General features: G+C 70.3%; 57 protein-coding genes (1 of these 57 only partly in view). 26 read left to right on the forward strand and 31 right to left on the reverse strand.

What is annotated here, in order from left to right; genetic code table 11:
- Both ACQG07_RS07445 and ACQG07_RS07450 read left to right on the forward strand, forming a co-directional pair.
- Window positions 1-23: the 3' portion of a LacI family DNA-binding transcriptional regulator gene (locus tag ACQG07_RS07445; protein ID WP_426737914.1), read on the forward strand. It extends 1,018 nt beyond the left edge of the window; 23 of the gene's 1,041 nt are visible here — the last part of the coding sequence; the start codon falls outside the window, past its left edge; its stop codon occupies window positions 21-23.
- A 37-nt stretch (window positions 24-60) separates the two neighbouring features.
- Complete coding sequence (locus tag ACQG07_RS07450; RefSeq protein ID WP_426737915.1) at window positions 61-978, forward strand: carbohydrate kinase family protein; 918 nt, start codon at window positions 61-63, stop codon at window positions 976-978.
- A 19-nt stretch (window positions 979-997) separates the two neighbouring features.
- Here ACQG07_RS07450 and ACQG07_RS07455 read toward each other — a convergent pair whose 3' ends face one another.
- On the reverse strand, window positions 998-1,630 hold the full coding sequence (locus ACQG07_RS07455; protein WP_159879573.1) for a MerR family transcriptional regulator: 633 nt from the start codon (window positions 1,628-1,630) through the stop codon (window positions 998-1,000).
- 69 nt (window positions 1,631-1,699) lie between these two features.
- On the opposite strand from ACQG07_RS07455, the gene ACQG07_RS07460 reads away from it, so the two are divergent.
- On the forward strand, window positions 1,700-2,191 hold the full coding sequence (locus ACQG07_RS07460) for a DUF4188 domain-containing protein (protein WP_079706937.1): 492 nt from the start codon (window positions 1,700-1,702) through the stop codon (window positions 2,189-2,191).
- Here the strand turns inward: ACQG07_RS07460 and ACQG07_RS07465 are convergent.
- Complete coding sequence (locus tag ACQG07_RS07465) at window positions 2,182-2,805, reverse strand: hypothetical protein (RefSeq protein WP_274500590.1); 624 nt, start codon at window positions 2,803-2,805, stop codon at window positions 2,182-2,184. The genes ACQG07_RS07460 and ACQG07_RS07465 overlap by 10 nt on opposite strands.
- A 46-nt stretch (window positions 2,806-2,851) precedes the next feature.
- Window positions 2,852-4,120 (reverse strand): ammonium transporter, encoded by a 1,269-nt coding sequence (locus ACQG07_RS07470; RefSeq protein ID WP_079706939.1) that lies wholly within the window; start codon window positions 4,118-4,120, stop codon window positions 2,852-2,854.
- Window positions 4,121-4,298: 178 nt separating this feature from the next.
- Between ACQG07_RS07470 and ACQG07_RS07475 the strand changes: the two genes are divergently transcribed.
- Window positions 4,299-4,610, forward strand: coding sequence for a GNAT family N-acetyltransferase (locus ACQG07_RS07475; protein ID WP_426737916.1), 312 nt, complete (start codon window positions 4,299-4,301; stop codon window positions 4,608-4,610).
- 7 nt (window positions 4,611-4,617) lie between these two features.
- Here ACQG07_RS07475 and ACQG07_RS07480 read toward each other — a convergent pair whose 3' ends face one another.
- On the reverse strand, window positions 4,618-5,961 hold the full coding sequence (locus tag ACQG07_RS07480; RefSeq protein WP_426737917.1) for a BNR-4 repeat-containing protein: 1,344 nt from the start codon (window positions 5,959-5,961) through the stop codon (window positions 4,618-4,620).
- Between the two features lie 439 nt (window positions 5,962-6,400).
- Window positions 6,401-7,672 (reverse strand): DUF222 domain-containing protein, encoded by a 1,272-nt coding sequence (locus tag ACQG07_RS07485; protein ID WP_426737918.1) that lies wholly within the window; start codon window positions 7,670-7,672, stop codon window positions 6,401-6,403.
- 435 nt (window positions 7,673-8,107) lie between these two features.
- Between ACQG07_RS07485 and ACQG07_RS07490 the strand changes: the two genes are divergently transcribed.
- Window positions 8,108-8,698, forward strand: a complete 591-nt coding sequence (locus ACQG07_RS07490; RefSeq protein ID WP_426737919.1) for a DUF805 domain-containing protein — start codon at window positions 8,108-8,110, stop codon at window positions 8,696-8,698.
- An 89-nt stretch (window positions 8,699-8,787) separates the two neighbouring features.
- Here ACQG07_RS07490 and ACQG07_RS07495 read toward each other — a convergent pair whose 3' ends face one another.
- Window positions 8,788-9,246, reverse strand: coding sequence for a VOC family protein (locus tag ACQG07_RS07495; RefSeq protein WP_426737920.1), 459 nt, complete (start codon window positions 9,244-9,246; stop codon window positions 8,788-8,790).
- Window positions 9,247-9,344: 98 nt separating this feature from the next.
- On the opposite strand from ACQG07_RS07495, the gene ACQG07_RS07500 reads away from it, so the two are divergent.
- Window positions 9,345-10,352, forward strand: a complete 1,008-nt coding sequence (locus tag ACQG07_RS07500) for a helix-turn-helix transcriptional regulator (protein ID WP_426737921.1) — start codon at window positions 9,345-9,347, stop codon at window positions 10,350-10,352.
- On the opposite strand, the gene ACQG07_RS07505 is transcribed toward ACQG07_RS07500, so the two are convergent.
- The 8 genes from ACQG07_RS07505 to ACQG07_RS07540 all read right to left on the reverse strand — a co-directional run bounded on the left by ACQG07_RS07505 (window position 10,306) and on the right by ACQG07_RS07540 (window position 19,883).
- A complete protein-coding gene (locus tag ACQG07_RS07505) occupies window positions 10,306-10,893 on the reverse strand; it encodes a DUF1349 domain-containing protein (protein WP_426737922.1) in 588 nt (195 codons plus the stop codon). The two genes, ACQG07_RS07500 and ACQG07_RS07505, sit on opposite strands and share 47 nt — an antisense overlap.
- Before the next feature lie 35 nt (window positions 10,894-10,928).
- On the reverse strand, window positions 10,929-12,506 hold the full coding sequence (locus ACQG07_RS07510) for a glycoside hydrolase family 32 protein (protein WP_426737923.1): 1,578 nt from the start codon (window positions 12,504-12,506) through the stop codon (window positions 10,929-10,931).
- Between the two features lie 82 nt (window positions 12,507-12,588).
- Complete coding sequence (locus ACQG07_RS07515; protein WP_426737924.1) at window positions 12,589-14,031, reverse strand: glycoside hydrolase family 32 protein; 1,443 nt, start codon at window positions 14,029-14,031, stop codon at window positions 12,589-12,591.
- 10 nt (window positions 14,032-14,041) lie between these two features.
- On the reverse strand, window positions 14,042-15,082 hold the full coding sequence (locus ACQG07_RS07520) for a LacI family DNA-binding transcriptional regulator (protein WP_285026038.1): 1,041 nt from the start codon (window positions 15,080-15,082) through the stop codon (window positions 14,042-14,044).
- Complete coding sequence (locus ACQG07_RS07525) at window positions 15,079-15,993, reverse strand: carbohydrate ABC transporter permease (RefSeq protein WP_192005524.1); 915 nt, start codon at window positions 15,991-15,993, stop codon at window positions 15,079-15,081. Before ACQG07_RS07525 ends, ACQG07_RS07520 begins: the two co-directional genes overlap by 4 nt.
- Window positions 15,990-16,871 (reverse strand): carbohydrate ABC transporter permease, encoded by an 882-nt coding sequence (locus ACQG07_RS07530; RefSeq protein WP_056013507.1) that lies wholly within the window; start codon window positions 16,869-16,871, stop codon window positions 15,990-15,992. Before ACQG07_RS07530 ends, ACQG07_RS07525 begins: the two co-directional genes overlap by 4 nt.
- 70 nt (window positions 16,872-16,941) lie before the next feature.
- Entirely contained in the window at window positions 16,942-18,303 is a 1,362-nt protein-coding gene (locus ACQG07_RS07535; protein ID WP_236555520.1) for an ABC transporter substrate-binding protein, read from the reverse strand.
- Window positions 18,304-18,392: 89 nt separating this feature from the next.
- Window positions 18,393-19,883, reverse strand: a complete 1,491-nt coding sequence (locus ACQG07_RS07540) for a GH32 C-terminal domain-containing protein (protein WP_426737925.1) — start codon at window positions 19,881-19,883, stop codon at window positions 18,393-18,395.
- Window positions 19,884-20,022: 139 nt separating this feature from the next.
- Between ACQG07_RS07540 and ACQG07_RS07545 the strand changes: the two genes are divergently transcribed.
- From ACQG07_RS07545 to ACQG07_RS07560, 4 genes are all read left to right on the forward strand, one after another.
- A complete protein-coding gene (locus ACQG07_RS07545) occupies window positions 20,023-20,298 on the forward strand; it encodes a hypothetical protein (RefSeq protein ID WP_079706952.1) in 276 nt (91 codons plus the stop codon).
- 135 nt (window positions 20,299-20,433) lie between these two features.
- Window positions 20,434-21,417 carry an intradiol ring-cleavage dioxygenase gene (locus ACQG07_RS07550; RefSeq protein WP_426737926.1) on the forward strand — a complete coding sequence of 328 codons (984 nt, stop codon included), beginning with the start codon at window positions 20,434-20,436 and terminating at the stop codon, window positions 21,415-21,417.
- 56 nt (window positions 21,418-21,473) lie between these two features.
- Complete coding sequence (locus tag ACQG07_RS07555; RefSeq protein ID WP_426737927.1) at window positions 21,474-21,653, forward strand: twin-arginine translocase TatA/TatE family subunit; 180 nt, start codon at window positions 21,474-21,476, stop codon at window positions 21,651-21,653.
- Between the two features lie 15 nt (window positions 21,654-21,668).
- A complete protein-coding gene (locus tag ACQG07_RS07560) occupies window positions 21,669-22,154 on the forward strand; it encodes a Sec-independent protein translocase TatB (protein ID WP_426737928.1) in 486 nt (161 codons plus the stop codon).
- Here ACQG07_RS07560 and ACQG07_RS07565 read toward each other — a convergent pair.
- Entirely contained in the window at window positions 22,135-23,721 is a 1,587-nt protein-coding gene (locus ACQG07_RS07565; RefSeq protein ID WP_229939599.1) for an MFS transporter, read from the reverse strand. The two genes, ACQG07_RS07560 and ACQG07_RS07565, sit on opposite strands and share 20 nt — an antisense overlap.
- 237 nt (window positions 23,722-23,958) lie before the next feature.
- On the opposite strand from ACQG07_RS07565, the gene mmuM reads away from it, so the two are divergent.
- Entirely contained in the window at window positions 23,959-24,858 is a 900-nt protein-coding gene (mmuM, locus tag ACQG07_RS07570; protein ID WP_426737929.1) for a homocysteine S-methyltransferase, read from the forward strand.
- On the opposite strand, the gene ACQG07_RS07575 is transcribed toward mmuM, so the two are convergent.
- Both ACQG07_RS07575 and ACQG07_RS07580 read right to left on the reverse strand, forming a co-directional pair.
- On the reverse strand, window positions 24,855-25,664 hold the full coding sequence (locus tag ACQG07_RS07575) for an SDR family oxidoreductase (protein ID WP_426737930.1): 810 nt from the start codon (window positions 25,662-25,664) through the stop codon (window positions 24,855-24,857). The two genes, mmuM and ACQG07_RS07575, sit on opposite strands and share 4 nt — an antisense overlap.
- Before the next feature lie 54 nt (window positions 25,665-25,718).
- Complete coding sequence (locus ACQG07_RS07580) at window positions 25,719-26,306, reverse strand: TetR/AcrR family transcriptional regulator (protein ID WP_426737931.1); 588 nt, start codon at window positions 26,304-26,306, stop codon at window positions 25,719-25,721.
- A gap of 32 nt (window positions 26,307-26,338) precedes the next feature.
- On the opposite strand from ACQG07_RS07580, the gene ACQG07_RS07585 reads away from it, so the two are divergent.
- Window positions 26,339-27,364, forward strand: a complete 1,026-nt coding sequence (locus ACQG07_RS07585; RefSeq protein ID WP_426737932.1) for a DMT family transporter — start codon at window positions 26,339-26,341, stop codon at window positions 27,362-27,364.
- Here ACQG07_RS07585 and ACQG07_RS07590 read toward each other — a convergent pair.
- Window positions 27,282-27,899, reverse strand: a complete 618-nt coding sequence (locus tag ACQG07_RS07590) for an FMN-binding negative transcriptional regulator (RefSeq protein WP_426737933.1) — start codon at window positions 27,897-27,899, stop codon at window positions 27,282-27,284. The two genes, ACQG07_RS07585 and ACQG07_RS07590, sit on opposite strands and share 83 nt — an antisense overlap.
- 7 nt (window positions 27,900-27,906) lie before the next feature.
- Complete coding sequence (locus ACQG07_RS07595; protein ID WP_426737934.1) at window positions 27,907-28,821, reverse strand: DMT family transporter; 915 nt, start codon at window positions 28,819-28,821, stop codon at window positions 27,907-27,909.
- Here ACQG07_RS07595 and ACQG07_RS07600 point away from each other — a divergent pair.
- Window positions 28,820-30,232, forward strand: coding sequence for a PLP-dependent aminotransferase family protein (locus ACQG07_RS07600; protein ID WP_426737935.1), 1,413 nt, complete (start codon window positions 28,820-28,822; stop codon window positions 30,230-30,232). The two genes, ACQG07_RS07595 and ACQG07_RS07600, sit on opposite strands and share 2 nt — an antisense overlap.
- 21 nt (window positions 30,233-30,253) lie before the next feature.
- Here the strand turns inward: ACQG07_RS07600 and ACQG07_RS07605 are convergent, their stop codons facing one another.
- Window positions 30,254-30,739, reverse strand: coding sequence for a pyridoxamine 5'-phosphate oxidase family protein (locus ACQG07_RS07605; RefSeq protein WP_064294726.1), 486 nt, complete (start codon window positions 30,737-30,739; stop codon window positions 30,254-30,256).
- 283 nt (window positions 30,740-31,022) lie between these two features.
- On the opposite strand from ACQG07_RS07605, the gene ACQG07_RS07610 reads away from it, so the two are divergent.
- From ACQG07_RS07610 to ACQG07_RS07625, 4 genes are all read left to right on the forward strand, one after another.
- The gene (locus ACQG07_RS07610) at window positions 31,023-31,331 is read left to right on the forward strand and encodes a hypothetical protein (RefSeq protein WP_079706962.1); all 309 of its coding nucleotides are present in this window, start codon (window positions 31,023-31,025) and stop codon (window positions 31,329-31,331) included.
- 81 nt (window positions 31,332-31,412) lie between these two features.
- Window positions 31,413-31,745, forward strand: a complete 333-nt coding sequence (locus ACQG07_RS07615; RefSeq protein ID WP_426737936.1) for a biopolymer transporter Tol — start codon at window positions 31,413-31,415, stop codon at window positions 31,743-31,745.
- Between the two features lie 100 nt (window positions 31,746-31,845).
- The gene (locus tag ACQG07_RS07620) at window positions 31,846-32,496 is read left to right on the forward strand and encodes a DUF2975 domain-containing protein (protein ID WP_137243480.1); all 651 of its coding nucleotides are present in this window, start codon (window positions 31,846-31,848) and stop codon (window positions 32,494-32,496) included.
- Window positions 32,496-32,735, forward strand: coding sequence for a helix-turn-helix domain-containing protein (locus tag ACQG07_RS07625; protein ID WP_079706965.1), 240 nt, complete (start codon window positions 32,496-32,498; stop codon window positions 32,733-32,735). The genes ACQG07_RS07620 and ACQG07_RS07625 overlap by 1 nt, the downstream gene beginning before the upstream one ends.
- An 18-nt stretch (window positions 32,736-32,753) precedes the next feature.
- On the opposite strand, the gene ACQG07_RS07630 is transcribed toward ACQG07_RS07625, so the two are convergent.
- From ACQG07_RS07630 to ACQG07_RS07650, 5 genes are read right to left on the reverse strand one after another with little or no spacing between them, the layout of a single operon-like run.
- On the reverse strand, window positions 32,754-33,782 hold the full coding sequence (locus ACQG07_RS07630) for a FecCD family ABC transporter permease (protein WP_426737937.1): 1,029 nt from the start codon (window positions 33,780-33,782) through the stop codon (window positions 32,754-32,756).
- Window positions 33,779-34,834, reverse strand: a complete 1,056-nt coding sequence (locus tag ACQG07_RS07635; RefSeq protein ID WP_426737938.1) for a FecCD family ABC transporter permease — start codon at window positions 34,832-34,834, stop codon at window positions 33,779-33,781. Before ACQG07_RS07635 ends, ACQG07_RS07630 begins: the two co-directional genes overlap by 4 nt.
- Entirely contained in the window at window positions 34,831-35,766 is a 936-nt protein-coding gene (locus ACQG07_RS07640; RefSeq protein ID WP_426737939.1) for an ABC transporter substrate-binding protein, read from the reverse strand. The genes ACQG07_RS07635 and ACQG07_RS07640 overlap by 4 nt, the downstream gene beginning before the upstream one ends.
- Before the next feature lie 56 nt (window positions 35,767-35,822).
- Complete coding sequence (locus ACQG07_RS07645; protein WP_426737940.1) at window positions 35,823-36,674, reverse strand: siderophore-interacting protein; 852 nt, start codon at window positions 36,672-36,674, stop codon at window positions 35,823-35,825.
- 50 nt (window positions 36,675-36,724) lie between these two features.
- Window positions 36,725-37,921 carry an MFS transporter gene (locus ACQG07_RS07650; RefSeq protein ID WP_426737941.1) on the reverse strand — a complete coding sequence of 399 codons (1,197 nt, stop codon included), beginning with the start codon at window positions 37,919-37,921 and terminating at the stop codon, window positions 36,725-36,727.
- A gap of 121 nt (window positions 37,922-38,042) precedes the next feature.
- On the opposite strand from ACQG07_RS07650, the gene ACQG07_RS07655 reads away from it, so the two are divergent.
- The 3 genes from ACQG07_RS07655 to ACQG07_RS07665 all read left to right on the forward strand — a co-directional run bounded on the left by ACQG07_RS07655 (window position 38,043) and on the right by ACQG07_RS07665 (window position 41,311).
- Window positions 38,043-38,408 carry a MerR family transcriptional regulator gene (locus ACQG07_RS07655; protein WP_426737942.1) on the forward strand — a complete coding sequence of 122 codons (366 nt, stop codon included), beginning with the start codon at window positions 38,043-38,045 and terminating at the stop codon, window positions 38,406-38,408.
- Between the two features lie 40 nt (window positions 38,409-38,448).
- Complete coding sequence (locus ACQG07_RS07660) at window positions 38,449-39,402, forward strand: alpha/beta hydrolase fold domain-containing protein (protein ID WP_426737943.1); 954 nt, start codon at window positions 38,449-38,451, stop codon at window positions 39,400-39,402.
- Window positions 39,403-39,538: 136 nt separating this feature from the next.
- On the forward strand, window positions 39,539-41,311 hold the full coding sequence (locus tag ACQG07_RS07665; RefSeq protein ID WP_426737944.1) for a glycoside hydrolase family 3 protein: 1,773 nt from the start codon (window positions 39,539-39,541) through the stop codon (window positions 41,309-41,311).
- 372 nt (window positions 41,312-41,683) lie between these two features.
- Here ACQG07_RS07665 and ACQG07_RS07670 read toward each other — a convergent pair whose 3' ends face one another.
- Together ACQG07_RS07670 and ACQG07_RS07675 are read right to left on the reverse strand one after the other, a co-directional pair.
- Window positions 41,684-42,706 (reverse strand): LacI family DNA-binding transcriptional regulator, encoded by a 1,023-nt coding sequence (locus tag ACQG07_RS07670; protein ID WP_411558688.1) that lies wholly within the window; start codon window positions 42,704-42,706, stop codon window positions 41,684-41,686.
- A gap of 25 nt (window positions 42,707-42,731) precedes the next feature.
- Complete coding sequence (locus ACQG07_RS07675; RefSeq protein WP_426737945.1) at window positions 42,732-43,808, reverse strand: carbohydrate kinase family protein; 1,077 nt, start codon at window positions 43,806-43,808, stop codon at window positions 42,732-42,734.
- A gap of 125 nt (window positions 43,809-43,933) precedes the next feature.
- Here ACQG07_RS07675 and ACQG07_RS07680 point away from each other — a divergent pair, with 125 nt between their 5' ends.
- Window positions 43,934-44,776, forward strand: coding sequence for a class I fructose-bisphosphate aldolase (locus ACQG07_RS07680; RefSeq protein WP_426737946.1), 843 nt, complete (start codon window positions 43,934-43,936; stop codon window positions 44,774-44,776).
- Window positions 44,773-45,951 (forward strand): Gfo/Idh/MocA family protein, encoded by a 1,179-nt coding sequence (locus ACQG07_RS07685; RefSeq protein ID WP_124769758.1) that lies wholly within the window; start codon window positions 44,773-44,775, stop codon window positions 45,949-45,951. The genes ACQG07_RS07680 and ACQG07_RS07685 overlap by 4 nt, the downstream gene beginning before the upstream one ends.
- A 475-nt stretch (window positions 45,952-46,426) precedes the next feature.
- Here ACQG07_RS07685 and ACQG07_RS07690 read toward each other — a convergent pair whose 3' ends face one another.
- Both ACQG07_RS07690 and ACQG07_RS07695 read right to left on the reverse strand, forming a co-directional pair.
- Complete coding sequence (locus ACQG07_RS07690; RefSeq protein ID WP_426737947.1) at window positions 46,427-46,753, reverse strand: GIY-YIG nuclease family protein; 327 nt, start codon at window positions 46,751-46,753, stop codon at window positions 46,427-46,429.
- Between the two features lie 171 nt (window positions 46,754-46,924).
- Entirely contained in the window at window positions 46,925-47,251 is a 327-nt protein-coding gene (locus tag ACQG07_RS07695; protein ID WP_426737948.1) for a GIY-YIG nuclease family protein, read from the reverse strand.
- Window positions 47,252-47,595: 344 nt separating this feature from the next.
- Between ACQG07_RS07695 and ACQG07_RS07700 the strand changes: the two genes are divergently transcribed.
- Both ACQG07_RS07700 and ACQG07_RS07705 read left to right on the forward strand, forming a co-directional pair.
- A complete protein-coding gene (locus tag ACQG07_RS07700; RefSeq protein ID WP_079706975.1) occupies window positions 47,596-48,147 on the forward strand; it encodes a GIY-YIG nuclease family protein in 552 nt (183 codons plus the stop codon).
- Between the two features lie 39 nt (window positions 48,148-48,186).
- Window positions 48,187-49,128, forward strand: a complete 942-nt coding sequence (locus ACQG07_RS07705) for a linear amide C-N hydrolase (protein WP_137243468.1) — start codon at window positions 48,187-48,189, stop codon at window positions 49,126-49,128.
- 134 nt (window positions 49,129-49,262) lie between these two features.
- Here ACQG07_RS07705 and ACQG07_RS07710 read toward each other — a convergent pair whose 3' ends face one another.
- Together ACQG07_RS07710 and ACQG07_RS07715 are read right to left on the reverse strand one after the other, a co-directional pair.
- Entirely contained in the window at window positions 49,263-50,246 is a 984-nt protein-coding gene (locus ACQG07_RS07710; RefSeq protein WP_426737949.1) for a LacI family DNA-binding transcriptional regulator, read from the reverse strand.
- Window positions 50,247-50,282: 36 nt separating this feature from the next.
- Window positions 50,283-51,011: an SDR family oxidoreductase gene (locus ACQG07_RS07715; protein WP_064296395.1), complete on the reverse strand. Its 729-nt coding sequence runs from the start codon at window positions 51,009-51,011 to the stop codon at window positions 50,283-50,285.
- 221 nt (window positions 51,012-51,232) lie between these two features.
- On the opposite strand from ACQG07_RS07715, the gene ACQG07_RS07720 reads away from it, so the two are divergent.
- Both ACQG07_RS07720 and ACQG07_RS07725 read left to right on the forward strand, forming a co-directional pair.
- Complete coding sequence (locus ACQG07_RS07720; RefSeq protein ID WP_426737950.1) at window positions 51,233-51,925, forward strand: nucleoside/nucleotide kinase family protein; 693 nt, start codon at window positions 51,233-51,235, stop codon at window positions 51,923-51,925.
- A 69-nt stretch (window positions 51,926-51,994) separates the two neighbouring features.
- Complete coding sequence (locus ACQG07_RS07725) at window positions 51,995-53,488, forward strand: mannitol dehydrogenase family protein (RefSeq protein WP_426737951.1); 1,494 nt, start codon at window positions 51,995-51,997, stop codon at window positions 53,486-53,488.
- Window positions 53,489-53,926 lie beyond the last annotated feature (438 nt).

Raw genomic sequence — 53,926 nt, forward strand, 5'->3', positions numbered from 1 at the left:
CGGTGTCGACCGACGCCGGTTGACGCCACCCGACCCTCGCACCCAGCAGAGAGAGATGCCATGCACGCAGCCCCCACGACCGACGCCCTCATCGCCGGCGAGACCCTCATCGACATCGTCCGGCGGCTCGACGGGACGCAGGCGGAGAGCCCCGGCGGCAGCCCGGCGAACGTCGGGATCACCCTCGGTAGGCTGGGCCGTGCCCCGGCCCTGGTGACCCATGTGGGTGACGACGAGCGCGGCGCGGCGATCCGCTCCTGGCTCGACACGTCCGCGGTGACCCTCGTGTCGGCTCCGACCGGTCGGACGTCCACAGCTCAGGCGACCCTCGACGCCGAGGGGGCGGCCACCTACGAGTTCGACCTCTCGCTCGATCTGGAGGCCTCGGGTGCGCCGGACGCCGCCGTCGTCCACACCGGCTCGATCGCCTCGGTCCTCGAGCCGAGTGCCGACCGCCTGCGCGAGCTGGTCGAGACGCGTCGTCCCTCGGCGCTCATCACCTACGACCCGAACATCAGGCCATCGCTCATCGACGACGCGGCCCGCGTCCGCCAGGCGGCCCTCGACTGCATCGCGCGCGCCCACGTCGTGAAGGCGAGTGACGAGGACGTCGCGTTCCTGCTGCCCGGTGTGGCACCGGTCGACGCCGCTCGAGAATGGGTCGCGGCCGGGCCGGGACTCGTGGTCGTGACGATGGGTGGTGACGGGGCGGTCGCGGTCAGAGACGGTTCCGTGCTCGAGATCGAGACGCCGCGGGTGCAGGTGGCCGACACCGTCGGTGCCGGCGACACGTTCATGGGTGCGCTGATCGACGGACTGCTGACCGCCGGTATCGCTGGGCCCGGGGCCGAGGAGCGACTTCGCGAGGTGTCCGACGAGGTGCTGCAGCAGCTGCTCGACCGCGCCGCGCGGGCCGCGAGCATCACGGTGTCGCGGCCGGGAGCGAACCCGCCCACCTCGGCGGAACTCGACGCCTGAGGCGCACGACGTCTGCGCGTCAGGACGACTCGGACGGCGGGAGTTCCGTCCCGGCAAACCGCTCCGACGACACCACCTGCTGGGCTGCCCGACGGAGGGCGAGGATCAGCGGTTCGGTGAGCACGGTGCCGAGCACGATGTACTGCACCGCGAGCTCGGGTGAGTCCGCCGGGATGCCGTCGATCTCGGCTTCGGCGATGCTGCGCGCTGCGTCGACATAGCGGTCGAGGACTGCGGGTGGCACGGTGAAGCCGGCTCGTTCCAGGGTGTCCAGGGCTCCGGCCAGGCCGGCGAGGAGTCCGGGATCGCACTGCGCCTCGATCCCGCCGAGTCGTTCGTAGAGCTCCAGTGCGCGGGTCGTGTCGACCGGACCACTCGGGCGCGGGGTGACAGCGGTGTGGGCGACGCCGAGGAGGTCGTACGGACCCGCCGGCGGCGAGTCCAGCGCGGCGACGACGTTCCGGGTCTCCGCGATGCTCACGCCGGCAGTGAGCAGCGCGCGGATCACGCGGAGCCGGGACACGTGGGCGTCGCCGTAGCTCGCCTGGGTCGCCGAGGTGCGCTCGCCTTCCGGGAGGAGTTGCTCGCGCAGGTAGTACTTGATGGTGGCCACCGGCACCTCGGACACTGCCGCGAGTTCCGAGATCCTCATGCTGTCCTCCTCGTCTGGATAGTGCTACTATCCAACTTGGATAGCGTCACTATCGAACAGGAGCAGTCTATGTCACGCGTCGTCGTCGGCCGAATCACCCATCGTCACGAAGGGGAGCTCGTCGTGTTCCACATCGGGATGACCATCAACCAGTGGTGGCGGGTGGACAAATGGCTCCCGATCTTCGGTGACATGCCGCGCATGCTGCAGGAGCTCATGTCCGACCCGGAGTCCGGGCTCCTCGGTTCGCACATCCTGCTCGGTTCCAGCGGCCCGTACCTCGTCCAGTACTGGTCGTCGATCGACAAGCTCTACGCCTACGCGTCGGCACCGGCCTCCGCCCATCGGCCCGCCTGGTCGCGGTTCAACAAGCGCGCCCGGTCTGCTCCGAAGGCCGTCGGCGTCTGGCACGAGACGTTCCTCGTCGACCGCGCCGAGAGCATCTACGTGTCGACGCCGTCCATGGGGCTCCCAGCGGCGACCGAGGCGGTGCCGGTCGGGTCGCGGCAGCAGCACGCGCGACAGCGGTTCGCCGACGGCCGGACCGCCGGTCAGCGATAGCGCGGCGGAACCGCGAGGGGAGCGGAGACGAGGGCGGCACCCTGTGGGACCTCGCCGTCGCCGCGCCGGATCGGACCGCGCAGGGCGAGGGTGATCCGCAGGCCGTCTGCGGGATCGTGCGCGGTCTCCGGCTGCTCGAAGTTCAGCGTCGGCGGGTCCTCCGAGGTGCTGTAGCTCAGCAGGATCATCGAGCTCGACCCCGAGGCCCGCAGCCGCGGCCTCGAGAGGCGCACGGAGGATTCGCGGACGGTCAGGACCTCGTCGCGGTGCAGGATGCGCCCGGGGCCGTTCAGCTCGTTCCCACCCGCGCGGACCGCGACCTGCGGGCCTGCGAAGCCGACGATCGCGTGATTCATGTCGTCGGGGGCGGCGATGAGCCCGGCGGCGTCACGGAGCTCGACGACCTGCAGTCGCCAGCGGATGCGGCGGTCGACGTCGGTGCTCGTCCAGACGTCTCGCAGGCTGCCCCGGCCGCGGTCGAGTGGTTGCCGCACGAGGTCGGCGAACCGGACGAGCCGGGGCGGGCCCGGGTCGGCCGGTGGTCGTGACGCGACGTCGACGAGGACGAGATGAGCGGGGGTGGCAGCCGGTTCGGGTCCAGCTGCTCCGCGCATCTCGTCCTCGTCGGGTCGGGTCGGGCAGGTCGTTCAGGCCGGTGGATCAGGCCTTGGTGTCGACCAGGACGTATCCCTCTTCACCGTGGACCACGGTGTCGATGCCGGCGATCTCGTCCTCGTTCTTCACGCGGAAGCCGATCGTCTTCTCGATCGCGAAGCCGATGATGAAGGCGAGCACGAAGGAGTAGATGAGGACGGCGAACGCGGCGATCGCCTGGACGAGCAGCTGCGAAGCGTCACCACCCATGAAGAGGCCGGTGCCGTTGGCGAAGAAGCCGAGGTACAGGGTGCCGATGAGGCCACCGACGAGGTGGATGCCCACGACGTCGAGCGAGTCGTCGAAGCCGAGCTTGAACTTCAGCTCGATGGCGAGGGCGCACACGACACCGGCGACGAGGCCGAGGACGATCGCCCAGATCGGGTGCAACGAACCGCACGCCGGGGTGATCGCGACGAGACCGGCGACGGCACCCGACGCGGCACCGACGGAGGTCGGCTTGCCGTCCTTGATCTTCTCGACGACGAGCCAGGCGAGCAGGGCTGCTGCCGGGGCCGCGATGGTGTTGACGAACACGAGTGCCGCGGTGCCGTCGGCCGCCAGTTCCGAACCGGCGTTGAAGCCGAACCAGCCGAACCAGAGCAGACCGGCGCCGAGGAGGACGAACGGCGGGTTGTGGGGGACGTGGACGCCCTTCTTGAATCCGACGCGGCGGCCGAGGACGAGCGCGAGGGCGAGGGCTGCAGCACCGGCGTTGATGTGGACCGCGGTGCCACCGGCGAAGTCGATGACGCCGACGCCGAAGACGTCCTGCAGGCCGTGCGTGATCCAACCGCCGTAGGCGAAGCTGCCGTCGTCGGCGAGGCCGAAGTTGAACACCCAGCTCGCGACGGGGAAGTAGACGACGGTCGCCCAGATGCCGGCGAAGATCATCCAGGAGCCGAACTTCGCGCGGTCGGCGATGGCGCCGGAGACGAGGGCGACGGTGATGATCGCGAAGGTGGCCTGGAAGGCGACGAAGGCGAGTGGCGGGTAGGCCGCTCCCTCAGGCGTCTCGAGGGCGGCGGTCAGGCCGATGTTCCCGGTGTCGATCGCCCAGGGGGCGACGGTGCCTTCGGAGCCGGGGAACGCGATCGCGTACCCGTAGAGCACCCAGAGGACGCCGATGAGGCCGAGTGCGCCGAAGCTCATCATCATCATGCTGATGACGCTCTTCGCCTTGACCAGGCCGCCGTAGAAGAATGCGAGCCCTGGTGTCATGAGCAGCACGAGTGCCGCTGATATCAGGATGAACGCTGTGTTTCCTTGATCCATTCGAGGTGCCTCTCCGCAGGGACGCGGCTGGAGCGCGTCGGGTGCGCCCAGCGTGACACCGGCGTGTTTCCGATGGCCTGTGCGCGTGTTTCCGGCACGTTGCGGAATCGGCCGCTGCGTAAACAGCACATGACGGATCGCTCGACGTACAGTGGGGGACGAACAGAAGGGAGCCCCGATGTCGACATCGGGCACACCCGAGGACGGCCCGCAGGTCGTCCGCAACGACGAGCGTCACGAGTACGAGATCCTCGTGGGGGAGCGCGTCGCAGGGATCGCCGGGTACCGGGAGGAACCGGGTCGCATCCTCTTCACCCACACCGAGATCGATCCGGACTTCGGTGGGCAGGGGCTCGGCAGCGTCCTCGCCGCCGCGGCGCTCGACGATGCGGTCGAGCGAGGACTGACGATCGTGCCGTACTGCCCCTTCATCCAGGCCTACCTCCGCAAGCACCCGGACTTCAGCGGCGAGGTGTCCTGGCCCGAGTGACGGCTCGTCATCCGGTGCGTGGCAGCCGGAGGAGGACGAGCTCGCAGCGGTAGTCCTGCGAACTCGCCATGTCCCCGCGGAACCACAGGAGCGAGACGGTCGAGGGATCGCCGGGCGCGACGATCGGCCGCAGATTGTCGATGTCCGAGCGTTCCGTGACCGGCGTCCAGGCCCAGGTCGCCCCGTCGTCGTCGGTGCGACCGTGGAAGATCTCGTGGTGGGCGAGCGGTTCGTCGTTCCGTGGATCGATCGGCGTCGAGACGTAGAGCGAGTCGAGGTCGTCCGGGTCGATCGCCACGAGTCCGGTGTAGTCCTGCTCGTGCGGGAGGAGGCCGGGGCCGGCGAGGGCGAGCGGATGTATCTGCCAGGAGCCGCCGGGCGTCAGGCGGGCGAACAGGAACCGGTGGTCCAGGACGGGCCGGAGTCGTTCGGCCGCCTCGTCCGGGTGCGCTGGTCCGTCGTCGGCGCGGGCGGAGACGACGGCGGCCACGGTGCCGTCGGGGGCTCGTCGCACGTCGACGGTCCAGCAGTGGGAGAGCAGGTCGCCGGCCCAGCTACCGCCGTCGGGCATTCGTGATCCGGCGGCGACGAGGGTGGTGAGCTCGACCTGCGATGGTGCGTCGCCACGCAACGGATGCGGGTCGACGACGGCACCGTCGGTTCGGTGGAGCCCGCCGGTGTCGAGGAAGCCGTGGTAGATGCTGTTGTCGTAGTCGCGCGGGTGGTGGTCGGTGGTGATGAGGTCGATCCGCCCGGGGGAGGAGACGTAGCGCGTGTAGCCGTTGACGTAGCCGACCTTCGGCCGGGTGAACAGCTTGCCGGCGTAGTTCCAGGTGTCGCCGTCGTCGTCCGACACCAGCGCGCACTGGTCGTCGTTGACGGCGCGGGCGAAGCAGTACAGGCGGCCGTCGAGTTCGTGGAGGTTCGAGTAGGTCACGCCGAGTCCGCCCGTGTAGGCGCTCCAGTCGAACGTGTGCTCGGGCCCCCAGTGGCGTGGGTCGTGTGGTTCGCTGATGCGCCAGCGGGTGAGGTCGTCGGTCTTGTGACGGGTGTACATCGCGAGCCAGCGCCCGTCGCGCCGCCGCCAGAGGGCCGGGACGTCGTGGTCGTCGGACTCGAGGCGTTCGTGCAGGACGACGACGTCGGCGGTGCCGGTGCTGAGGTCGACGACGGTGACCTCGACGTTGCCGCCGCGCTGCTCGCCGTCGACGCCGCCCGTTGACGCGATCGACCCCACGACGAGGAGGTTCGACCGTGGATCGACGATCGCGCGCTCGTCCTGGAACCAGCACCAGGCGGCGTTGTCGTTGACGACGATCGGCGTGGTGGAGGTGTCGTTTCGGCGCAGCATCGCGACCTTCCGGGTGGGGTTCCGGACGAGGTTACCGGTGCGAGCGCCCGCTCGGCAAGCGCTTTCCCAGACGTGAAGCGGTTCGGAGCGCGCTCTGGCCGGCAGAGGTACCGGGAGCACCCCGGGTGGACCTCTTCCGCTCACTGAGGTGTCACGACCCAGCTGCCCTTCGACAGGCTCAGGGACCGAATCGCTCCCGGCGAACCTCTTCCGGTCACTGAGCTTGTCGAAGTGCCCACGAGGACTCCTCGTCGTTGCGGGCGCACCTTTCCCGGTCACTGAGCTTGTCGAAGTGCGCACGAGGAACCCTTCGACAGGCTCAGGGACCGAAACGGTTCGGGCACACCTTTCTCGGTCACTGAGCTTGTCGAAGTGCCCACGAGGAACCCTTCGACACTTCGACAAGCTCAGCGCGGCGCAGCCCAGGGACCGGAAGGGGTCAGAACGGTGCTGGATCCGGTTCCGTGCGGTGGTGTTTGCCGTCGGGTGTCGTCCAGTCGAGGACCCCGCCGGGTCCGTGGTCGAGGTTCCATCCAGGGAGGTGCTTCATCCGGTGGTGATGTCGGCAGAGACAGGCGAGGTTCCCGACATCCGTCGTTCCGCCGTCTTCCCATGCGACCGAGTGGTCGAGGTCGCAGGCCCGGGCTCGCCTGCCGCAGCCTGGTGCGCGACAGGTGCCGTCCCGCAAGCGGACCGCGCGTTGCAGGTCGGCCGGGACCCGGTATTGATTCCGCCCGACGGAGAGGACGGCGCCGGTTTCCGGCTGGACGAGGATCCTGGTGAAGCTTGGTGCGTTCACCGCGATGCGAGCCGCGGTCTCGGGGTCGATCGGGCCGTACCCGTCGAGCATCGCCGGGGCATCGCTCACGCCCGCCATGCTGAGCGCCGGCACCGTGATCTGCACCGTCGGCTTGATGTGCTCCTGCACCTCGATCGGATGCGGAAGCACCGGGCTCGACATCACGTCCTCGGGCGTGACGCCGGTGAGGGCGAGGGCTGCCAGGGCGTCCGCTTGCAGCTGCGCGCACGTGCGGGTGTCGCCTGTAGCGCGCGACTCCGCCGCGGCTGCTTCGACCCGCTCGACGAGCCCCTGGGCGATCTGCGCCGTGGTGAACAGGTGCACCCACGCCATGCCGTCAGCCGCAGGTTCGAACTCGACGCGGCGGTCTGCCTCGGAGCGGACAGCGCGGGTGGTGATGGATTCCGGGTGGAGGCGCTCGCGCAGGACGCGGGCGCGGCTCTTGAGTCCTGCGGCCGTCATGCGCTCCGCCTCTGGAAGGACCTGGTCGAGGAACGCTGCCCGGCCTGCGGTCGGGACGTCGCCGAGTTGGTCGGTGATCACCTGCGCATGCCAGGCCGAGATCCGGCCGGCCTCGAGCGACGCCAGCACCGCCGGTGCCTCGTTCACGAGACGCTCGGCGTCGTTCGTCGCACGCTGGACGGTCCGCTCGGGCGTCCGGGTCGCCATCGCGAGGGCCGCGCAGGTGGATCGTCGGGAGAGGGCCTGACGCTCGGCCGGCGGGAAGATGGCCGGGACCGTGGCGTCCGCGAAGGCGTCCGCGTAGGCGGCGGAGCGGGCGAGGAGGCGCGCCTTGCGTGCGTCCAAGACGGCCTGTTGCCGGTGGAGCTCCGCCCACTCGTCCGAGAACTCCGCCAGCTGCGCGGCGTACTCGTCGCCGACGCGGATCGCGGTGAGGGTGGTCTCGGTCATGGAACAACTCCATCATGGACCACTGACATTCCAGATGCCGAGTCAGGCTGGTTGGGGAAGTTCCTCATGTGCCCTTCGACAAGCTCAGGGACCGGAGGGGGTTGCTCGGGGACCGGGAGAGGGTCACCGGAGCAGGAGGTTCCTCATGTGCCCTTCGACAAGCTCAGGGACCGAAGGAGGTTGCTCAGGGACCGGGAGAGGGTCGCCGGAGCGGGAGGTTCCTCGTTTGCCCTTCGACAGGCTCAGGGACCGGCGGGGGTTGCTCGGGCGCCAGAGGGGAGTGCTCAGTGATCGGAGGGGCCACTCAGGGGTCGGCGGAGAGATCATCGAAATGCCGCGGAGCATGCCCGAAGTCGGTCGGTCGCGCAAGTTGTTCTTGAGTGGTCATGTGTTATGCCAGGATCTCAGTACCGTGTACCTCGATCGAAAGACACCATGAGTTCCAACACCACCCCTGAATACCCTGCGACGCCGACGTACGGGCAGCCGTACGCGCCCGCTCCGATCCGCGGCGCCGCCTCCCCGGAGGATCTGACGCTTCCGCTCTACGGGGCGACCTTCCCGCAGGCCATCAAGCGCTACCTCCGTAAGTACGCGACCTTCACGGGCCGCGCCTCGCGGAGCGAGTACTGGTGGGCCACGCTGTTCGTCTTCCTCGTCGCGCTCATCCCGAACATCCTCTTCTTCACGGGCTTCCTGATCGGCGCGACGTCGGCTGCCGCGCAGCGCGAGGCCGTCGTGTTCGACAGCAGCCCGGTCGCACGGACGTACTACACCCAGCCCGGCATCCTCGAGATCCCCGAGGCTGCTCCGCTGATCCTGACGGGCTTCGTGCTCCTCTGCCTCATCGGACTGGCGACCATCGTCCCGAACCTGGCCCTCGCCTGGCGCCGCCTGCACGACGCCAACTTCCCCGGCCCGTTCTACTTCCTCTCGCTCATCCCCTCGATCGGTGGCCTCATCCTGTTCGTCCTCTTCCTCCTGCCCTCGAAGCCCGAGGGTCAGCGGTTCGACACGGTGCGCTGAGTCGCAACCTGACGACCGGAACGGGCCGGTGCGGACGCAATTCGTCCGCACCGGCCCGTTCTCCGTCTCGCAGGACGTGCGCGAACGCCTCAGCCGGTCGCCGCGACGTCGAGCACCCACGTGACGCCGAACCGGTCCGTCACCATGCCGAAGCCGGGGCTCCAGGCGGACGCTGCGAGCTCCTCGACGATCGAACCTCCGACGACGAGTCGGTTCCAGAACACCTCGACCTCCGCGAGCGTCTCGCCACGCACCGCGACGAAACAGGACTGCTCGGTGACCGTCGTCCCGTGCTCGCGGCGGGTCGTTCCAGTGCCGATCAGTGACGCCGCCGGAGCTCCGGGGCTGTCGTACGCCATCACCCGGAAGCCGTCCTCGGATTCGACCTGACCGAAGACGACCAGGTCGGCACCCGGGGCGTCCTTCGGCATCCCGACGTCGCTGTAGCTCGCGGTCGTCGTCCGCCCGCCGAAGACGGACTGGTAGAACTCCAGCGCAGCGCGGGCGTCGCCCTGGAAGTTGAGGTGGGTCGTGGTCGTGATGCTCATGTGTGCTCCTCGAGTCGTGCCGGGCTCCTCCCGGTCGAGTACCACTGTCCCAAGCGTCTAGGACAGATCGTGTCCTGCACTCGGACTACGCTCGCACCATGGCCTCACCGACCTCCCGACTCCTGCAGTTGCTCTCGCTCCTGCAGGCGCGGCGCGACTGGCCGGGTGCCCTGCTCGCCGAACGGCTGGACATCAGTCACCGCACGATCCGACGCGACGTCGACCGGCTCCGCGAGATGGGGTATCGCATCGAGGCCACGATGGGGCCGGACGGCGGGTACCACCTCGACGCCGGGAGCGAACTCCCGCCGCTGCTCTTCGATGACGAGCAGATCGTCGCGCTCACCATCGCCCTCCAGACCGCCGCCGTCGCGGGATCCGGGTTCGAGGAGCCCGCACTCCGAGCACTGACGACCGTGAGACAGGTCCTGCCGTCGCGGCTGCGGCATCGACTCGACGCCCTCGACGTCATCTCGGTGCCCCGCTCAGGCGACGGACCGACACCCCAGGTGGCCGTCCCGGTCCTCCTCGCGCTGTCGGCGGCCATCCGCGCGCGGGAGGTGCTCCGGTTCGGGCGATCCGACGACGATCCGGAACCTCCCCGCCGTGTCGAGCCACACCACCTGGTCACCTCCCAGGGGCGCTGGTACCTCGTGGCCTGGGACCTCGACCGCGACGACTGGCGGATCTTCCGCGCCGACCGCATCGTGCCGAGGACGCCGACCGGACCGCGGTTCCGTCCGCGCGAGGTGCCAGGTGGAGACGTGCAGGCGTTCGGGGCGGCGAGGTTCAAGGGATCCGAGCAGACCGACGCCTGGCCCTGTGTCGGCACCGTCGTGCTCCACCTGCCGTTCGAGGCGGTCCGACCGTTCGTGGGCGACGGCACCGCCGAGCCCCTCGGCCCGGACCGCACGCGCTACACCGCCGGCGCGTGGTCGTGGGTGGCGCTCGCCGCCTCCCTGAACCGCTTCGACTCCGACATCGACGTCCTCGAGCCGCCCGAGCTCGTCACCGCGTTCGCGCAGCTCGCGGAGCGAAATGCCGCGACCGCGCGGACCGTCAGCCGTGGAGCGCGTCGTCAGGCGGACCGAGACGGACGGCGGTGAACCGGACCGTGAGACCGGCGCGCGTCGGGGCCGCGCAGAAGAGTCCCGCCTCGACGTCGGCCTCCGGGTCGAGGTGGGCGACGCGGACCAGTCGCCAGTCCTCGTCGTCCACCCGGGCGCGCACGGTGACGGCGTCGCCGTCGCGGCTCGCGCGCACGGTCACCGTTCGTCCGAGCCAGTCGGGGACCGGTGACACCGACCAGTCGGAGGTGCCGTGCGTGACGACCGCGCCGAGCTGGGCGACCCCGTCGGACACCTCGACCCCGGCCTTGATCCACGTCGATTCGGAGGCGCGGAGGAACACACCGGCCTGATCGAACTGCTCGGAGCCGTCGAGGACGAACGACACCTCGATCGCCGCCCGTCGCTGCATCGGCGCGATCAGCGCATGCTCCGTGTCGTGGACGAACCCGTAGGAGGTGTGCCGCCAGGCGTCACTGCCCTCGACGGCGGTGACGAGCAGGGAACCGTCCGGTTCCGTCGTCACCGCCGCAGGGGCTGTCGTCCAACGTCCGTGTTCGGCGAGGCTCTGGAGATCCATCCGTCCATCCTGACGCATGGATGCGGGCGCTCGCCTCAGATCGCCGTGCCGAACTCGCGGATCGTGATCCCCGAGGCGGTCAGTGGGCCGCCATCGGTGTAGAGCGAGATCCCCGTGTCGCCCTCGGCGAAGTGCACCTGCTGCGAGACGACGGTGTGACCGGCGTCGACGAAGACCTCGACGCTCTGCGTGTCGACGAAGACCCGCAGGTGGACCGAGCGCGCAGCGGCATCGATCGGCGCTGCGGCCCGCGTGTACGGCTGCAGCGAGAAGCCGGCCAGGTCGGACGGTGAGCGGTCGACGTAGAGCTCGGCCCCGGCCTTCCCGATGTTGGTGTGGCGGGAGCCGTCCGCCGAGCGCCCGACGGAGAGACCGACGTTGGACGCGGTGTCCCAAGTGAGGTCGAGCTCGATCTCGCACGCCCGGCCGCTCCAGGGCAGGACGGCGCTCCCGGTGACCGTCTGGTCCGGGAGGGAGACGGTCGAGGTCGCATACCCGGCGAGGGCGTCCACGGGTGAGCTGAGCAGGCTGTACCGACCACCGGATTGCGCCTCGAGTCGCAGCTCCCGGACGACGGAGTTCTGGCCGTTGTAGCCGTCCGAGGCGTCGGTGGGGACGTCGCGGGCCGCGTACTTCCAGTTGTTCATCCAGGCGATCGCGAGCCGGCGGTCGTCGGGCGACTCCGCCTTCGGCCAGGTGACGGCGGCGTACCAGTCCCAGCCCCAGTCCAACCACTGCGGGGTGAGGTCGTCGGCCGTGAACCGCGTCCCGTCCCAGGTGCCCGTCCAGTAGGCGTAGGTCATCGGCAGGCCGATCGAGTAGGCGTCCATGCTGGCGCCCAGTACCCAGTGCCAGCTGCCGTCACCCGCTCGCATCTGGAACAGGTCCGGGCACTCGATGCCGCCGAGGTCGTGGTTCGGGAAGTCGAAGTTGTGCTGCAACTGCCATGTCGTGAGGTCGGGCGAGGTGTAGAAGGCCGCGTAGCGCGCCCGGCCGATGACGCACACCCATTCGTTCCTGGCCGCGTCCCAGTGGACCTTCGGGTCCCGGAACCACTCGGCGTTCTCGATCTCCGCCGTGGTCTGGGCCGCACGTCCGTCTGTGTTCACGATCACCGGGTCGGGGAGCATCGTGAACGTGAAGCCCCCGTCCGTCGACCAGTAGAGGTACTGCTCCTGGTACTTCCGGACGCCGTCCGTGGGCTGCGTCGCGAGGGCGATGACCGCGCCCGCCCCGAAACCGGCGGTGTTCGCGGTATCGACGACGGCGGATCCCGACCACACCGGGAAGTCCGGTTGCAGCGGCATGACGGTCCCGTGGTGGGTGAAGGCGACGCCGTCGGTCGTCGTCGCGTGATCCCAACCGCCCGGGCCGTTGTTCTGGCCGGAGTGCAGGTAGTACAGCTGGTACGCGCCGTTCGTGAACACCGGTCGTTGCGGGTCGCAGAGCCACCCCGACGGCGGCGTCATGTGGAACACCGATCTGCGGGAGGCCTGCGCCTGGGCGGTGGTCTGCGCCTGTGCGGCGAGGGGTGTGCCGGCAGTCGCGAACAGGGCGAGCGCCCCGAGGCCGGCGCCCTGGAGGACGGTCCGGCGGGAGAGGTCGTGCGTCATTGCTGTTCCTTTCGTCGGTGCCGCGGGCGCGCCGAACGCACCCGTGGCGGGGATGGGGCTGGATCGTGCGGTGGAGGACTGCTCAGGCGAGCGCGTGCGCCTGGTCGGTGTCCGGCACCCGGTCGAGGACGGCGACGGCGACCGAGACGGGACTGGCGCGTTCGCTCGCGAGGGTCAGCGTCGGTCGTCCGCTCCCGAGGAGGACGAGGTCGGAGACGGTGGCGAGACCGCCGTCGACGAACAGCTCGAGCAGCGGGCCGTCGAGGCTGAGGACGAGCCGCGCTGGACGGTCGCCGGCGAGCGGGACGATGCTCGTGGAGGCAAAGTCGGGGTGCACCGTCTCCATGGCACCGCCCGACCGGGCGACGGAGAGTGAGGCCGCCGCCGGGTCGTGGACGATGAGGACCGCTCCGTCGGTGTCGGCCGTCAGTCGGAGCCGCAGCTCACCGGTGATCGACGGATCCCAGCGCAACTCGACCACGCCGTCGCCGTCGAGCGCCAGGTCGATGGCGTCCGAGGACAGGACGACGGTCGTCGGTTCGATCGCGGCGAGTCGTTCCCGGACGAAGGCCGGCGGCTCCTGCACGAGTCGCGGCTGGCCGTCGACCGTGGTGAGGGAGAGGCGTCTGGGGAGCGACATCGCGCCCCGCCACGGCGAGGCGGGGAGGTCGGCTGCGTAGCGCCAATTGCCCATCCAGCCGAGAATCACCGCTTCGCCGTCCGGAGCGCCGTCGAACCCGACCGCTGCGTAGAAGTCCCGACCGTGGTCGAGCCGCTGCAGCTCGGCCCGCTCAGGCGTGAACGCCGTGCCGTCGAAGTCGCCGACGAGATAGCTCATGGACGATCCGTCCGGGTCCTGCGCGTCGCCGATCGGGTTGGTGCTGAGGAGCAGGACCCACCGGAGCTCGTCCGGGCGGCCGTCGACCGCGAGCGGGATGAGGTCGGGGCACTCCCACACGACGCCGGTGGGACCGAACGGACCGACGGTGCTGACGTGCTCCCAGGTTCGGAGGTCGGTGGAGGAGTACACGAGGACCTGACGCTCCACGGCTTCCACCGTCAGCATGATCCAACGGAAGCCCGCGGCGTCCTCATACCGGATGATCTTCGGGTCGCGGAACGCGTGCGAGCCGCGGTCGAGGATCGGGTTCTCCGGGTCGCGCTGCCAGGTGAGCCCGTCGTCATCACTGGTCGCCCGGGACTGCGCCTGCCGACCGTCGGTGGACACGCTCGTGTAGTACGCCGTGAGGCGTCCGTCGGGACCCGCGGCGACCACGGAACCCGAATACACCTGCTCCTCGGCGCTGTACCGCAGGGCGACCGGATGCTCGTCCCAGTGCTGCAGGTCGACGCTCGACGCGTGACCCCAGCTCATGTTGCCCCAGTCGCCACCCTCCGGGTTGTACTGGAAGAAGGCGTGCCACCGCCCGCGGTGGAAGACCAAGCCGTTCGGGTCGTTCATCCAGTTCCGCTCGGGCGTCAGGTGGAAGCCGGGCCGTGGAAGGGCGTGCTGTTCGTCGTGCACGGTCGCGCCCTCAGACGGAGTGCCGCGGGACGGCCGGGCAGGCGATGAGCTGCGGCCCGGCGGGCAGCGCGGCGTCGAGACCGAGCAGCCGACGGACACCGGCCGCCCCGAGCTCGTAGTGGGGGAGGGCGACCGTCGACAGCGGTGGCCGGAGGTGGGCGGCGATGACGTCCTGGTTGTCGAACCCCATGACGGCCATGTCGTCGGGGATCCGCAGTCCGCGCTCGCGCAGGCCGTCATAGAGGCCCATCGCGACACGGTCGTTGTGGCAGAACACCGCGGTGGCGCCCGAGTCGACGACCTCGGCGGTCGCCGCGTACCCGCCCTCCTGCTCTGGTGAGGCCGGGAACACGAGGGCGTCGTCGAACGCCACCCCCGCCGCCTGCAACGCCGATCGGTACCCGGCGAGCCGGCCGGTCTGTGCCGGTGAGGGGGTCGTCGTGTTGACGAACGCGATCCGTCGGTGACCGGCCGCGAGCAGCGCCTCGGTCGCGGTCCGCCCGCCCTGCTCCTCGTCGGGGACGACGGCCGGGAGCCCGCTGCCGGCGGCGTAGCAGTCGACGAGCACGGTGTCGGTCTGGAGGAGCGCCTCCGGCACGGTGATCTCGTGGTGGAACCAGGTCGAGTAGAGGATCCCGCGGACCTGGTGCTCGAGCATCATCGCGATCGCCTCCTCCTCGGCGGCCGTGTTGCCGTCGGTGTTGGCGACGAGCAGGACGTAGCCGTGGCGCCACGCCTCGTCCTGGGCGCCGTGGATGATCTGGCCGGCGAACGGGGTCGTCGCGATCGCGTCGGCGACGAGGCCGATGAACCGGGAGTGCCCCTGGGACAGCGTCTTCGCGAGGGCGTTCGGCCGGTAGCCGAGCTCCGCCACCGCCTCGTGCACCCGACGTTTCGCGTCCTCGCCGATCCGCGACCCCGGCTTGTCGTTGACGACGTGCGAGACGGTCGCCACGGAGACGCCGGCGGCCTTCGCGACGTCGCGCATCGTGATGCCCGAGGTGTTCTTCGGGTGGTCCGCGCCGGGCTTCGGCTGGTCGGTGCTGCTCATCCCTTGGTCGCTCCGCTCTCGAGGCCGCTGATCATCGCTTTGTTCAACACGAGGAACACCAGCAGCAGCGGTGTGACCGTGACGCAGACGGCGGCGAACGTCGCCGTCCAATCAGTGTTCCCCATCGCCCCGATGTAGTTCTGCAGGCCGAGCGGGATGGTCTTCAATCCGTCCGAGAGCACGAAGGTGTTCGCGAAGATGAAGTCGTTCCAGATGAAGATGCTGTTGACGAGCACGACCGTGATGATCGTGTTGACCGAGAGCGGGAACGTGATCTGGCCGAAGATCCGGTACGGGCCCGCCCCGTCGAGCGACGCGGCCTCGTACATCTCCCGCGGGATGTACTCGTAGAACGAGGAGAACAGGTACACCGCCATCGGCAGGGCGAACGCCGCCAGCGGGATGATCATCGACAGGTGGGTGTCGAGCAGGCCGACCTGCGAGTAGTCGATGAACAGCGGGACGAGCGCGATCTGCACGGGCACGATGATGCCGAGGAGGAACAGGCCGCGGACGAGCCCGCTGAACCGGAACCCGAGGACCTGGAGCGCGTACGCCGCCATCATGCCGGCGATGACGATCAGGGCACTCGACCCGAGGGTGACGATCAGGCTGTTGACGATGTTCAGCCCGAGGTTGCCGGTCGAGAACGCCCGCGCGTAGTTCTCGAGCGTCCACTCGGACGGCAGCGCGAAGGGGTTGCCACCGGCGAAGTCCGCCGCCGTCCGGAAGCTCGTGAGCAGCAACCAGACGAGCGGGTAGACCTGGACGAGCACGATCGCGACGACGGTCACGGTGAGGATCGTCCGCTGCACCCGCACGCGCGGGGTGTGCCGGGGTTTCCGCTTCGGTGCCGGCGCCGCCGGGGGCGCGACGTGTTCGGTCGGCCGGGCGGGGAGGGTGGCGGTCATGACTTGTCCTTCCGTCGGAGCAGCAGGAAGATGAGGCCGACGGCGACGAGACACTCGACGACGATGAACATGGAGATCGCGCTGGCGTAGCCGTAGTCAGTGTGGACGAACGCCGTCTTGTACATGTACGTGGTCAACAGCTCGGACGACTGACCGGGCCCGCCGTTCGTCAGCAGGTACGGGATGTCGAAGCCACGGAGGGCGAAGGTCGTCGCCATGACCGTCGTCGTGATCCACACCGGCCGGATGTACGGGAAGCGGATCCGCCAGAAGATCTGCCACCAGGAGGCGCCGTCCAGCCGGGCGGCCTCCTCTAGGTCGCGGGGCACGGCCATGAGGGCGGCGTAGATGATGAGCATGTACAGGCCGGTGAACCGCCAGCCCTCCGGGATCGACACGGCCGCGAGGACGGTCTGCACGTTCGACAGCCAGGCCGTCTGGAGGTCGCCGAGGCCGACCCACGCGAGCAGCTGGTTGATCAGCCCGACCGGTTCGAGCGCGTACAGCCGCTGGAACAGGATGGCGATCGCGACCGTGGAGATGACGGCCGGCAGGAGGTACAGCGTCTTGACGAGCTCGCGGGCCCGGGGGAGGGCCGTGAGCAGCCCGGCGACGAGGAGCGCGCCGCCGAGCTGGAGCACCAGACAGATCGCGAGGTAGCCGAGGGCGTTGCCGAAGGAGGTCCAGAACACGTCGTCCCGGGTGAGCATCTTCACGTAGTTGTCGAGTCCGACGAACGCCATGTCCGTGATGCCGTCCCACGAGAAGAGGCTGAGGAACAGCGACTGCACGATCGGCAGGAGCACCGCGACACCGTAGAGGACGAGCGGCGGCACGAGGAACACGAGCACCGACAGGGTCGACCGGCGGGGCAGCATCGAGGTGGACATCGGCTTCCGCCGCCGCGGTGGGCGGGCGGATGCCGCGCCCACCGCGCTCTGGGTGAGCTCAGTCATCGACGTTCTCCGTGAGGGCCGCATCCATCGTCGTGATGAACTCGTCCGGCGTGATGTCGCCCTGCACGAGCAGGGTCAGCTCCTGCTGGAGTCGGGTGTTCGTGGCCGGATCGAGCTGGGTGTCCCAGGGCATCGCGATCGCCGGTCCGACGCCGTCGGCCTGCGCCACAGAGCTCGCGTACAGCTCGGTCGCGTTCGCGGGGACGGTGGTCTGCGCGGAGGTCGTCGGCGACAGCGCGCCAGTCGCCGCGTAGAGCTCCGGGTAGCGCTCGAGGGCGAACGCGAGGAAGTCGCGCACGAGCGGGTCGTACGTCTTCGCGTTCACCGCCATGCCGATGCCGGAGGGGGTGACGTACTCGTTGTCGGCGGTGACGGCACCGTCGATGGTCGGCAGCGTGAAAGTGCCGACCGCGTCACGGACGCCGGGGTCGAGCGCATCCGTCGCGAGGTTCGAGAGCTCCCAGGTGCCGATGTTGTAGACCGCGGCCTTCCCCGAGGTGAAGAGCGCCTGCGCGTCCGCGTAACCGGTCGAGGAGAAGCCCTCCTGGAAGCAGCCGGCCTGCCCGAGGTCATACAGCCATTCGGCCGCGGCCTTTCCTGCCGGGTCTGAGAAGGAGGCCTTCCCGGCCTTCAGGTCCTGGATGTACTCGGGACCCGCCATCCGGAACGGGTAGTAGGCCATGTAGCGCTCGAGCGGCCACTGGTCCTGACCGTCGAGTGCGATCGGGGTGACGCCCTTGGCGCGGAGCGCCTTGCACATGGCGGGGAAGTCGTCGAGCGTGGCCGGGACGGTGACACCGGCGTCCTCGAGCAGGGAGCGGTTGTACCAGAAGAATTCCAGCTGGAACTCGAACGGCACCATGTACAGCGAACCGTCGTCGAACCGCTGGTAGTTGAGCGCCGCCTCGCGGTAGGAGTCGGCGAGCCCGAGGTCCTCGAGGAGCAGGTCGACGTCGACCATCCGGCCCTGCTTCGCGAGCTTCTGCGCGAACGGGGTCGCGTCGGTGTCGAAGAGCTCGGGGAGCTTGTTCGCGGCCGCGAGGGTCTCGTACTTCTGGATGTAGGACGGGCGGTCGGGCGTCGTGATGAGGTTCAGCGAGAAGCCGGGGTGGTCCTTCGCGTACTCGTCGGCGATCTGCTCCATGGCGGTGATCACCCCGCCGTCGGCCGGGCGGGAGAGCAGCCACGAGATCTCGCGGGGGACGATGTCGCCCTTCGGGTCGACGTCGGTCGGATCCGTGGCACTCGATCCGCCAGCGCAGCCGGAGAGGGCGAGCGCTGCAGCGGCGACGAGCGCCACGAAGGCGGTGTTGCGGGTGGGGCGCATGGTGCGGGGGCGTGCGGTGGTTGGCATGGTCGGAATCTCCGTTGATCGATCACAGGTGGGTGCGGGTGTGCGGGTGTGCGGGTGGTGGTGCAGCAGGGCGGAGCGTGGTGTCGGGATCAGGACGTGGTGCTGGTGAGGAGTCGGTGTGAGGTGGGGTCGTCGTCGGAGTCGCCGCCGTCGCGTTCCAGGAGCGTGCACGCCTCGACGGTGACGGTCCCTTCACCGACGAAGACGCCGATGCGACCGCTCGGTCGGTCGTAGAGGCGCGTGCTGAGGACGACCGCGTCGTCGACGGTCGCGACGCAGAGGTCGCCGTCGACGATCACCTCGAGCTCGTGCAAGCCGGGGGCGAGGTGGCAGGGGCGTTCGAGTTCGACGACGAACGGGACGTCGCCCGAGATCTGCCACTGTTCCGTGCCGGTGCTGGAGCGGGGCCAGCGGTCGAACACGAGGCGGTCGCGCTTCGGCTCCAGGCGCAGGACGTAGCCCTCGTCGCCGTCGTCGCTCGCCCGGAGGAGGACGCCGCACTCGGTCGTGCCGGGGGCGATGTCGAACCGGGCGACCAGTCGGAAGGAACTCGGTGCGTCCGCGGCCGACAGGGCGTCGGCGTACCCGTCGGGGGCGCTCAGGACCGTGCCCGGGGCGATGACGGCGTCCGTCGGCTCGTCGACGGGCGCGAAGGTGTCGCGGAGTTCGGTGGGCGGATGGAAGGCGAGGGTGCCGTCGGCACGCTGCTCCGCTTCGAGGACCGACATGGTGCCGGCCCACTGCCAGGCGCCGGCGTCGTGGGCTCCCTCACGCGAGGCGATCCAGCCGAAGAAGAACCGGCGTCCGTCGCGGGCGGCGGACTTCGCCGCGTAGTAGGCGCGTCCGTCGAGCGTGTCGTGCTCGGGGACGATCCAGGGGCCGTGCAGGGTGCGCGACATCCGGTAGCGCGTCGTGAACGACTCACTGAACTCGGAGTACACGAGGTACCACCAGTCGCCCCACTGGAAGACCTCGGGGCACTCGTGTGCGATGTAGCGGCGTGGGTCCCAGAACGGCTCGACGGGTTCCCAGGTCGAGAGGTCCGTGGAGATGCATTGGGCGATGATGCCGCGACGCCGTTCCGGGCCGTGTGCGTGTCGGGCGGTGATGAGCATCCGCCAGACGGCCGCGTCCTCGTCCCAGAAGACGAAGGGATCCCGCCAGTCGGCGGTCTCATACCCTGCGGTGGCGCCGAAGGTGTCGGCCTCCCGGCGCTCCCAGGTGCGCATGCCGTCGGTGCTGACGGCGTGCATGACGAGTTGCAGCGCCAGACCGTCGGCACCGCGGCGCTCCGGGTGTTGTCCCGTGTAGAAGACGTGGTGGACCCCGTCGGGGCCCAGGACGACGCTTCCCGTGTAGACGTTGAAGTCCGGCGCGGACGGTCCGCCCGACGCCAGTGCCTCGCCGAGGTCGTCGAAGTCGACGAGGTTCCGGGTGGTCACGCGATGCCACGGCATGCCGATCTTGGGCACGCGACGCGACTCGTGCAGGTAGAGGAGGTGGAAGACACCGTCCTCCTGCCAGGGGATGACGTCTCCGACCCATGCGCCGTTCGGCTGGTGGAACCCTCGTTGGTTCATGACGTCCTCTGCAGTGAGTGGTTAATCGGTTACGCAGTTACCGTAGCGGGATGCCGAGAAGGTGGTCAAGCGGTTAAGCAAAATTAAGCAGCTCGATCGTCGACTTGCCTCACGCGACATTCGAACGTATGTTCGACACATGACCCGCCCGCGTCCGATCCGCCTCGACCACGACACGTGGCTCGTGATGCGGAACGACCCGGTGATCCCGAAGGCGGTCATCGAACGGCGCCGGGATCGGGGCGGTGCCGACGCCTACTTCGTCATCGCCTGGGACATCGATCCGCTCAAGCGGGTGTTGATGAGCGTGCAGCCGAGCCTGGAACGCGCCGACGCGCTCGTCCGGTACGACGTGCCGCGCACCACCTCCGACCGCGACGGACCGCCCAACGGACTCAAGGCCACCCCGCGCTGATCCACGGGCTCGGCAACCGCCCAGCAGACCCATCGACGACGTATGGACGGCTCAGAGGAAGCCCATGGCCGGCACGCCGATGCTCGTCTCACGACCGATCGAGACCACCGATCGCAGACGAAGGCGAGGCGCACCATGAGCAGGATCCCGACACCCGAGACCACCCCGGACGGCCCGGCCTACGAGGGCCGCCTGCTCGACCGGGCCGACGAGGAGGTCGTCGACCAGGGCGTCGCGTTCGACCTCGGAACCCTCGTCAGCCGACGCACGGTGCTGAGCCTCGTGGGTGCAGGGGTCGGGGCCGTCGCGCTCGCCGCCTGCTCCACCGGGGCGTCCGGTAGCAGCAGCACGAGCACCGGCGCCGCGAGTTCCGGCACGAGCACCGCGACCGCGACCGGCGACCTCCCATCGGGCGAGATCCCCGACGAGACCGCGGGCCCCTACCCGGGCGACGGCTCGAACGGAGCCGACGTGCTCGAGGAGTCCGGCATCGTCCGCAGCGACATCCGGTCGAGCATCGGGTCCGGGACCACCGCGAGCGGGGTCCCCATGGCCCTCTCGCTCACCATCCTCGACATGGCGAACGGTGACGCCCCGTTCGCCGACGTCGCCGTGTACGTCTGGCACTGCGACGCGTCGGGCGGCTACTCGATGTACTCCGACGGGATCGAGGACGAGACCTACCTCCGCGGCGTCCAGGTCGCCGACAGCTCGGGGACCGTCTCGTACACCTCGATCTTCCCGGCCTGCTACTCGGGCCGGTGGCCGCACATCCACTTCGAGGTGTACCCCACGGTGAACGACATCTCCGACTCCGCGAACGCGATCGCGACCTCCCAGGTCGCCCTCCCGCAGGCGGCGTGCGACACCGTCTACGCGCTGTCCGGCTACGACGGCTCGAGCGCGAACCTCGCCCGGGTGAGTCTCGACGACGACAACGTCTTCGGCGACGACGGCGGTGCCCTGCAGCTCGCGACGGTGACGGGCGACGCGACCTCCGGCTATCAGGTGGCGCTCACCGTCCGGGTGGACACCACGACGACGCCGACCGCCGGTGCCGCGCCGTCCGGCGGCGGCGGAGCTGGGGGCGGCGGAGGAACGCCGCCGAGCGGGCGCTGACCGCGGCGCCTCCACGCACCTCTGTCCTGACCAGCATCGACCCGAAAGGACCCGTCATGGGATTCCTCCAGAACCTCACCGGCTGGCACGCCCTCATCGTCCTCGCCGTCATCCTGCTGTTCTTCGGCGCGGCGAAACTCCCCAGCCTCGCCCGCAGCGTCGGGCAGTCGGCGCGCATCCTGAAGGACGAGGTGGCGGCCGACGCAGACACCCGCGCCGACACCCCTGCCGCCTGATCATCGGAGCGCATCGTGTTCGGACTCACCATGGACAAGCTGATCGTCATCGGCATCCTCGCGGCCGTGCTCATCGGCCCGAAACAGTTGCCGGTGTACGCCGAGCGACTCGGGGTGCTCGTCCGCACCGTGCGCGACCTCGTCGCCACGACCAAGGCGCGAGCCGCCGAGGAACTGGGCCCCGAATTCGACCCGACCGAGTGGAGACGCCTCGACCCTCGACAGTTCGATCCCCGACGGATCATCCAGGAGGCACTCGTCGAGGAGCGTGGGTCGGTCCCGCAGCTCGAGCCGTCGACGACGTCGGAGGCGCAGGTGGAGCCGTCCGTACCGTCTGCCCCGGCGAAGCCGGTCGCGAGCGGCGGCTGGCAGGCCGCGCTCCTCGAGCGGGTGGGACGCGACGGGGCGGATGCGCACCGCGCACCCGCCCCGATCGTGATCACTGAACGCGTCGTCCTCGACGAACGCGTCGACGAACCCGCTAGCCGGCGGGCGTCGTGACGCGTCCGTCCTGGCCGTCCGCCGCGGCACCGCTGGTCGACGCGGGCGGCAGGATGTCGAGTGGCATCGTGTGGGTGTCGATGAGCGGGTTGTCGTCCTGCCCCTTGACGAGTTCCACCGCCTCGGCCTTCGTCTCGACCGTCGGCACCGAGCCGATGAGCGGGCGACGAGCCGTCTCCCGCATCGTGAGCACGCCGACGCCCGCCACCGCCGCGAAGAACATGATGTAGAACGCGGGCATGAAGGTGTTGCCGGTGAGCTGGATGAGGAACTCGCTGAACAGCGGCGTCGTGCCGCCGAAGAGCGAGACCGACAGGTTGTAGGCGATCGCCATCGCGCCGAAGCGGGACGCCGTCGGGAAGAACGCCGGCAGCGAGGCCGCGGACGGTCCCGCCCACAGCGCGACCGGGGCGGCCACCATGAAGAGGGCGATGAAGATGGCCCAGATCTCACCGATCTGCATGACCGCGAACGCGGGCACCATGAGGGCGAGGGTCGCACCGACGGCCATGAGGTAGACGGGCTTGCGACCGAGCTTGTCGGACATCCGGCCGACGAGCGGCAGGCAGGCGGACATGATCAGCAGGACCGGGATGGTCGCGACCGCGGCCGTCAGGTTGGAGACGCCGACGTCCTTCTCGAGGTAGGTCGGCATGTAGCTCGTGAGCGCGTAGCCGGCGGTGTTCGTCGCGGCGACGATCGCCATCGCGATGAGGATCTGGCGCCAGAAGTGGCGGAAGATCCCGAAGACACCCTGGCGGGCCATGGGGTCCTCGTGCTCGGACTCGATCCCACCGGCGGTCTCGGCGACCTCGTAGGCCGGGGTCTCGGGGATCTTGAGGCGGAACCACACCGCCACCGCGCCGAGCGGCAGGGCGATGAGGAACGGGATGCGCCAACCGAACTCGGTCATCGCGTCGGGACCGGCGAGGCCCTCCGCGATCAGCGTGGTGAGGGCGACGGTCCCGGCACCGGCCGCGAAGCCGACGTAGGACCCGACGTCGAGCCAGGAGGCCCAGAACCCGCGGCGACGGTCGGGCGAGAACTCGGCGACGTAGGTGGAAGCGCCGGCGTACTCACCACCGGTCGAGAAGCCCTGGATCATCTTGAGGAGGTACAGCGGGGCGATGGCCCACAGCCCGATCTGGGCGGCGGTCGGCAGCACGCCGATGAGAGCGGTCGCCGCGGCCATCATCGACATCGTGAGGAAGAGGATCTTCTTCCGTCCGATCTTGTCGCCGAGCGGTCCGAGCACGAGCCCGCCGAGCGGACGCACGAGGAACGACACGGCGAAACCGAACAGGGTGACGAGGATGCCGGCCTCAGGAGGGAGTCCCTCGGTGAAGACGACGGTCATCGTGACCGCGAGGTAGCCGTAGATGCCGAAGTCGAACCACTCCATGAAGTTGCCGACGACGGTGCCTGAGATGGCAGTGCGGACCTTGGACGTCTTGACGACGAGGACGTCGTCGACGCGGAGGCGCCTGGTCTTGCGGGCCGGCTTCCGGCCGGTTTTGGGGGAGGGGGATGCGGGGGACGATGATGCCGCGTTGTCGCTGGAGTTCACAAGCAGTACTCGTTTCCTGACAGTCGTGTTGAATCATTCGGCACTCGCGTAGTCGCTCAGTGCCCGAGAAATGCCGGAGGATCGCCATGCTGCACTGGCACGGAGCTCGGGGGAGCTTCACGTCGGGTGGCGGGTCGTTCTCGGGGAGGACGCGTCCTCTCGGCTCTGGACGGGTATAGACAATACCAGGTGTCCAGTGGCGCGCTTCCCCGCGGTGGTGCGGGCACAATGGACGGCATGGATGTTCGGCGCGGTGTCTGGACCCTCGACGGCGGACTCGGAACGCTGCTCGAGGCCCGAGGGCACGACCTCTCCGACGCGCTGTGGAGCGCTCGTCTGCTCCTCGAGGAGCCACGGGCGATTCTGGACGCTCATCGGGAGTTCTTCGCCGCCGGTGCGCAGATCGCCATCACCTCGTCGTACCAGGTCGGGTTCGACGCGTTCGAGCGCATCGGCATCGCGCCTCCCGAGACCGAACGGCTCCTGCGATCGAGCGTCGAACTGGCGCGGACGGCGCGCGACACGCGGTCGGAATCGGACCCCGACGCCCCGCTCCTCGTCGCCGCGTCAGTCGGTCCGTACGGCGCAACGCTCGGCGACGGGTCGGAGTACCAGGGTGCCTCCGGTCTCAGCCGGACCGAGCTGCGGCAGTGGCACGAGCGGCGTCTGGCGGTGCTGGTCGATGCCGCCCCCGACCTCCTCGCCCTCGAGACCATCCCGACGCTCGACGAGGCGACGGCGCTCGCCGATCTGGTGCGGGGTTCGGGCGAGCCGGCATGGTTGTCGTTCACGGTGGAGGGCGGTCGTCTGCGCTCGGGTGAACCGATGGCGGAGGGCTTCCGTCTCGTTGAGGGGATCGACGAGTTCCAGGCCGTCGGCGTCAACTGTTCGCACCCGGACGAGGTCCTCCCGGCCATCGCCGCTGCGCGGTCCGTGACGGACAAGGCGGTGGTGGTCTACCCGAACTCCGGCGAGCAGTGGGACGCCGACGCCCGCTGCTGGCGCGGAGTCGTCGGGGTCGGCGAGGTGGAGGCCTGGCTGGAGGCCGGGGCGACGATCATCGGCGGCTGCTGCCGGATCATGCCGGCCGACATCGCCGACATCCGTGCGCGGATCGGCCGGGAGGGACGCCCCTAGCCGACGTTGAACCCGCCGTTGCTCGAGAGCACCTGGCCGTTGATCCAGGACCCGGCCGGCGAGAACAGGAAGCGGACGAGGTCGGCGGTGTCGGACGGCGTACCGAGCCGGCCGGCGGGCGTCGCCTCGGTGCCCCAGCGACGGATGTCGTCGGTCATCCAACCCGTGTCGATCGGACCCGGGTTGATGACGTTCGCCCGCACCCCGCGGTCGCCCAGCTCCACTGCCGCTGCGGTGACGATGCGGTCGAGCGCGCCCTTGCTGGCGCCGTAGGGGAGGTTGTGGACGGTGTGGTCGCTCGTGAGGGCGACGATGCGACCGGCCACCCGGGGCGGCGCCTCCTGCACGGGGAGCTGTTCGGCGAAGGCCTTGATGAGCAGCCACGTCGCGCGCGCGTTCACGGCGAAGTGACGGTCCCAGCTGTCGAGGTCCGTCGTGAGGATCGAGCTGTCGACCGACTCGCAGTGCGACATGACGAGCCCCGACACGGGACCCAGCTGCGCCGCCCGCCCGACGAGCTCGGCCGGGAACGTCGGGTCGGCGAGGTCGCCGAGCACGAGCTCGACGCTCACGCCGAGCGCACGGCACTCGTCGGCGATCGACTCGGGGTCGTCGGGGGTCCGCTCGTAGCCGAGGCGCTCGTCGTAGGGCCGCCAGGCGTTGAGGACGAGGTTCCAGCCGTCCGCGGCGAGACCGGTGGCGAGTCCCGCGCCGATCGAGCGGCGGCGCCCGACTCCGGTGATGATGGCGATGCGGTCGGTGCTGTTCTCGTGGTCGGCGGCGATGGCGTCGTCGGTGAAGTCCATCCCGAGACCCTACGCGATGTCCGATTGTCGGCGACAGAACGGCGCCGGCTCCGGTCAGGCGGCCAGGAGTCGACCGGCGATCGCACGGGCGGTCTCGAACGGTTCGCGGAAGGTGCGCATCCCGACCGTCACGATGGCGCCCTCGTACAGCAGCATGAGTTCGCGGGCGCGCGCCCCGGAGTCCGACAGGCCGGCTTCGGTGATGAGCTCGGCGAAGCGGTCGAGGAGCCACTGCTTCTGTCGGGTGACCTCGGGGAGGACGAGGCCGCTCGTCGCGTGGTCGGGGATCTCCGCGCGGGCGTTGACGGCGCTGCAGCCCTTGGGGCTGTTGTCGTCCGACCAGCCGATCGCCGCGTCGAAGATCGCGAGGACCCGGTCGATGCCGGGTTCCGGGTGCCGGGCGAGGAACTCGTCGACCCAGACGCGCCAGCGGGCGTCGCGATGCTGCAGGTAGGAGAGCACGAGGGCCTCCTTGCTGCCGAAGCGATCGTAGAGCGTCTTCTTCGTGACGCCGGCCGCCTCCGCGATGGTGTCGACGCCGACCGCGTGGATGCCGTTCTCGTAGAAGAGCACGGAGGCGGCGTCGAGCACGCGTCGGGCACCCGGCGTGAGGGGTGCGAGCTCTGGAGTGTCGACCGTCATGCGAAGACTATACCAGTCTGTATACTGCCGGGATGAGTAAACAGATCGGTATACCTGTGGTTCGTGCGATCCGCGCGGTCATCGTCCCCCTCGCGGCGATCGGGTTCGTCCTCGCGTGGAGCTCCGGGTTCATCGTCGCGAAGATCGGAACCGAGGACGTGCCGGTGCTCACCGTGCTCCTCTGGCGGTTCGTACCGCTCGCCGTGGGGCTCGCGCTCGTGCTACTGCTCAGCGGGCAGTGGCGGAACGCCACCCGGGCACAGGTGCGGTCGCAGCTCGTCATCGGCCTGTTCGCGCAGTTCGGCTACGTCGTGTTCGTCTACGCCTCGGTCGCCGTGGGCATCTCGACCGGGACGACCGCGCTCATCGACGCCGTCCAGCCGCTCGTCATCGCGGCGCTGGCCGGACCGCTGCTGCACGTGCGCGTCCCGGGCGCTCAATGGTTGGGGCTCGGGATCGGCGCGGTCGGGGTGTTCCTCATCGTGCAGTCCCAGTTCGGCGCCTCGGACGCACCGCCGATCGCCTACGCCCTGCCCGCACTGGCCATGGTCAGCCTCATCACCGCGACGATCCTGGAACGGCGCTCGCCGCACCGAGCCCCTGTCCTCCTCACGCTCACCGTCCACGCGACGGCGACCATGGTGCTCCTCGCCGTGCTCGCCCTCGCGACCGGTGAGGCGGTACCGCCGGGCGACGCGACCTTCTGGCTCACGACGCTCTTCCTCGCGCTCGTCCCGACGCTGTCGGCCTACGGGCTCTACTGGTGGCTGCTGCGTCGCATCGGGGTCACGGTCCTCAACGCGCTCCTGTTCCTGGTCGCGCCGACGACCGCCGTCGCGGGTGCGCTCCTGTTCCGGGAGCCGTTCACGCTCATGACGGCCGGCGGGTTCCTGCTCAGTGCGGCGGGCGTCGCCCTCGTGCTCGTGAGCGACGCCCGCGGTCGCGTCGATGCCCGTCGGGTCAGTGCCCGTCGGGTCAGTGCCCCTCCGGCCGCCGATCCTGCTGACGGCGCATCTCCTCGGCCAGTGCCGGATTCCGCTCCGCAAGGTGTGCGGTGATGTCGTCGACCACCTCGGGCGTCTTGTTCTGACTGAGCTTCGCACGGGCGTCGAAGCGGGTCACGCGCATCCGGAGGCCGACCGTCCCCTTCGCTGCGCGCCGGGTGCCGGCCTCGTCCTGGGACAGGTGGCGGCCGTCCGGTCGGTGGTCCTCGAAGTGGTCGGTGAGTCGCGAGAGCATCTCGTAGTTCTCGTCCTCGCTGAGGACCTCCGGCGTGCCGTACAGGTGCGCGGTGACGTGGTTCCACGTCGGGATCAGCTGGCCCTCCGGGTACCAGCTCGGCGAGACGTAGTCGTGCGGTCCCTGGACGATGACGAGGATCTCGTGCTCGCCGAGCTCGTGCGAGTGCTCGTCCGGTCGGCCGAAGTGGCTGACGATCGACAGCTCGTCCCGGTCCTCCTCGAGGATCGCCGGATAGTGGGAGGCGACGAGACCGGTGCTCGCGGGCGAGACGAACGTCACCCACGGGTGGTTGCGGATGAGGCGCTTGACCTCGTCGACGTCGGTCATCAGGTACGTGGGGGTGTGGCGCATGGTGGGGTCACTTCCGGTCGAGACGGGTGCGGACGGCGAGGCCGGCGCACAGGATGACCGCGAGCCCGCCGAGCACGGTGGCCCAGTCGAGTCGCTCGCGGAGGATGAGGGCCGCCCAGACGATGCTCAGCACCGGCTGGACGAGTTGGATCTGGCTGACCCGGGCGATCGGGCCGATCGCGAGTCCGCGATACCAGGCGAAGAAGCCGAGGAACATGCTCACGACGCCGAGGTAGCCGAACGCCAGCCAGCTGCCGATGGCTGCGGTCGGCGGCTGCTGGACGATCGACAGCGCTGTGAGGGCGACCATGAGCGGTGCTGCCACGACGAGCGCCCAGGAGATCGTCTGCCAGGAGCCCAGCTCCCGGGCGAGCAGTCCGCCCTCCGCGTAGCCGACGGCGGCCGCGACGACGGCGCCGAGGAGGAGGAGGTCCGACCAGGCCAGCGGCGCGAGGCCGCCGTGCTGCACCGAGGCGAACAGCATCGCCGCGACCGCGCCAGACCCCGCGAAGATCCAGAAGCGACGCGTCGGGCGCTCGCCGCCCCGGAGGACGGCGGCGACCGCCGTCGCCGCCGGGAGGAGGCCGATCACCACGGCGCTGTGACCGGCGGGAGCGGTGGTCAGGGCGAAGGAGGTCAGGAGCGGGAATCCGACGACGACGCCGCCGGCGACGATCGCGACGCGAGCCCACTGCACGCCGGTCGGTCGTCGCGCTCGCAGCGTGGCGAGGGTGATCGCGGCGAGCAGGGCTGCGATGACCGCGCGCCCGGAACCGATGAAGAGTGGCGAGAGTCCGACGAGTGCGACCTTCGTGACGGGGACCGTGAAGGAGAACGCCAGGACGCCGAGGAAGCCCCAGCCGAGCCCGGTACGGGATAACACTCGCGCCGGCGTCACGATAACGCTACTCTGTGGGCTCATGGACAACGATAGCACCGGGCGGATCGTCGCCGCCATGACCGCTTGGATCGCAGCGGCACCTCCGGGTGCACGCGTGCCCTCCAATCGGGCGTTGACCGCCGAGTTCGCAGCGAGCCCCGTCACCGTCCAGAACGCGATGCGCCAGCTCGCCGGCCGAGGGCTCATCGAGAGTCGACCGGGCGTCGGTACCTTCGTGCGTGCGGCTCGTCCGGCGCGGTCGGTCGACTACGGCTGGCAGACCGCTGCGCTCGGCGCGCTGCCGTGGCGCTCCGGCGCGCTGTCCTCGGCGCAACGGTCGGTCGCACCCGCCGCGATCGCGATGCACTCCGGATACCCCGCCCGAGAACTGTTGCCTGAACGGCTGGTCCGCGCCGCGCTCGCGCGTGCCGCCCGCACCGACGTGGCGATGACCCGATCGCCGGCGGCCGGGTCGCCGGAACTCCAGGCGTGGTTCGCAGCCGACCTCGCGGCAGCCGCACCGCCCGGAGTCACGCCGCCGACCGCGCGGGACGTCATCGTGATCTCCGGCAGCCAGAGCGGACTCAGCTCGATCTTCCGGGCACTCGTCGGCCCGGGGCAGCCGATGCTCATCGAGTCGCCGAGCTACTGGGGTGCGATCCTCGCGGCCGAGCAGGCGGGTGTGACGCTGGTCCCCGTGCCGACCGGCCCGGACGGACCGGACCCGGACGTCGTGGAGCGCGCGTTCCAGGACACCGGTGCGCGGGCGTTCTACGTACAGCCGACCTTCGCGAATCCGACCGGCGGCCGCTGGTCGCCGGAGACGGGGGTCGCGATCCTCGAGACCGTCCGGCGGCACGGCGCGTTCCTCATCGAGGACGACTGGGCGCACGACCTCGCGATCGACGTCGATGCCCGGCCGCTCGCCGCGCTCGACGACGACGGACACGTCATCTACCTGCGGTCGCTGACCAAGAGCGTCTCGCCGGCGCTGCGGGTCGCCGCCGTCATCGCGCGGGGGCCCGCCCACGACCGGATCCTGGCCGACCTGGCCGCCGAGTCGATGTACATCAGTGGGGTCCTGCAGGCCGCGGCCCTCGACGTGGTCACCCAGCCCGGGTGGCGGTCGCACCTCCGTGGTCTGCGACCGCTCCTCCGGGCCCGGCGGGACCTGCTCGTCGCGAGCCTGCGCGATCACGCCCCGACGGCGCACCTCGAGCGGCTGCCGCTCGGTGGACTGAACCTGTGGCTGCGGCTCCCGGAAGGCACCGATGTGCCGCGCGTGGTCCGCACCTGCGAGAGCCGTGGGCTCATCGTCTCCGACGGCACCGAGTGGTTCCCGGCGGAGCCCGCGGGGCCCTACCTCCGGGTCAACTACTCCGGCGAGGACGCGGGTCGCTTCGATGAGGCGGCCCGCATCCTCGGCGGTGTCCTGGCGGACGAACGCGCCTGACGGTGTCCAGGCGACCGTTCGTTACAGGTCGAGCTTCGCGTTGTCGCCGCCGTCGTAGGTCTCGCCGGTGACCTTCGACTTCACGAACGCGACGGCGGTCGCGATCTTGCCGCCGGGGCTGTCCCAGTACTCGGCGCTGTCGGCCGAGAACTTCAGCAGACCGACGCGCGGGTCGGAGGGGCCGTCCGGGAACCAGGCCTCGACGACGCTGTTCCAGAGCTCTTCCAGCTTGGCGTGGTCCTCGACGAGCTCGGCGGTGCCGGCGAGCGACACCCATGAGCTGTCCGAGCTCAGCGTGACGCCGGCGTTCGGGTTGACGTCGAGCTGCTGGACGGCGGAGGCGTCCTTGCCGACGATGAACCACAGGTCGCCGTCGAACTCGCGCTCCTGGACGGTGAGCGGGTGGGCGACGAGCTTGCCGTCGAGGTCCACCGTGGTGAGCATCGCGAAGCGGAAGTCCGCGAGCAGCTTGTTGAGGGTCGTGTAGGGGTCGGTGTCTCCGGCCATGGGGGTCTCCTTCGTCTCGTCGACCGGCCCGTCGGTGTCGGGGTGCCGGTCTGCGTGGCTCGCAGCCTACGACTCGCGGCTCCGACCGCACCTGGATGGTGCCGACCGTTGACGCGAGGCGGATCTTCTGCTCCTGCGGCGACTTCGGTCGCCGTGTCCGATCGCCGACTCCAGTCGACGTCTCCAGTCGCCCCATCGCACATCTCGTGCGCGAGCGCCATGCTCCCGCCGTTCCCGGGTCCGCTCACTACCCTGGACTCTTCACCACCGTAGGGAGAGACACATGAACACCTCATCGCTCACGAACCAGATCAACGAGGCGCTCGCGGCACTTGGCGGCGGTCCGTTCCTCACGACGAAGACCACCGAGAAGGACGCCACGACCACGGTCACCGGCACCCTCGGCGACAGCGAGATCCACATCGACTTCATCGAGGAGGGCAACGGCACCGAGGCCGAGAAGGACCACACGGTCGTCGTCCGCGACGCCTCGGGCAAGCAGATCGGCGAGGGACGAGGCGACTCGACCTTCGCCGACGCCATCTCCGCCTTCGGCTGGGCGGGCGTGCTCGACGCCGTCAAGAACGGCTGATCGCGTCGTCATGACCTCCAGGGTCCGGTCTCGTCCGCATTCGCGGTGGGCCGGGCCCTGCGTCGTCTCCGGGAGGCACCCGTGACGCCGCGATCGGACGACGGGCCGGTGGAGGACGAGCACTGGTTCGTCGTGAACGGCAGGCGCTGGCGCCGGACGGATCCGAGTCTGCCGTCGGAGCTCGTCGCGTCCCTGCAGTCCCATCTCGGCCGCGGGCGCTCGGGCGTCGGCGTCGCGAAGCGGGCGGGTGACGACGACGCTGTCGCTGCTGCCCGCCGTCGCGTCGGCCTCGCCAAGCACGGGCTCGGTGAACGCGGCCCGAAGTGGTGGGAGGAGCCGGCGGCTGATCGACTCGAGCGCGCCGAGGCGGCGCTGCGTCAGCTCGAGGCGCTCGACGAGTCACCGCCCGGGTGATCCGGTCGGGTGGACGTGCTCTCCGCCCCCTCTTGCGTTCTGATCGGTCTCGGCATATCGTTTATCGATACCAACGACAATCGATATGGATGTGATGATCATGACCGAGTCCACCGATCGCCCGACGCCGTCCGCCTTCGACCACGCGGCCTGGCAGGCTGCGAAGACCGAGCGCTCCAACCGCAACGACCTCGTGTCCGTGCTCGGTGCCGCCGTCGTCGCGGCAGGGGCTGTCGTCGTCACGCTCGTCCTCCGGCTGCTCGACGTCTTCGGCACCGACGGGACCCGGGTGCCCGTGTTCTTCGACGCCGTCGACGCTGTCCTGCCGAGTGCGGCAGGAGCCGGCGCCTTCACGATCGACCAGGGTTCGGTCGTCGTGGCCGACCTCCCGGTGGTGACCTTCGTGTGCGTGCTGCTCGCCGCGATCCTGCCGGCGATCGCGAACCTCGTGGTCATCGTCTGCGCGTTCCGCTTCTTCCGCCGCCTGCTGCGTGGCGATGCCTTCGCGCCCGGGAACGCACGGCTGCTCTCGATCGCCTCCATCGCCATCCTCTGCGGGTGGATCGCGGACACCTGGTTCGGCACGATGGCGTCCAACGGCGCGCTCGCGGCCGCGACCGACGGCGCCGTCGAAGGAACCCCCTACCCGCTCACCTGGATCCCGTTCTTCGTCGCCATGGCGGTCGGCGGCCTCGCGATCGCCTTCCGCGCCGGTGAGCGCCTGCGCGCCGACACCGAGGGGCTCGTCTGATGGTGCCGGCGCCCGAGGAGGACGTCGCGACCGGCGTGCACTGCAACCTCGACCGGTTGCTCGCCGACCGCGGTCTCACCCTCGCCCGGCTCAGCGAGCTCGTCGGGGTGAGCGTGGTGAACCTGTCGGTGCTGAAGAACGACCGCGCGAAGGCGATCCGGTTCTCGACGCTGACGGCGATCTGCCGGGTGCTCGACTGCACGGTCGGCGAACTGCTGGAGCTCGACGACGCCCGCTGAGTGGTCCGGTACCGACCGTCAGCGCCGGCGTTCCCGGAGCAGCAACTGCGTGAGGTACAGCCCGCCGACGACCACCGTGACGACGCCGACCGGCACCGTCAGCGGGATCAGGTGCTGGGCCACGAGGTCGGATGCGAGGAGCAGGACGCCGCCGACGAGCCCCGTCGCGACCAGCGGGATGCCCGGCGAGCGGGTCAGCCGGCGGGTGATCTGCGGAGCGGCCAGGGCGATGAACGCGATCGGGCCGGCGACCGCGGTCACCGCGCTCACCAGCGCGACCGCGAGGCCGATGAGGATGGCGCGTTGGCGGGTGAGGCGCACTCCGGTCGCGGCAGCCACGTCGTCGCCGAGTTCGAGCTGGCGGAGCGCGCGGGCGGCGAACGGCAGGGCCACGAAGAGCACCACGAGGCACGCGAGTGCCGGCCAGACGACGGTCGCGGTCGCGGTGTTGAGCGTCCCCGCGCCCCAGGCCGCCGCGAAGAGCGCGACGTCGAGGTCGGCCCGGAGCAGGAGCCAGCTGTTGAACGCGGCGAGCATGGCCGAGACGCCGATGCCCACGACGATGAAGCGGAAGCCCGACAAGCCCTGGCGGAGGGCCAGGATGAAGATCGCGACCGCGGCAGCCAGGCCGCCGAGCAGCGACCCGGCCATCAACGCCGGCCAGCTGCCGCCGAGGAGGAGGAGCGCGACGAGCATCCCGGTGAACGAGCCGTTCGCGAGGCCGATGATGTCGGGGCTCGCGAGCGGATTCCGGGTGAGCGTCTGGAAGATCGCTCCCGAGACACCGAGCGCTGCGCCGAAGCCGATCGCCGCGAGCACGCGGGGCAGTCGCCAGTCCAGCACGACGGTGCGCGCCAGGCCGTCGACGCGTCCGGTGAGGACGCCGATCACCTCGTCGGTGGTCAGCGGGTAGTCGCCGAGCGCGAGACCGGCGATCCCCGCGACGACGATCGCCAGGAGTGCGGCGGCGCAGACGAAAAGGGCTCGTCGTGCCGGTCGGCGCCCGGTGATCGGACCGGCGGTCACCTGTTCCCGTGTCGTGCTCACAGTCCCGAGGCCGTTCTGCGTCGGGCGAGCGCGATGAGGACGGGCGCCCCGACGAACGCGGTCACGAGCCCGACGGGCATCTCACCTGGGAGCACCGCGATCCGTCCGACGACGTCGGAGCACAGCACGAGGACGCAGCCGACGAGGACCGAACCCCCGAGGATGCGGCGCTGATCACTGCCGACCGACCAGCGCACGAGGTGGGGCACGACGAGGCCGACGAAGGCGATCGGCCCGGCGATCGCGGTGGCGCCGCCGGCGAGCAGGGTCACCGCGGCGAGCACCAGGATGCGGCTGCGCGTGACGCTGACGCCCTGTGCTCTGGCGACGTCCGGGCCGAGGGCGATCGCGTTCAGGCTCCGCGCGCTCGCCGCGGCCAGGACGAGCCCCGCGGCGAGGAAGGGGAGGACCGGCACGACGACACCGAGGTCGCGTTCGAGCAGGCTGCCGGCGTTCCAGCCGCGCATCCGGTCGAACGCGTCGGGGTGGGTGATGGCGATCCCCGTCGTCAGCCCGGCGAGTACGGCACCGAACGCGACACCCGTGACGGTGAGGCGGGCGGTGGAGGACTGCTCACGCCCGCCGGAACCGATCGCGTACACGACGAGGGTGACGACGAGCGCCCCACCGCAGGCGAGCCAGGCGATGTCGCCCGGCGCCCGGACGCCGAGGAACGCCAGGCCGACGGCGACCGCGAAGCCTGCCCCGGCGTTGACCCCGAGGATGCCGGGGTCGGCGAGCGGGTTCCGGGTGAACGCCTGCATGAGCGCGCCAGCGACGCCCAGAGCTGCACCGACGGCCAGCGCCGCGACCGTGCGCGGCACCCGCTGATCCCACACGACGAAGTTCGCCTCGTCCGAGCCCGTGCCGAGGAGCGCCGCACGGACGTCATCCGGAGCGATCGGGTTCGCGCCGACGAACAGCGACAGGAGGACGGCGACCGCGAGCGCCGCGACGCCCGCGAGCAGTGGGATGAGCGGGCGGTGTCGCCGCGGCGCCCGCCGTCCCACCGAGGTGTCGCTGACGTTCAGGATCGTGGTCGGCTTCGTCACGACCCGTCGGAGAGCAGCCGGTCGAGGTCGTCGAGGACGGCCATGCCGCCGAGGGGGCCGACGCCGGTGATCCAGAAGGACTGGTCGACGAGGTGCAGCTCGGGGAAGGCGTCGGTGTTCGCGGTGAGGGAGGCGGGCAGCGTCGAGGTGTCGTCGGGATCGACACTCGTCACGAAGACCTGGTCGGCCTTCGCTTCGAGCACGCGCTCGGGGGAGAGGTCGAGGGAGATGTCCTCCCAGGCGTGTTCGGGCGTCGTGAACCCGGCGCACTCGAGGGTGCTGCCGGCGAAGGAGGTCGGGCCGTAGAGCGTCAGGACGCCGTCGCGGGGGCGGATCAGCTGTGCCGTCTTGCCGGCGGTGTCGTGCTCCTTCGCGATCTCCGCGCAGCGCGCGTCGTAGGCGTCGAGGAGTTCGTCCGCGCCGTCCGGGTCACCGAGTGCTTCGGCGACGAACTGCACGTTGTCGCGCCAGGGGTCGGTCTGCGTCGCCATGAACACCGTCGGAGCGATCTCGGACAACTGGTCGTACAGGGCGGAGTGCCGCGACTCGGTGCCGATGATGAGGTCGGGCTTCGCGGCGGCGATCAGCTGCACGTTCGGCTCGGCCACGGTCCCGACGGTGGGGATGTCGGCGGCCTGCTCGCCGAGGTAGGCGGGGACGCCGGCGGTCTCGTTCAGCACCGCCGCGCCCACCGGGGTGATGCCGAGCGCGACGGTCGTGTCGAGCTGCACCGGTTCGAGGACGACGACCCGCTTGGGTGCGTCGGGGATGCTGGTCTCGCCGTGGGCGTGCTCCATGACGTGGGTCGCGCTCGTCGCGGTGTCCGAGGGGGTCGAGGCGCTCGAGCTGCTGCAGGCGGAGAGGCCGAGGGCGGCGATGGAGAGGGCGGCGACGGCGACGAGACGTCGACGATGGGCGAGGGGGAGGGGCACGGATCACCTTTCGAACGGGTCGCGACGCATGCGACCGAGTAAGGCAAGCATAACCTTCATTCGGGTGTGGCTCTGGGGCGAGCGTTCCAGTAGCCCTGCCCATGGACGCGCTCCGGGTCGATCCCGTGGTCGGTCGTCGCAGCGCGCAGGAGGGGGATCCGGGTGCTCTCGGTCACCAGCCAGGCGGCGAAGCCGGTGCCCAGAGTCGCCGCCGACGACCCGTGTGTCCGGAGCCACTGTTCGACGCCGGCGACGAGCGCGTCACCGCCCGCCTGCGCGGCCCGTTCATGGACCTCGGCCGTGTGACGCTCGAGCAGCGGCCCGAGCAGGGCGGTGTCGGCGGGGTCGCCGAGCTCGAGGAGGACGTGGGCGCGGACGTCCTCGTCGAGGGAACGCAGGATCCCGTGGACGGCGGGGAAGGCCGTCTCGTCGGCGGCGATGAGGACGGTCGTCGCGGTGCCGGGCGCCCACTGGACGCCGTGTGTCGGGTCGCCGCGACGGATGTCCGGCCCCGAGACGAGCAGCCGGTCGCCCACCCGCGCGCCGAGCGCCCATCGACTGGCCGGGCCCGCCGGCTCGTGGATGAACACGTCGAGGTCGACCTCCTGCTGCGCCGGCCTGACGCGATGGGCCGTGTAGCTGCGCATCACCGGGCGGTCCGCCGGTGGGAGTGCGCGCCAGGTGCGCCGCCACGCGTGCTCCGGCAGGCCGTCGTGGAGTCCTTCCGGGTAGGCGCCGTCGTCTCCCGGCAGCAGGATCTTGATCCGCTGGTCCCGCTCGTACGGGGCGAAGTCGGCGAGCGAGGCACCGGCGAGGGTGAGGCGGAGGAAGCCGGGGGACAGCCGTTCCGTGCGGTCCACGACCGTGTCGAACAGGATGTTCGGCGAGTGGAGGAACGGGACGGGCATCGCATCGAGTCTAGGAGGACCCGGCGCTGGCGTGCCGGGTCCTCCATCGTTCACCCGCGGCGGACGGCGCGTGCGATCACGGCGCAGAGGGGGATGGCGACGACGGTCAGCGCGGCCGCTGCCGGGAGGAGCAGGGCCGGGCCCCAGGTGCCGAGGATGATCCCGCCGACCGCGCCGCCGGTGGCGATCGAGCAGTTCCACACCGTGACGAGCGCCGACTGCGCCGCGTCCGCAGCGTTCCCGGCGACCCGGGCGATCGCCACCTGGAAGAGCACGGAGTAGGCGCCGAAGGCGAGCCCCCAGCCCGCCGCGGCGATGAGGAGGACGACGACCGGGGGATCCCAGGCCACGACGGCGAGGCCGACGGTCCCGAGGAAGGCGGCCGTGAGGATGGTCGTCCCGAGGCGCAGGTTCGCCAGCCGTCCGGCGCCGAGCGTCCCGACGACCGACGCCACACCGAACGTGGCGAGGAGCAACCCGAGCAGCACCGGCGTCCCGCGGGAGGACAGGACGGGTGCGAGGTAGGTGTACGCGATGTTCTGGCCGATGATGCAGACGGCGAGGGCCACGAGGATCGTGACGACCGCGGGAATGCGGAGCGCCGCACCCATGCGTGTCGAACGCCCGTGGGCGCTGCCTGCCACGCGGGGAGCGACGACGACCGCGAGGACGCCGAGGAGCGCGGTGGCGGCGGCGACGATCCCGAACACCGTGCGCCAACCGAACTCCTCACCGAGGACCGCGCCGGCCGGGACGCCGAGCGCGAAGCCGAGTGTGGCACCGGACAGCACGACGCCGAGGGTGGAGCCGAACCGCTCCGGGGTGGTGAACCCGCGGGTGTACCCAGGGAGCATCGCCCAGACGACGCCGGCCACGAGCCCCGCGATGAACCGGGTCGCGAGATGCGTGAGCAGCTCGGGCGCGACGGCCGTGCCGGCGTTCGCGAGCGCCGAGACGATCAGGGCGAGCAGTACGACCGTCCGGCGGTCGAGCTTCGCGAGCGCACGGCTGATCGGGATCGCGGCGACGATGCAACCGAGTGCGAAGACGGCGACGCTCTGGCCCGCGATCGACTCCGAGACGCCCAGATCGGCGGCCATCGAGGGGAGGACCCCGGCCGGGAGCACCTCGGTGAGGAGCGTCACGAATCCGACGGCGGCGAGGAGCAGCGCGGTCGGGAGGGGAGAGCGGGTTCGGGTGGCAGGAGGGGTCGTGGATCGTGCCGTGCGCACGCTGTCGGTGGTCATGTCGGTGAGTCTCCCGGCCTGCCACTGGTGGCAGGGTCAAGTCGACGAGGGTGCGCCGGGAATATCCGCCCGGCACCGACGGCTGCTCCAAGAGGACACAACTCGGTCGAAGGGGTCTTGCATGCGCATCGGCGAACTGGCGGCGGCCACCGGGAGCACGCCGCGGCTGCTCCGGTACTACGAGGAACAGGGGTTGCTGCGCCCGACCCGCTGCCCGAACGGGTACCGCGAGTACGGGGACCACCTCGTCGCGAAGGTGCAGCGCATCCGCGAGCTGATCGCCGTCGGCATGCCGACCGCGCTCATCCTCCAGGTCCTGCCCTGCTTCGAGGACGACGACACGATCTACCAGGTGACGCCCTCGGCGGAGGTGCTGGAGCAGTTGCTCGAGCATCGCGAGCGACTGGATGCGAAGCTCGGCTGCATCCAGGAGAGCCGGGACGCCATCGACGTCTACCTCCACCGCGTCGGCGGCGTCGTGGTCTGAGTCGGCCGAGTCGACCGAGTCGGCTGGGTAGGCTCGGCGCATGTCACTCGATCCGTACTACCGCGACCGCCTGAGCCTCTTCGACGGGTTCTCGAACGCCGATCGCGCTGCCGCCGGCGGGACGCTCGACGAGGCGTTCCAGGAACGACTCGCAGCCTACGGCGACGACGGGCCGTGGAGCCCGCCGGGCGACGTGGTGATCACCGACGAGGTCGTCGACGGTCCGCACGGCACGGTCCCGATCCGACGCTACGTCCCGGCCGACCCCAGTGGTGTCGCCCTCCTCTGGGTGCACGGCGGCGGCTTCGCGGCGGGGACGCTCGACTGGCCGGAGGCGCACGTCGTGAGCGCCGAACTGGCGGCGCGAGCTGGTGCCGAGGTCGTCTCCGTCGACTACCGACTGGCGGACGGCACGACGCGATACCCGGTGCCGCTCGACGACGTGCTCGCGGTCTGGGAGCAGCTCGACGACGAGCGGTCGGCCGTTCCCGGTGCGCGGACGGCCATCGGTGGGGCCAGCGCCGGAGCGGCCCTCGCGCTCGCTGCGTCACTCCGCAGCGATCGACGTGCGGACGCCGTGCTGCTGGCCTACCCGTTCCTGCACGCCGTCGTGCCAGCCCTGCCCGCGGACGTCCTGGCCGAGATGGCGGTCCTCCCGGACTTCATGCGGTTCCCGACCGAGTCGATCGACTGGATGGTCGGGAACTACGTCGGTCGCCTGGAGGACGTGCCCGAGCTCGCCCTGCCGGGAATCGTCCCCGTGACCCCGGACCGCCCGCCGCTGTGGGTCCTGCTCTCGGAGTTCGACGACCTCCGGCCGTCGGGGGAGCTGCTCATCGCGGCGTCGGAGGCCGCCGGTGCTCCCGTCCGCAGTCGGCTCGAGCCAGGCGTCCTCCATGGCCACCTCAATCGCCATCCGGTCGCGCCAGGCGTCTCCCCGTCGCTGGACTGGCTGGCCGACGGGCTGCGCGCCATGGGGAATCACGCCGACTGAGTCTTGCGTGATCCTCGTCAGCGGGCATACTGGAGTCACGCTCCGTTCCCGAACGGAGTTCGGTTTTCGCTTCCGGCTCGCCCGAGCCCGGGTGATCCCGACGCCGCCCCACTCACTGACGAGAAACGGACCACCCATGAGCGAGCATGAACCGGCGCTGCCCTACCGCGACGCGAGCCTGCCGGTGGAGGACCGGGTGGAGGACCTCCTCGGACGGATGACCGTCGCCGAGAAGTCCGGCATGCTCTTCCAGACGATGATCGCCCCGGGGCCCATCGACGAGGCGAACCCGCACATGGGACTCGCGAGTGGCGAGCACATGATCGGCGAGCAGCTCATGTCCCACTTCAATGTGCTCGGCACCGCGCCCGACACGACGGCGCTCGCCGAGTGGACCAACGCCCTGCAGGAGCGCGCGTCGCGCACGCGACTCGGCATCCCGGTCACGCTGTCGACCGACCCGCGCAACCACTTCACCGACAACGTGGGGACGGCGGCCCGCGCGGGCGCCTTCTCGCAGTGGCCCGAGACGCTCGGCCTCGCGGCGATCGGATCGGTCGACCTCGTCGAGGCGTTCGCCGACACCGCGCGGCAGGAGTACCTCGCCGTCGGGATCCGGCTGGCGCTCCACCCGCAGGTCGACCTCGCGACCGAGCCGCGCTGGTCGCGCATCGGTGGCACGTTCGGTGAGGACGCCGAGCTCAGTGCCGAACTCGTCGTCGGCTACATCCGAGGGTTCCAGGGTGCCGAACTGGGGCCGCAGTCGGTCTCCACGATGACGAAGCACTTCCCCGGTGGTGGGCCCCAGCTCGACGGGGAGGACCCGCACTTCGCCTACGGGCGCGAGCAGGTGTACCCCGGCGACAACTTCGACTACCACCTCATCCCGTTCCGCGCCGCGATCGCCGCCGGAGCCGCGCAGATGATGCCGTACTACGGGATGCCCGTCGGGACCGGACACGAGGAGGTCGCGTTCGCCTTCAACCACGGGATCATCACCGGGCTGCTCCGCGAGGAGCTCGGCTTCGACGGCATCGTCTGCACCGACTGGGGACTCGTCACCGACACGTCGATCATGGGGCAGGACATGCCCGCGCGGGCCTGGGGCCTGGAGCACCTCGACGAGCTGTCGCGGGTCGAGCGCATCCTGCAGGCCGGCTGCGACCAGTTCGGTGGCGAGGCCCGACCCGAGCTCGTCGTCGAACTCGTCGAGCAGGGGCGCATCACCGAGGACCGTGTCGACGCCTCGGTGCGCCGACTGCTGCGCGAGAAGTTCGTGCTCGGGCTCTTCGAGCAGCCGTACGTGGACGCGGGCGCCGCGAGTGGGATCGTCGGCCGCGCGGACTTCGTCGCCGCCGGCGAGGCCGCACAGCGTCGCGCGTTCACCGTCCTGACGAACGTGGAGGAGACGCTGCCGGTGCGCTCGCCGCGTCCGCGGTTGTACCTCGAGGGCGTCGATCCCGAGGTCGCGGGCGCGTACGGCGAGGTCGTCGCGGATCCGGCTTCGGCGGACGTCGCCCTCGTGCGCATGCAGACGCCGTACGAACCGCGGCCCGGCGGCTTCGAGGCCATGTTCCACGCAGGCTCCCTCGACATCCCGGCCGACGAGGTCGAGCGGTTGCGCGTGCTCGCGCTGACGGTGCCGACCGTGCTCGACATGCATCTCGACCGACCGGCGATCCTCACCGGGGTGGTGGACGCGGTCGCGGCGCTCGTCGCGAGCTTCGGCGGCAGTGACGCGGCGTTCCTCGACGTCGTCTTCGGTCGGGCGCTGCCGGAGGGCCGGCTGCCGTTCGACCTGCCGCGCTCGATGGCGGCCGTCGAGGCGAGTCGGTCCGACGTCCCCTACGACACCGAGGACCCGCTCTTCCGCTTCGGCCACGGCCTCACGTACCCCGCTGGTCGCTGAGCGCCCGTCCCCGGTCCCTGAGCACCCGTCCCCGGTCACTGAGCACCCGTCCCCGGTCCTTGAGCGCCCCTTCCGGTCCCTGAGCTTGTCGAAGGGTGGTCCGGGTGCACTTCTTCCGGTCCCTGCGCTCGTCGAAGGGCGGCGTCTTCTCGTGTGCCCTTCGACAGGCTCAGGGAGCGGTTCTCCGTGTGCGGTTTCTTCGTACTCGGGGGTCGCTTCCCACGGTCCGTGAATGCCCCTCCGGTCCCGGAGCACCTCTTCCGGTCCCTGAGCTTGTCGAAGGGCGGTCCGGGAGCACTTCTTCCGGTCCCTGAGCTTGTCGAAGGGCGGTCCGGGTGCGCCTCTCCCGGTCCCTGAGCTTGTCGAAGGGCGTCAGCGCTCGGAGCCGCGCAGCTCCAGGCGCACGTCCAGGGTGTGGGTCACGGGCGGGCCCGCCTCGCCGGCGATGAGTGCCAGGAGGGTCTCCGCCGCGACCCGGCCCATGAGCGCCACGTCCTGCGCCACCACCGACACCGCCGGCGTCACGAGCGGTGCCGCCTCGAAGTCGTCGAACCCGACGAGCGGCAGCCGTCGGCCCGCCGTCGCGAACGCCTGCATGGCCCCGATCGCGGCCCGGTTGTTCGCGGCGAACACGGCGTCGACCTCGCCCGACACCAGGAACCCCGCCACGACCGCCGCAGCGTCCTCGACGGAGTGTGCGCCGTCGGAGACGATCGGCTCGATCGGCCCCGTCCCCGTCGCGCCGCCGAGATCGGCCTCAGCCAGCGCCCGGTGGTAGCCGGCCAGTCGCTCGCGCATCGTGTACAGCTCGAGTGAGTCGCCGAGGAACGCGACCCGTCGTGCGCCCGCGGCGAGCATGGCCGCGGTCGCGCGGGTCGCCCCGCCCGCGTTGTCGGCGAGCACCGTGTGCACCTCGACCGACTCGAGCGGCCCGGTCGGGCGGTCGACGAGCACCATCGGGACGTGCACGACCGTGCTCGTCGCCCAGGCCGTGGTCGCCTGCCGTGGTGGCACGACGACGAGGCCGTCCACGCGCTGCGCGACGAGCCGGTCGACGAGGAGTCGGTGCCGGTCGGCGTCCTCCTCGGAGCTCGCGGACATCAGCAGGTAGCCGTGTTCCGTGCACACGCGCTCCACCGAGCGTGCCAACACCGAGTAATAGGGGTTCGCCAGGTCGCTGATGATCAGCCCGATGACCTTGCTGGACCGCCCGGGCCGGATGCTCGCGGCCGCCAGGTTGTGCCGGTAGCCGAGGGCCTCGATCGCCGCGCCGATCCGTTCCGACAGTTCCTGGTTGATGTTCGTCGCGCCGTTCACGTACCGCGACACCGTCTTCAGCCCCACCCCGGCCGCCGCGGCGACGTCGTTCATGGTCGGGGGTCGGGAGCTGCGCATGCTCACCATCCTGGCGTATGCGAGATCACGCGATCGGCTCGTCCGCCCCCGCGACCGCGAAGAGCCTGCTGAGTCCGGGTCGCAGTCGGGTGATCTCGGCCGCCGTCGGACGGCGTCCCGCGATCGTCGCAGCGGCACTCGCGCCCGCGACTTCGGCGGCTTCCGCCGGTGCGGCACCGCGTGACATCGCGAAGAGCAGGCCGGCGGTCGACGCGTCCCCGGCGCCGTTGGTCGACACGAACGCGGGTGCGGGGACGGGCGGCGCGACGAGGTCGACGTCGGCCCAGGCCTCGGCGTGCGGTGCGAGCATCCGTCCGCCCAGGCGCAGGCGGTCGACACCGGCGGCCCGGAGGAGTAGCCCGTCCTCGCCGGCCGAGATCGCCACGACGCCGGCACCCCAGGCGAGCAGGAGGTCCGCGAACGCCGCCGCTTGGGCCAGGGGCGATGCGCTGGTCCCGGCCGGGAGGCGGAGCGTGCCGAGCGCCGAACGCAGGTCGTCGACGCTCGGACTCACGACGTCGGTCAGCGGCAGGGTGCGCCGGAGGATCGCCTCCCAGTCCAGATGGCCGACGGCGCTCGTCGGGTCGACGACGGCGAGGTCCATCGACGTGGTCGCGCCGTGTCGGTGGATCCGTTCGAGCAGCCTCGTGAGGGGCGCCGCATCGTCGGCGACGATCCCGGGGAGCAGCGGAGGATAGCCGAGGTGGACGAGGTCCGCGTCGCCGACGGCCAAGTGCTCGCCGGTGAACACCTCGTTCGCGCCCGTGTGGTGCCAGAAGGTCCGGTCGAGGCCTGCGGGCTCGACGACGACGCTGTAGGAGGTCGCGGCCAGGTCGGTGACCTCGAGCGCCGGGTGCAGTCGGTCGTGCGCGGCGATGCGTGAGGCGACGATCGCGCCGAGCTCGTCGTCGCCGACGGTCGCGTGCAGGCGGACCGTGCTCCCGAGGTCGGCGAGGGCCAGGCCGGTGTTCGCGACGCAGCCGCCGAGGGAGATGCGGAGCGGGCCGGTGTCGATGAGGGCGCCCGGATCGATGCGTGCGTTCGCGCTCAGCCCTGGCGACAGGTCGACGCAGATGTGACCGGCGACGACGATCTCGCCCATGGACCCTCCGTTCTTCGCGCCGGGGGTGACCCGGTGCAAGCTAGACAACGTTGTCTCAGGCCACTACTGTGACACACCGAGGGACGATTCGGAAACCCTCCCCGTCACGATCAGGAGCCGCCGCAATGTCGCTGTACCGCCTCAATCGTCTCTTCAACGCCCGATCCGGTCGCGCGCTCGACGTCGCCGTCGACCACGGGTTCTTCGGCGAGCGTTCGTTCGTCACCGGCATCGAGGACATGGGCGAGGTCGTCCGCACGCTCGTCGCCGCGGGCCCGGACGCCGTCCAGCTGACCCTCGGTCAGGCCCGTCTCCTGCAGCAGGTCTCCGGCAAGGACAAGCCGGCGCTCGTCCTGCGGACGGACGTCGCGAACGTCTACGGCAACCCGCTCGACTCGATCCTCTACAGCCACCACGTGCCGCACGCGATCGAGGAGGCCGTCCGGCTCGACGCCGTCGCCGTGTGCGTCAACCTCATGCAGATCCCCGAGCACCCCGAGGTCCGCGAGGCGAACATCCGCTCGATCATGGCCCTGCGCCGCGAAGCGACCCGGTACGGGATGCCGCTCATGATCGAGCCGCTCGTCATGCAGGACAACACGACGGCCGGCGGGTACCAGGTCGACGGTGACATCGAGAAGATCGTCACCCTCGTGCGCCAGGCGGTCGAACTCGGCGCCGACCTCATCAAGGCCGACCCGAGCAGCGACATCACCGAGTACGCACGCGTCGTGCAGGTCGCCGGAGACATCCCCGTCCTCGTCCGTGGCGGCGGTCGCGTCGACGACCGGACCCTGCTGGAGCGGACGGTCGCCGTCCTCGACGCCGGGGTCAGCGGCATCGTCTACGGCCGCAACATCATCCAGCACGAGCATCCGGCCGCCATCACCGCGGCACTCATGGCGGTGCTACACGACGGTGCCGACGCGGATGCCGGCCTCGCGATCCTCGAGGCGGCTCGCGCATGAGCGCCGACCAGGTGACGGCCGACCGGGCGACGGCGGAGCGCGTCAACGTCGCGATCATCGGCGGCGGACTGATGGGGCGCGAGATCGCCGCGGCCATCCAGCGCTGGCCGGCGCTCATCGACCACCCGGTGCGACCGCGACTGACGGCCGTCTGCGACATCAACCCGGCGGCGCTCGACTGGTTCGACGAGATCGACACGGTCGTCACGAAGACCACGGACTACCACGAGCTGCTCGCCGACCCGTCGGTGGACGTCGTCTACGTGGCCGTGCGTCACGACCTCCACGAGCAGATCTACACCGACGTCATCCGAGCCGGGAAGGGCCTGCTGGCGGAGAAGCCGTTCGGGATCGATGCGGCGGCCGCACAGTCCGTCCTCGCGGCGATGGCCGAGCACCCGGAGAGCTTCGTCCGGTGTTCGAGTGAGATGCCGTTCTTCCCGGGTGCGCAGCTGGCGATCGACTACGTGCGGTCCGGAGCGCTCGGCACGATCGTCGAGGCGCGCAACAGCTTCCTGCACTCGAGCGACATCGATCGGGGCAAGCAGATCAACTGGAAGCGCCAGACGCAGTTCTGCGGTGAGGCCGGCGTGATGAACGACCTCGGGATGCACACCTGGCACGTGCCGCTGCGGCTCGGCTGGGCACCCGAGAGCGTGTACGGGGTGCTGCAGAACATCGTCACCGAGCGTCCCGGTCCCGACGGTTCGCTCGTGCCGTGCGACACGTGGGACAACGCGGTGCTGCACAGCTGGGCGACCCATGACGGTGTCCGCTTCCCGCTCACGACCGAGACGAAGCGCATCGATCCCGGGCAGAAGAACACGTGGGAGTTCGAGGCGATCGGTCTCGACGGCGGGGTCCGGTTCAGCACGAAGAACCCGAAGCTCGTCGAGGTGTTCGCGGTGCGGGACATCCCGGGTGGCGGTCGGGAGCAGGTGTGGCAGCAGCTCGACGCAGGCAGCCAGTCGGTCTGGCCGACGGTGACCGGCCCGAACTTCGAGTCTGGGTTCTCCGACACGATCCTCCAGATGTGGGCCGTGTTCCTCGCCGAGCGGCACGGCTCGCTCGGCGACCGGTTCGGGGCGGCGCGCCCCGAGGAGGCGGCGCTCACCCACGACATCTACCGAGCGGCGATCCGCTCCCACGAGGAGGGTCGCGCGATCGCGCTGTGACGTGCGCATCGGCTGGGAGGCCACCCGACCGTCTCCCAGCCGGGAGCGCCCTGGCCGGCCCTGAGCTTGTCGAAGGGCGCTCCCTGTCCGCTCACCTGTCCGGTCCCTGCCAGCGCAACGAATCGGTCCCTGCCAGCCCAACCGATCGGTCCCTGAGCTTGTCGAAGGGCGGGCTCTGTCCCTGTGCCCTTCGACAGGCTCAGGGACCGGGGTCGGAGTCGGTCGTGTCTGAACGGTCGGTCCCTGTCCGCTCACTCAGCCGGTCCTTTGCCAGCCCAACCGTTCGGTCCCTGAGCTTGTCGAAGGGTGGGCTCTGTCCGTGTGCCCTTCGACAGGCTCAGGGACCGGGGTCGGAGTCGGTCGTGTCTGAATGGTCGGTCCCTGTCCGCTCACTCAGCCGGTCCTTTGCCAGCCCAACCGTTCGGTCCCTGAGCTTGTCGAAGGGTGGGCTCTGTTCGTGTGCCCTTCGACAGGCTCAGGGACCGGCCATCGGGTCCGTTCCGGGTTCTGGATCGCGCCATGCGGTGATCCGCGAGCAGCTGAGGCGCGGGAGGTCGTCGAACCGCCCCTCGATCACTGCTTGCTTCTTCGCCCGGCTCCACCCCTGAAGACGTTTCTCGATGAAGAACGCGTCGTCCACGCGGTCGTACTCGGCCGACCAGACGAGTGTGACGGGCAGTCGCTCGCGGGTGTAGGTCGCTCCGAGGCCGTCCATGTGCTCGGCGACTCGTCGAGCGAGGTCGATGGTGCTGCCGGTGTAGAAGGATCCGTCGGCGCATCTGAGGATGTAGACGTGGGGCATCCGGGAAGCCTCGCAGGACTTCGATCCAGTCGGTCTGCGCTGACGTCCGACGTTGGACGCTCTCGGATCACGGGGGAGTTGTGGAGGACCGTCGCTCGACCCTGCCGCTTCGCCCGTTCGGTCCCTGAGCTTGTCGAAGGGTGGGGTCTGTTCGTGTGCCCTTCGATAGGCTCAGGGACCGGCCATCGGGTCCGTTCCGGGTTCTGGATCGCGCCATGCGGTGATCCGCGAGCAGCTGAGGCGCGGGAGGTCGTCGAACCGCCCGTCGATCACTGCTTGCTTCTTCGCCCGGCTCCACCCCTGAAGACGTTTCTCGATGAAGAATGCGTCGTCCACGCGGTCGTACTCGGCCGACCAGACGAGTGTGACGGGCAGTCGCTCGCGGGTGTAGGTCGCTCCGAGGCCGTCCATGTGCTCGGCGACTCGTCGAGCAAGGTCGATGGTGCTGCGGGTGTAGAAGGATCCGTCGGCGCATTTGAGGATGTAGACGTGGGGCATCCGGGAAGCCTCGCAGGACTTCGATCCAGTCGGTCTGCGCTGACGTCCGACGTTGGACGCTCTCGGATCACGGGGGAGTTGTGGAGGACCGTCGCTCGACCCTGCCGCTTCGCCCGATCGGTCCCTGAGCTTGTCGAAGGCGCGGGGTCTTGCCGTGTGCCCTTCGACAGGCTCAGGGACCGGGGCTGGAGTCGGTCGTTTGTTCGCTCACCCAGCCGGTCCCTGCCAGCCCAACCGTTCGGTCCCTGAGCTTGTCGAAGGGCGGGGTCTTGCCGTGCGCCCTTCGACAGGCTCAGGGACCGGGGTTGGAGGCCGGTGTCGGCGGGGTGGGGGACACTCGGGAGATGCCCCACAGACGATGCGTACAACCCGGGTGTGACGCCGCGGCACCGGTCGACGCACCCGTCGCGCTCTGCGAGGATCACCTGGCCCTCGCCGCCGACTGGGCGGAGCGCCGCTGGGGTGTGGTCGACGCCCTGCCGTCGCCGTGCATCATGTGCGGCTCGCGGCTCGGCCGTCACTACCCGTCCGCGTGGTTGTGCGCCGCGTGCGAGTGGCGGCAGGGAGACGTGCCCGACGACGACCTCGCCCGGCCGCGGATCGACGTCGTCTACTACCTCCGTCACGGCGACCGCGTGAAGATCGGCACCACGACGAACCCTCGCCAGCGGTTCGCCGCGATCTGGCATGACGAACTGCTCGCGCTCGAACGCGGTGACCGGCACGTCGAGCGTGCGCGTCACGAACAGTTCGCCCGCGAGCGCCTCGAACGCTCCGAATGGTTCACGGGGTCGCCCCGACTGCTCGCCCACATCGCCTCGGTCGCCCGCGACGTCGACCCCTGGGACCTCTACAGCCGCTGGCTCAGCGAGGCCGCGGCACTGCGTGGGCGATAGCCCCTCCGGTTGGCACCACGCGCGGGGTACGCTCAGCGCGTGTGCACTCGAATCTTCTGGAACGACAACGCGGTCGCCAAGACGGTCAGCCGCTGCATGGACTGGTCGGAGAGCGACGAACCCGAGCTGTGGTTCGTCCCGAGCGGTACCGACCGAGGTGGCACGGATGACGCCACCTCGCACCGGTGGACCTCCCGGTACGGCAGTGTCGTCACGAGCATGTGGGGGATGGGGACCGTCGACGGCCTGAACACGGCGGGCCTCGGAGCACACGCGCTCTACCTCGACCCGGAGGACGTGACGTTCGCCGAGCCCGACGGCCGTCCGACGGTCTCGAACGCGCTGTGGGTGCAGTACCTCCTCGACAGCTACGCCTCGGTCGCCGAGGCGATCGCCGACATCGACACCGTCCGCATCACGTCCCCGATGTTCCGCGGCCTGCAGATGGGCATCCACATCGCGATCGAGGACGCCTCGGGTGACTCCGCGATCATCGAGCCGATCGACGGCCGGCTCGTCGTCCACCACGGCCGCGAGTTCACCGTGATGGCCAACTCGCCGAGCCTCGACGAGCAGATCACCAACCGCGACCGCTACCGGCCGTTCGGTGGCGAGCTGCCGCCTCCCGGGGACATCACCTCGGTCGACCGGTTCGTGCGCGCCTCCTACTTCCTCCACTACCTGCCGGAGCCGGCGGACACCGTCGAGGCGGTCGCGGGCGTCTTCCAGCTCATCGCGAACGTGTCGGTGCCGTACGGCGCGCCGTACTCGACGGGCGACGTGTACCCGACCTGGTGGCGGGCCGGGGCGGACCTCACGAACCTGGTCTACTACTTCGGCTCGACACGGAGTCCGAACATCTTCTGGATCGAGCTCGACGAACTCGCGGACGTCGGTGAGGTCCGTCGCCTCGACCCGCGCGACCCGAGCCGCGTCGGCGACCAGACGGCGGAGCTCGCGCCGGCGACGTTGAGCTACTAGGCCGGCCGGTTTCGGTTCCCGAGCCGTTCGAGTGTTCGGGGCGTTCGCGTGCGCCCTTCGACAGGCTCAGGGACCGGGATGGTTCAGGGACCGGGGATGTGAGGGCCCGACCGGGGCGGCTCGGAGCCGGCGACTCATCGCACCGCGGGCGCGGCCCGACAGGAGTCGCGCTCGACGAGGTGCACCGGGAGGACCGTGCTCCGGCGGTATGGCGCGTCGGGGCGGTCGAGGCGATCGATGATCCGTTCCGCAGCGAGTCGGCCGAGGGCCTCCGGGTCTTGCGTGATCACGGACACCGACGGTCGCAGGAGCTCGGCCAGAGGGAAGTCACCGAACGCGACCAGTGGGAGCGGTTGCTCGGCGAGCGCGGGCAGCAACGCCATCGTGCAGACGGCGTTCGACGAGAACAGGGCCGTCGCCCGCGAGTCGATGGCCGCCAGCGCGCGCGCCGCCCCTTCGCGGGTCGCCGCACCGAGGGCGATGAGTTCCTCGTCGGCAGGCAGCCCGGCTTCGGTGAGTGCCGCCCGGTACCCGCGCAGCCGCTCGGCGGTCGTCGGCAGGGCCAGCTCGTCGCCGACGAAGGCGATCCGACGGTGGCCGTGCTCGACGAGGTGGGTCGTCGCCGCGAACGCTCCACCGAAGTCGTCCTGCGTGAAGGCGTCGGCGGCGAGGCCACCCGGCGCGCGGTCGACGAACACGAACGGCGTCCGCGACGCCCACGCGGCCAGTGAGCTCTGGTCGTCGCTGATCGGCGCGAGCACCACTCCGGCCAGCTGACGCCGGAGCATCGGCTCGAGGACCGCGCGCTCGCGGTCCGGGTCGTCGCCGAGGCTCGTCACGAGCGTCGACATGTCGTGATCGCGCGCCGTCCGCTCCACCGCACGCGCGATCTCCGCGAAGAACGGGTCGACGATGTCGGGGACGGCGACCCCGATGACCGACGGGCGGCCCGAGCGGAACGCCGTCGCGAGGGAGTTCGGCACGTAGTCGAGCTCCCGCAGGATCGACTCGACCCGTTCTCGGGTCGCCGGGAGGACGTGCGGGTCGTCGTTGAAGACCCGTGAGACCGTCTTCGCGCTCACGCCGGCGGCTGCGGCGATCTGGCGCATCGTGGCCATGCTCGGGTCCCTCCCGTTCGGTCCTGCCGGATCGGGTCAGCGCGCGGTGTAGCCGCCGTCGATCGGCAGCGAGACGCCCGAGATCATGCCGGCGGCGTCGCTCAGCAGGAAGGTGATCGGGCCGGCGATGTCGTCCTCGGTGGCCCACTTGCCGAGCGGCATCGCCTCGAGGAAGGGGCCTTCGATGTCGGGGCGGCCCCAGTACCAGGCGGACATCGGCGTCATCACGACCGTCGGGTTGACGGCGTTGACGCGGATGCCGTACTTCCCGAGTTCCAGGGCCGAGACCCGCGTGATGTTGTCGAGCGCGGCCTTCGACGAGCCGTAGGAGATGTGGCCGGAGAGTGCGACGAGGCTCGCCTGGCTCGAGACGTTGACGATCGCCCCGCCGCGCTCTTGGCGGATCATCTCGCGGGACGCGTACTTGGTGACGAGCAGCGACCCGCGTGCGTTGATGCTGATGACCTTGTCGAACACGTCGATGTCGGTCTCCTGTGGGGAGGCGATCTCGCCGCCCCAACCGCCGGAGTTGACGACGCCCCAGATGTCGCGTCCCTCGATCGCGTCGCGGATGCTGTCCTCCGAGGTGAGGTCGAAGGGCAGCGGTTCGGCGCCCGTCTCGGCCGCGATGGCGTCGAGGTGCTCGACGTTGCGACCGGAGGCGATCACCTGTGCGCCCGCTGCCACGAGGTGGCGGACGGTCGCGCCGCCGATGCCGCCGCTCGCTCCCGTGACGAGGATGGTGCGGCCGTTGAAGTCAGTCATGAGGTGGTCCGATCGATGTGATGAGGCCCGTGCGTCGGTGCACCGGGTCGGGAGCATCATAACCACGGAATCGCAACCATGTCACCCGTGACATGGATTTCACCAGCAGATCATGACACCGGTGACATCCGGTGTTGACACACGCATCCCCTGGACCTACCGTGAGTCGGGCGACGGCGCGTCCGCGACCGGTCGGCTCCCAGGAGAGGTCAGGCATCACGATGAGCGGCATCACGATCGGGACCGACCTCGACGGCCTCATCGATCACGCCCGTTCGCTCGCCGCCACCGGGTCCCGCCGGATCCTCGGGATTGTCGGTGCGCCCGGTGCGGGTAAGTCGACCGTCAGCGACGCGCTCGCCGCCGCGCTTGGCGACCAGGCCGTCATCGTCGGGATGGACGGCTTCCACCTCGACAACGCCGAGCTCGTCCGCCTCGGGCGACGCGACCGCAAGGGCGCGCCCGACACCTTCGACGTCGACGGCTACGTCGCACTGCTGTCCCGCCTCGCGCGTGCTGGACGCACCGCCGAGTCTCCGGGCACACCGATCTACGCACCCCGGTTCGACCGCTCGCTCGAGGCGTCGATCGGCAGTGCCGTCCTCGTCCGCCCCGAGGTGCCGCTCGTGATCACCGAGGGCAACTACCTCCTGTTCGACGACCACGGCTGGCAGGGTGTCGCCGCGCATCTCGACGAGTCCTGGTACGTCGACGTGGACGACGAGGTGCGCCGCGACCGACTCATCGCCCGACGCCTCGGTCACGGACACCCGCGCGACGAGGCCGAAGCCTGGGTGCTCGGCGTCGACGAGCCGAACGCCCGCCTGGTCGACGCCACCAAGCAGCGCGCCACCCGCATCGTCACGCTCGACGCGTCGACGCCGGTGGAGACCGAATCCACCCACGGCGCCTGACCCACCCTGCAGCCGCAGCACCCTCGACCTGCACCACCCGGAACCCGCTCACCGACGAGAAGGCACCACATGACCCAGCTCTCCGACGCCACCCTCACCGCTCTCGACGAGCAGGTGGCCGTCCCCGCCTACGACCGCTCGGCCATCCGACCCGGCATCGTCCACTTCGGGGTCGGCGCCTTCCATCGTGCGCACGGGGCGATGTTCGTCGACCGCGTGCTCGGGCTCCCCGGCGACGAGCACGCGTCCTGGGGGCTCGTCGGCGTCGGCACACTGGCCGGTGACGCAGCCATGCGGGACGCGCTCGGCGCTCAGGACCGCCTCTACACCCTCGCGACGACGAGTCCGGACGGCGAGGTCGAGGCGCGCGTCGTCGGGTCGATCGTCGAGTACCTGTTCGCTCCCGACGACCCGGAAGCGGTCCTCGCCCGCGTGAGCGATCCGTCGACGCGGATCGTGTCGCTCACGATCACCGAGGGCGGCTACGGGGTGAACGACGCGACCGGCGCGTTCGAGCCGAGTGACGGTGCGACGCTCGCGGACCTCGATGGTCTGCCGGCGGGCGCGGTGCCGCAGAGCCCACTCGGCTTCATCACGGCGGCCCTCCGTGCCCGACGCGACGCCGGCGCCGTTCCGTTCACGGTCATGTCGTGCGACAACATCCAGGGCAACGGGCACGTCGCCCGGACGGCGATCCTCGCCTTCGCCGAGCGGATCGACCCGGCGCTCGCCGCCTGGATCGGTGCCGAGGTGCGGTTCCCGAACTCGATGGTGGACCGGATCACGCCGGCGACGACGGACGAACAGCGCGCGTTCGTCTCCGAGCGGTTCGGGATCGACGACCGCTGGCCGGTGCTCTCGGAGTCCTTCGAGCAGTGGGTGCTCGAGGACGACTTCTCCGACGGCCGTCCGCCGTATGAGCAGGTGGGCGTGCAGCTCGTGGAGGACGTCGAGCCCTATGAGCTGATGAAGCTCCGGCTGTTGAACGCCTCCCACCAGGCGATGAGCTACCTCGGGCTGCTGGCGGGGGAGACGTATGTGCACGACGTCTGCCGTGACGAGCTGTTCTCGCGGTTCCTCCTCGGGTACATGCACGAGGAGGCGAGGCCGACGCTCGCGCCGGTCCCGGGGATCGACATCGACGCGTACTGTGCGGAGCTGATGCGCCGGTTCGGCAGCGAGGCGATCAAGGACACCTTGGCGCGGCAGATCGTCGACGGCTCGGAGCGCATCCCGAAGTTCCTGCTCCCGGTGGTCCGTGAGCAGTTGCGGACCGGCGGCGGGATCGCGCGTTCGGCGCTCGTGCTCGCGGCGTGGAGTCGATTCATCGAGGGTGTCGGTGACGACGGGCGCGAGCTTGCGCCGGTCGACCGGCGGTTGGCCGAGTTGCAGGCAGCCGTCGCGCAGGAGGCGGAGCGCCCCGGCGCGTTCCTCGACCTGGAGGTCGTGTTCGGCGACCTCGGATCTGACGCGCGACTGCGCGAGGCGTTCATCGCGGCCCGGGCGCGGCTGGCGGACGTCGGTGCGCGGGTGGCGGTGGAAGAGGTCGTCGCCGCAGGGTGACCCTGCGGCGGTCGGACGGTGCCTTGACGGCCCTTCGGCCGGTTGAGGGGGCGCTCGGTCGCTGCGTCGTTGCCGTCGTCGAGTGCTGGTGGTTCCCGTTTCGGTCCTTGAGCTTGTCGAGGGGCAGGTTCAACGGCTGTTCGTGTGCCCTTCGACAGGCTCAGGGACCGGGGTAGCCGGGTTGTCGAGTGGGGCGTCGGTCGTTGAGCGTGTACGAGGCATGGTGGTTCCCGTCTCGGTCCCTGAGCTTGTCGAAGGGCAGGTCTGACGGTTCGTCGTGGGCCCTTCGACAGGCTCAGGGACCGGGATGACGGGGTTGTTGAATACAGCGTCGGTCGCAGAGGTTGGCTATGCGCGATGGCGTCCTGTCTCGGTCCCTGAGCTTGTCGAAGGGCAGGTATGACGGTTGTTCGTAGGCCCTTCGACAGGCTCAGGGAC

Origin of the sequence: Plantibacter sp. 2H11-2, assembly GCF_050031945.1 — a bacterium.
Lineage (GTDB): Bacteria > Actinomycetota > Actinomycetes > Actinomycetales > Microbacteriaceae > Plantibacter > Plantibacter auratus.

Bases quoted from the DNA above. Each gene is read 5' to 3' on its own strand.
- ACQG07_RS07720 (WP_426737950.1), top strand. From the start codon at position 51,233: ATGAGCGGCATCACGATCGGGACCGACCTCGACGGCCTCATCGATCAC.
- ACQG07_RS07670 (WP_411558688.1), bottom strand. From the start codon at position 42,706: ATGCGCAGCTCCCGACCCCCGACCATGAACGACGTCGCCGCGGCGGCC.
- ACQG07_RS07625 (WP_079706965.1), top strand. From the start codon at position 32,496: ATGGTGCCGGCGCCCGAGGAGGACGTCGCGACCGGCGTGCACTGCAAC.
- ACQG07_RS07650 (WP_426737941.1), bottom strand. From the start codon at position 37,921: ATGACCACCGACAGCGTGCGCACGGCACGATCCACGACCCCTCCTGCC.
- ACQG07_RS07510 (WP_426737923.1), bottom strand. From the start codon at position 12,506: ATGACGCACGACCTCTCCCGCCGGACCGTCCTCCAGGGCGCCGGCCTC.
- ACQG07_RS07535 (WP_236555520.1), bottom strand. From the start codon at position 18,303: ATGCCAACCACCGCACGCCCCCGCACCATGCGCCCCACCCGCAACACC.
- ACQG07_RS07685 (WP_124769758.1), top strand. From the start codon at position 44,773: ATGAGCGCCGACCAGGTGACGGCCGACCGGGCGACGGCGGAGCGCGTC.
- ACQG07_RS07715 (WP_064296395.1), bottom strand. From the start codon at position 51,011: ATGACTGACTTCAACGGCCGCACCATCCTCGTCACGGGAGCGAGCGGC.
- ACQG07_RS07665 (WP_426737944.1), top strand. From the start codon at position 39,539: ATGAGCGAGCATGAACCGGCGCTGCCCTACCGCGACGCGAGCCTGCCG.
- ACQG07_RS07590 (WP_426737933.1), bottom strand. From the start codon at position 27,899: ATGCGCCACACCCCCACGTACCTGATGACCGACGTCGACGAGGTCAAG.
- ACQG07_RS07460 (WP_079706937.1), top strand. From the start codon at position 1,700: ATGTCACGCGTCGTCGTCGGCCGAATCACCCATCGTCACGAAGGGGAG.
- ACQG07_RS07675 (WP_426737945.1), bottom strand. From the start codon at position 43,808: ATGGGCGAGATCGTCGTCGCCGGTCACATCTGCGTCGACCTGTCGCCA.
- ACQG07_RS07710 (WP_426737949.1), bottom strand. From the start codon at position 50,246: ATGGCCACGATGCGCCAGATCGCCGCAGCCGCCGGCGTGAGCGCGAAG.
- ACQG07_RS07475 (WP_426737916.1), top strand. From the start codon at position 4,299: ATGTCGACATCGGGCACACCCGAGGACGGCCCGCAGGTCGTCCGCAAC.
- ACQG07_RS07485 (WP_426737918.1), bottom strand. From the start codon at position 7,672: ATGACCGAGACCACCCTCACCGCGATCCGCGTCGGCGACGAGTACGCC.
- ACQG07_RS07550 (WP_426737926.1), top strand. From the start codon at position 20,434: ATGAGCAGGATCCCGACACCCGAGACCACCCCGGACGGCCCGGCCTAC.
- ACQG07_RS07645 (WP_426737940.1), bottom strand. From the start codon at position 36,674: ATGCCCGTCCCGTTCCTCCACTCGCCGAACATCCTGTTCGACACGGTC.
- ACQG07_RS07500 (WP_426737921.1), top strand. From the start codon at position 9,345: ATGGCCTCACCGACCTCCCGACTCCTGCAGTTGCTCTCGCTCCTGCAG.
- ACQG07_RS07490 (WP_426737919.1), top strand. From the start codon at position 8,108: ATGAGTTCCAACACCACCCCTGAATACCCTGCGACGCCGACGTACGGG.
- ACQG07_RS07620 (WP_137243480.1), top strand. From the start codon at position 31,846: ATGACCGAGTCCACCGATCGCCCGACGCCGTCCGCCTTCGACCACGCG.
- ACQG07_RS07555 (WP_426737927.1), top strand. From the start codon at position 21,474: ATGGGATTCCTCCAGAACCTCACCGGCTGGCACGCCCTCATCGTCCTC.
- ACQG07_RS07580 (WP_426737931.1), bottom strand. From the start codon at position 26,306: ATGACGGTCGACACTCCAGAGCTCGCACCCCTCACGCCGGGTGCCCGA.
- ACQG07_RS07480 (WP_426737917.1), bottom strand. From the start codon at position 5,961: ATGCTGCGCCGAAACGACACCTCCACCACGCCGATCGTCGTCAACGAC.
- ACQG07_RS07455 (WP_159879573.1), bottom strand. From the start codon at position 1,630: ATGAGGATCTCGGAACTCGCGGCAGTGTCCGAGGTGCCGGTGGCCACC.
- ACQG07_RS07690 (WP_426737947.1), bottom strand. From the start codon at position 46,753: ATGCCCCACGTCTACATCCTCAGATGCGCCGACGGATCCTTCTACACC.
- ACQG07_RS07605 (WP_064294726.1), bottom strand. From the start codon at position 30,739: ATGGCCGGAGACACCGACCCCTACACGACCCTCAACAAGCTGCTCGCG.
- ACQG07_RS07530 (WP_056013507.1), bottom strand. From the start codon at position 16,871: ATGCTGCCCCGCCGGTCGACCCTGTCGGTGCTCGTGTTCCTCGTGCCG.
- ACQG07_RS07600 (WP_426737935.1), top strand. From the start codon at position 28,820: ATGGACAACGATAGCACCGGGCGGATCGTCGCCGCCATGACCGCTTGG.
- ACQG07_RS07700 (WP_079706975.1), top strand. From the start codon at position 47,596: ATGCCCCACAGACGATGCGTACAACCCGGGTGTGACGCCGCGGCACCG.
- ACQG07_RS07660 (WP_426737943.1), top strand. From the start codon at position 38,449: ATGTCACTCGATCCGTACTACCGCGACCGCCTGAGCCTCTTCGACGGG.
- ACQG07_RS07540 (WP_426737925.1), bottom strand. From the start codon at position 19,883: ATGAACCAACGAGGGTTCCACCAGCCGAACGGCGCATGGGTCGGAGAC.
- ACQG07_RS07725 (WP_426737951.1), top strand. From the start codon at position 51,995: ATGACCCAGCTCTCCGACGCCACCCTCACCGCTCTCGACGAGCAGGTG.
- ACQG07_RS07695 (WP_426737948.1), bottom strand. From the start codon at position 47,251: ATGCCCCACGTCTACATCCTCAAATGCGCCGACGGATCCTTCTACACC.
- ACQG07_RS07470 (WP_079706939.1), bottom strand. From the start codon at position 4,120: ATGGATCAAGGAAACACAGCGTTCATCCTGATATCAGCGGCACTCGTG.
- ACQG07_RS07520 (WP_285026038.1), bottom strand. From the start codon at position 15,082: ATGAGCAGCACCGACCAGCCGAAGCCCGGCGCGGACCACCCGAAGAAC.
- ACQG07_RS07595 (WP_426737934.1), bottom strand. From the start codon at position 28,821: ATGAGCCCACAGAGTAGCGTTATCGTGACGCCGGCGCGAGTGTTATCC.
- ACQG07_RS07545 (WP_079706952.1), top strand. From the start codon at position 20,023: ATGACCCGCCCGCGTCCGATCCGCCTCGACCACGACACGTGGCTCGTG.
- ACQG07_RS07585 (WP_426737932.1), top strand. From the start codon at position 26,339: ATGAGTAAACAGATCGGTATACCTGTGGTTCGTGCGATCCGCGCGGTC.
- ACQG07_RS07680 (WP_426737946.1), top strand. From the start codon at position 43,934: ATGTCGCTGTACCGCCTCAATCGTCTCTTCAACGCCCGATCCGGTCGC.
- ACQG07_RS07610 (WP_079706962.1), top strand. From the start codon at position 31,023: ATGAACACCTCATCGCTCACGAACCAGATCAACGAGGCGCTCGCGGCA.
- ACQG07_RS07465 (WP_274500590.1), bottom strand. From the start codon at position 2,805: ATGCGCGGAGCAGCTGGACCCGAACCGGCTGCCACCCCCGCTCATCTC.
- mmuM (WP_426737929.1), top strand. From the start codon at position 23,959: ATGGATGTTCGGCGCGGTGTCTGGACCCTCGACGGCGGACTCGGAACG.
- ACQG07_RS07505 (WP_426737922.1), bottom strand. From the start codon at position 10,893: ATGGATCTCCAGAGCCTCGCCGAACACGGACGTTGGACGACAGCCCCT.
- ACQG07_RS07575 (WP_426737930.1), bottom strand. From the start codon at position 25,664: ATGGACTTCACCGACGACGCCATCGCCGCCGACCACGAGAACAGCACC.
- ACQG07_RS07525 (WP_192005524.1), bottom strand. From the start codon at position 15,993: ATGACCGCCACCCTCCCCGCCCGGCCGACCGAACACGTCGCGCCCCCG.
- ACQG07_RS07655 (WP_426737942.1), top strand. From the start codon at position 38,043: ATGCGCATCGGCGAACTGGCGGCGGCCACCGGGAGCACGCCGCGGCTG.
- ACQG07_RS07450 (WP_426737915.1), top strand. From the start codon at position 61: ATGCACGCAGCCCCCACGACCGACGCCCTCATCGCCGGCGAGACCCTC.
- ACQG07_RS07495 (WP_426737920.1), bottom strand. From the start codon at position 9,246: ATGAGCATCACGACCACGACCCACCTCAACTTCCAGGGCGACGCCCGC.